This window comes from Bradyrhizobium sp. 186 (assembly GCF_023101685.1).
Taxonomy (GTDB): Bacteria; Pseudomonadota; Alphaproteobacteria; order Rhizobiales; family Xanthobacteraceae; genus Bradyrhizobium.
In genome coordinates this window covers 6928179-6982660 of sequence record NZ_CP082164.1, presented here as the reverse complement: position 1 = coordinate 6982660, position 54482 = coordinate 6928179, and the positions used below count along the sequence as shown (strand labels likewise).

Below are 54482 nucleotides of genomic sequence, written 5' to 3'. Positions count from 1 at the left end.
CCCGACCGTTTTCCGCTGAGTTTATGGTGTCCGTGGCTTAACGGAAAACGCGGATGCCGAGGCTTCAATTCGACCCGAATACGCCGTCGCCTTCGAGAGAGGGGCCGGTACACACGCCCTTTCTCAACTGTAGCACCCGGGTTGCGCGTAGCTCATCCATGGAGCCGCGCTGCGCAAGCAACAACACCATTTTACCGGGCCCCAATTTTTTCACAGTTCCAAGTATCCAATGGATCCGCACTGGGGGTCAGAGCATGGGGGACATCACCATGGCTGACAGCGAAAGATGGAAAGAGCGAAGGGATCTGGTAGCTCGCTATCGAGTGTTGGAGCAGGAGACCACCGACCCGCTCGCGGCGCGTTTGCTCCGTGATATCATTTCCGAATTGGAAGCCGATCTAAGAGAGGTCGCCGAGATAGACGGGCAAGGGATACCTACGCGCGATTGCGCGCGAGGGCCCGGCGTGATCGAATTCTACGGGCGTACAGTGTCATGCTTGGTTCGGAGCCTGTCTGAGTACGGCGCCGCATTGGATGTGATTAGCCCTCGCGGAATTCCGGATCGTTTTACGTTAGCGCTTCCGTTGGAAGGGGCAACCCATCGCTGCCGCCTCATATGGCGGAGGGAGATAGAGATCGGGGTGACATTCCAACGGAATGACCTTCGCTGATGTGAGTCCTTGGCGCGAGTGGCTTGACCTCAGCCTCGGCCCTCGCGCATGCGGACGTAACGTAAGGCGTGATCTCGCGCGTCCGACGGCACGGTGGAATTGCAGGGACATCAGCAGTCGGTCACCCGTCATCTTTCATCAAACTCTCCGCCGCGACGGCCAGCCAGGCAGGCTGCGACCCCGTGGCCGTTCGCCGAGCGGAACAGTTCGGCATCGGAGGCGTTTTTTCGCAGTGAAGAAACGCGATTCGTGGGACGCATGTGCTGATGCGAAACGACCGAACTGCGCTTACGCTTAAGTGTCCCGCGTGCGATCGGGCGACGCTGCATCGGTTTCTTTACATCAAAAACGGTTGCGACATCTTTCAATGTCATGACTGCGGACTGGGACGCACCGAGGCATCGAGCTTCGATCCCCTCGCCTATTATGACGATGGCTACTTTTCTGGCCGTCAGTCCGACGGCTATGCCGACTATCGCGGCGCCGAACCCGTGCTACGGCGCGAGTTCGCCCGCACGGTCGAGTTCATCCAGCGCCGCAAGCCACAGGGCTGCCTGCTCGAGATCGGTTGCGCCTACGGCTTCTTTCTCGATGAAGCCCGCCGCGCCGGATTTGAGGTGAGCGGCATCGAGCCGGCGGAGGCGGCTGCTGCCCATGCTGGCGATCTCGGCTTGAACGTCGTCTGCGGCTTGCTGAGCGACGCGACTCTCAAGTCGCTTGGCACCCTGGATGTCATCGTCCTCCTCGACGTCATCGAGCATCTGCCCGACCCGCAGGAAGCCCTCGCGCTGTTCGCGGACCATCTCCGGCCGGACGGAATCATCGTGCTGACGACCGGAGACTTCGGTTCTCTGGCGGCGCGGTCGACCGGGGAGCACTGGCGCCTGATGACGCCTCCGCAGCACCTGTGGTTCTTCAACCGCGACAGCATCGCCTCTTTGGCCCATTCGGTCGGCCTTCGCATCGAGAGTTCCAATCACCCTTGGAAATTCGTGCCGTTCTCACTGATCGCCTTCCAGGTCGGTCGCATGCTCGGCCGCAAGATCGCGGCCAGCCCGACCGGCAACCGGTTCGCCATTCCGGTGAACCTGTTCGACGCGATGCGCGTGGTCTTGAGCAAGGAGCCCCCATGTCCGGACAAGCGCCTCCCATGACAAAGCGCCTCAACCTCGGCCAGATTGCCTTGCTCATCACCTACGCGGCCGGCATGGCGGCGGGCCAGCTCTTGTTCAAGGCCGCCCTGCGCCTCGGCGACGGCTATCCCTTACCCACGCGTGCGCTGCTGCTGTTGCGGAACGCGCCGTTTATCGGCGCCATCGTGCTCTATGCAGCCCTGTCCGTCCTGTGGGTCTGGCTTTTGACGTTCACGCCGCTGTCGCGCGCGTATCCGTTCGTGGCGGTCGCGTTTGCGCTGACGCCCGTCCTCGGCGCGCTGGTGTTCGCTGAGCCGTTGTCGGCGCGTCTCCTGGCAGGAATCGCAGTGATCGCCTGCGGTCATGTGCTTGTTGTGGGTTAATGAGAATGACCGGCCGGATTCGCAATCCCTGGGTCGTTGTCCCGGCGTACAATGAAGCGCCGGTGGTCGGCAGCGTCGTGTCCGGCATTCGCCGCGCCGGTTACCCGGTCGTCGTGGTCGATGACGGCTCCGCCGACCGCACCAGCGAGGTCGCGTTGCTCGCAGACGCGGTCGTCCTTCGGCATCCGATCAACCTCGGCCAGGGCGCCGCGCTGCAGACCGGCATCGACTACGTCCTGGAGCAGCGTGCGGATGCGCTCGTCACGTTCGACGCCGACGGCCAGCATTCCCCCGCGGCCATCGCGGCGCTGCTGGCAGCGATCGAGCAGCCCGGCATCGATTTCGCGCTCGGCAGCCGCTTTCTCACCGGCGCGACCGCCAATCTGCCGGTGTCGCGCCGCATCCTGCTCAGTGCCGCGATCTGGTTCACGCGCGCGAGCACCGGACTGCCGGTCACCGATACCCACAATGGCCTTCGGGCGATGACCGCGCGCGGCGCCCGCGCGATCTTCTTGCGACAGAACCGAATGGCGCACGCGTCCGAGATCCTGCACCAGATCGCCCAGAGCTGCCTGCGATTTGTCGAGGTGCCGGTGAACATCGAGTACAGCGCCTATTCGCTGGGCAAGGGTCAACGCATCACCGATGCGATGACCATCCTGATCGATCTGTTTGCGCGGAGGCTCTACCGATGATCGCGCAGCTGTTGCTGACGGCCTTTCTGGCGTTGGTTTTGGTCTACGCCTGGTCGGTGCACCGGACGGTGCCGATCATCGGCCTGCTCGCGAGCGGCGCTGCGCTCGCCGGCCTCTACTTCGTCTGGGTACCGGAGCATGCCAACGCGCTTGCGGCCTTCGCGGGAATCGGCCGCGGCTCCGACCTCATCGTCTACACCTGGGTCGTGATCAGCCTGCTGATCATGCTCAACTTGCATCTCAAGCTGCGGCTCCAGCTCGACATGATCACGCGGCTTGCGCGCGCCGTGGCGATCGATCGCGCCAAGGAGAGCCGGCGTGAGGCAGACCCCTCGCGAAAACGTCGCCCGGTCACGTTGGGCCAAAAGGCCCAGGCGCCCCCGATCGAATTGCAGGCGAAGAAGTAGATGCCATTGCCAAGTCGGACCGGGAGTTGGCGTCACTCGCCGAGCCCATGACGATTGGCGTAGATTTGGGCGAACGGGCGGCCAAATCGCGTGACCTCATCAACCAGTACAGCCGTCGTGCCGTTGGCACAGGGCCAGCGCTCGGTGGCGATCAGGTAGTCGGCCTTGTGCAGCTTGGTTTCGGCAATCCAGTTGCGACGGAACATCACGCCGGCCAGTTGCTCGCGCCAGCCGAGGCAGACCAGCACGCGCGGTGGATCGCCCGCGAACCGGCCTTCGGCGTCAATTCGACCTTCGAGGCGGCGCAGTGCCTCGGGAGCCGCCATGCTCCAATAGTCGAGGTCGAATCGGCCGTAAGCGCCGGCGACGCCGCCTGCCAGACTGTTCATTGCGATATATTCGAGCGGATGCAGGATGACGAGCGTCACCACGATGGCGGCCGTGTGCGCGATCCCGAGGGCCGCGGGCACAATCGGGAGGCGTCGCAAGAAGGGCAAGAGGCTCGTGAGCCCACGCGCGCCCACGATGGCGAGCATTGGGATCACGAACAATACGTGGCGGACACCGTCATAGAGCGTCGAGCCTTGCAGGATGAGCACCCCGATAGGCCCGAACGCCGCCGCAGTGACGACCGGCACCGCGCGCGATCTTGCGAGCTCGGCCGCGACTGGTCGCAGTCCCACGACGCCGGACCGACGCAGGGCGCCGAGGGCGGCGCGCGTCCACGCCCCTGCAGCACCGATCCAGACCGCCATGCCGAGCAACAGCAACGCCAAAAAGCCCTCCGGCAAACGCGCCACGAGCTGTCCGGGGATGTACCAGGCAGGCAGTTTATCGGTGAACGTGCGCCGACCCCAGTTCTGGAATTCGAACGAGGTGTCGAGCGTAGCAAAGTGCCGATAGGCCTCGAGGAATTGCATGAGCGGATGTCCAGTCTGCAACCACGGCCAGAGCGCAATCGCCGTCAGCCAGGCGACGAGGATGACGAGCAGCGTATGCAAGGCGATCTGGCGCAATTGGCCATAGCCCGCGCGGCCATGGCGCAGCAGCTCCTCGAGCGCGCACAGGCTCATGCCACCGACGAGGTAGGCGTGCGTGATCACCCCGCCGGTGCGCGTCGCAATGGCGAGGCCAGTGGCAAGGCCGGTCGCAAGGGTCAGATGCCAGCTCAGCACCTCCTGCCGCACCATCAGGACGATCGAGAGCGTCGACCAGCTCATGGCGAACAGGAACGGCACGTCGATCGGGGCGAAGAACAGGTTGCCGTACAGGTAGCCGGTCAGCAGGCACAGGGTGAGCGCCGTCAACCCCGCCCAGCACCCGACCGTGAGCCGTGCCATCGGCACGACAGCGGCGAGCCCAGCGAGGCCGAACAGGAAGGTCATAGCGTGCCGGACCGTGATCGGGCTCGTGAGCTCGAGCGACTGCACGGCCGCGACGAGCATCTGAAACCACGGTCCATACATCCACAGATATTCTTCGACCGTCTCAAACTGAGACCGGTCCGCAAAGGCGCTCGCGTACCAGGCAAGCGCCTTGGGGCCGTAATCGTCGGTGTTGAATTCGTCGGTTGACAGCCCGTAATCCGCGGCGGTCGCGAGCCCGATGACCAAGGCTACGCTCAGCACAAGGAGCACGAGCAACGTCTCGGCATGGCGAGCGGCAAATGCGAGGCCGAGTTTCGGCCTCGCAAGCCCAGAGCCATCGCCATCCACCTCTTCAAGCGCCATGCATTGTCCTTAACTGGTTGTATGACAACGCACTGGTACCGCCTGGAATGTGGTGGGAATTCGCGCGGTGGAATCGCCACATCGCTACGACCACCAATACGATCGAGTGGCTGCACGAGGAATTTCAAGCGGCGGATCGAGTTCTGCTCTCGGCCAACGCCGCCGCACCTGCATCACATCAGGCGACACCCCCTCAAACCGTTTAATCGGGAACGGACCCCCAGCGCACCTCAAGTGTTGTCCTGGGCATGGGCTTTCATAACGCGCCTGAAGGGAACTTTGTTCCGAAGTCTCAAATCAGGTCTCTTAAGGCAAGTAAGCAATGGCGATCCTTATCACCGGTGGTGCCGGATACATTGGGAGCCACATGGTGTACGAACTCGCTGATCGCGGCGAACAGCCCGTCGTGATCGATGATTTTTCATCGGGCTTCGAATGGGCAATACCCGGAGTTTCGGTTCTCGTTGGGGACGTCGGGGATCACCGGCGAGTTGCGTCGCTGATCGCGAAGTATGGGATTTCGGAGATCATTCATTTTGCGGCTTCTGTCGTTGTTCCAGAGTCGGTTGCGGAACCGCTTCGATATTATCGCAACAACACCGCAAATTCCCGAAGCCTGTTCGAGATCGCAATCAGGAGCGGAGTGCGGCGTTTCATCCTCTCATCGACGGCTGCAGTGTACGGCAATCCGCCGGCAAATCCTGTCACGGAAGAGACACCCATTGCGCCTATTTCACCTTACGGCTCATCTAAATTCATGGCCGAAACAATGCTGCGTGATGCTGCACGCGCTCATGGCCTACGCTACGTCATCTTGAGGTATTTCAACGTAGCAGGCGCCGATCCTGCTCTGCGCACTGGACAGGCAACGCGAGGGGCAACGCATCTTGTCAAGGTTGCAGCGGAAACCGCCGTGGGTCTCCGAGAGAAGATGCAGGTTTTCGGCACCGATTATCCCACGCCTGATGGGACCTGCATTCGCGACTATATCCACGTGAGCGACCTCGTAAACGCCCACTATCACGCGCTTTCATACCTGCGCGCTGGTGGAGAGTCCCTAACACTAAATTGCGGCTACGGCCGCGGCTTTTCGGTCTTGCAGGTGATCGAGGCCATGCGCCACGAATCCGAAAACGGCTTTCCTGTCGAACTTGCCGCCCGCCGGCCTGGCGATCCGGCGGAGATCGTTGCGTCGGCGGAACGGATACGCAATCTGCTGGGCTGGCGGCCCCAATGGGATGATCTTTCCCTGATCGTCCGCCACGCGCTCGCTTGGGAACGCAAACTATTGGCCCAAGGTAGCGCAAGGCTTCCATCCAGGGTGTCTCAGCTGTCCCACTCGGCAATCGAGAAGGTGAGACGCGACAGGCGCCTGCCGATTTCATAGGTCAGCCGGGCGCAGCAGGACTCACTGACAAAGAGCTGCCCTCCCCTGAGTTACAGACCCAAATGACTTGCTCCCATCGTACGAGATGACCTCGACCATGGGTAATGCGTCTTTCAGTTCATCAAAGAATTGACTTCGAAAAAATGCTGCGCTGAACCGCAACACGGCGTGACCATCGCTCGCCCCGGCCGGCTTCAGCATTTGCCGTTGCACCTCCGCAAGAAGAACCTCACGCGTCTGCTCACGCAGCGCCCCGACGGCATCTTCGATGCGCCTTACGAGGTGGTCGAGATCAGCCCCGCGGTGCCCTGTGAGAAGCGCGGTGATGAGGAACGCATACGACAGCCTCAGTTCTCACGCGGTGGCAATCGTCTCCAGCGTGTCATTCGCGTTTGTGACTGTTTGAAGCTGCGCTAGGCCATTCGAGCCAGTGGCATTGCATTCTTGGAAGTAGGAAGACAGCTCAAGATGGGCTAGGTGCTCCCAGTATTCGGCTTCCGCGAGAAGCTTCCAATTGTTGATGCTGTTGTACGCGGCCTGTTGACGACACAGCGAACCCATCGCGCGCAAGCGTTGCACCTTTTCCACTGTCAACCTCCCTTCTAGACTAGGCGTGATGAGAATGCCGGTTGTGCTCCCGCCTATCCAGCAGAGGAGCGGCACCATGGTCCAATCTCAACTGCAGCAATCTACGACTATTGCGCAATGCTTCACCGAAGAGGCACAACGTCTGCGCAAGCAGGCTCTGGGCACTCCGCCAGGGATCGAGCGCGACAGGCTATTGCGCCGTGCTCGGCACGCCGAAATGGCTCAAGGATGGCTGTCCTCCAAGGAGCCTTGACACGATCAACCGCGGCTGTCGCACTAACGCTATCTAGTTTCTTCGAGTAATTTCGATGATTGGTGATCTGGTTGATAAGATCATAGCGGCCGCCGCAGATGTTCAGCCGATTGCTGATACATACTCCGAAAATGAATTACGACGGCGTGTTTCTACATACATCGAATTGCTATGGTCTGCCGGAAAACGTGATCCTAATGAAGTGACCAATCTCGGCCTCGGGTACCTGCGGTCGCTCCTTGACGGACCTAATCCCAAATATAGCGATTGTTGAAAGCAACGTCCTAATCGACCTCGTTCCTCGCTTTGGGATAGTACGGTCACGGGTCCGAGGTAAAAAACTCGGAAGCGTCCCGCGATTGGGCGGGTCATGGACTCGCGCGGGCGTTGCCACCAAGCAGCGGCCTGCGCGCCCAACACAACTCGGCGCGGAGCCGCTGCGCGCGTTATCTTGGATTGGCCGCGGGCGACCTGGATTGGTCGGGCAGCCGGCCCAGGGTCACGCTCAAGGGGCTCTCTTTTCCTTGCTGCAGCACAGTGAACTGCGCGGAAGAGCCTGGCGCCATCACATGGATCTTCTTGGTCAGTTCGTGGGCGCTCCTGATCGGCTCGTTACCCACCGAGGAGATCACGTCCCCGCTTCTTAAGCCGGCCTTCGCAGCCGGGCCGTTACTCTGAACACTGACCACGATCGCGCCATGAGGATTGTCCATGGCAAGGTTCTCGGCGATGTCAGGGGTGACCGATTGAACTTCCGCCCCGATCCACCCGCGCATCACCGCGCCCTTGTCCTTCTGTTGCGGTATCACCGCCTCGACCGTGTCGGCGGGGATTGCGAAGGCGACGCCCGCGGAGCCTCCCCCGGGTGAAAGGATCATGCTGTTGACGCCGACGACCTCACCTTGGGTATTGAAGCTTGGACCGCCGGAAGCGCCGTTGTTGATCGGCGCGTCGATCTGAAGGAAATCCTCCGACGAACCGGTCTCGAGATTGCGCTCGCGCGCTGAAACGATACCGGCCGTGACCGAGCCTCCGAGGCCGAACGAATTGCCGACGGCAAGCACCCAATCACCGACACGCGGCGGCTGGTCGGCGAGCTTTACGTAAGCGAAATCGCTGCGCCCCTCGACCTTGATCAGGGCAAGATCGCTTAGCGAATCCTTTCCTATGACCTTGGCGGAATAGGGCTTGTTGTCACTGGTGCGAATCTCGGCCATTTCGCTATCTTCCACGACGTGGCTGTTGGTCACGGCATAACCGTCTGGCGAGATGAAGAAGCCCGACCCCATCGAGACCAGTTCGACCCTGTCCTGTCCCTGTCCCTGTCCCTGCTCACGAGTATCCGGAGCCGGACTTTCGTTTCTGGGGCCGCGCCGTTGGTTCGGAAACGCTCCGAGCGTTGCACCAGTCTTGGCGCTGACCGCAATCACAGCCGGTGCAACTTTCTCGGCGAGATCGGTGAAATTGCCAGGTCCTCCATCATGTCCGGCATCCGCAACCCGATGCTGCAATGTCACGGGCCCGGCCCCCGGAAGAGGCTGACCACGAGAATTAACGGTCTGTGCCTGCGCCATGCTGGCGACCATAAGAATCACGACAGCGACTGTTCCGCCGATAACGGAGGGTCGACGCCAATCGAGAGTCAAATCTCCACGAACCATCTCCGCTTCCATCGCTTGTTCCCGCTTGACCGACGTGAAGCCAACAAAATTACCGTTCAGGCAGTTCCATCGGCGTGCGGTCGCATTACTCACCTTTAATGAACCACCAGCCATCTTTCATGAAACTTCTGCCCGACGAATTCCATTGTCGTAAGATCACATGCCCGTGTGGCATTGCTTCGGCGGGCACCTGTTTCTCAAGATTGTGCTGGAGAGCGGCAATGAACAAACCTCTCGAGCAGCGCCGCGAACCCGCAACGAACGCCCCATCGGGGATTCATCCTTTGGTCTACAAGGCCGCAATTGGTCTTGTGGTTTTTTCGTCGTGGCAGCCTGGGCGGCCTTTGACCGGCAGAGCGATATCGAGCTTCCCCTCGCCATGCTAGCGTTTTTCTGTTCGTCGCGGTGCTCCTTCCATACCTGCTTTGGAGAATATGGCGCGCAGGTCAGGCACGACCACCAACGCTGAAGACCAATAAGGGCTTCCGGAAATGGATGAAGGGGTCGACCGAAGTCTGGCAAAGCAAGCTCAAGAGCAGCGATGCTGCAATCGATATGTTATTGCCACTCGCAGCGGTGGCGCTCGGTCTCGTCGCGCTGGGCATTACGTTCAATTTGAGCTGAGCGCGGCGGAGAGGTTTCGGCCCAACCGGCAACCCGCTTTCAAACGCTCGATTGTTGCGGTCCGGCGGGGGACGCTCGGCTCAGACCTCAATCAAGGCATAGGGTCGACCGGTTGGCTTCTCGATTGATCGGGCCACGTTGTAGACCCGCGCGCCTCCGGGCGTGCGGCCTTCATAGCGGCCCTGATGAGCATGGCCATGCACGACCGCGCTCACTTTAAATCGATCGATCGTTTCGCCGAGACGTGACGAACCGAGGAACGGGAGTATCTCTAGTGGCTCGCCCTCGACCGTATCGAGAATCGGCGCATAGTGAAGAACGACGACAGCCTGCTTGCTCGCTACCGCGCGCATCGCATTTTCGAGGCGCGTCGCTTCGTTGACGGCTTCGGCGACCAAGCTCTTGACGACGGCCTCGCCGAACGAAGCGAGCATGCGACGGCCGAACCCACCGATGAATCCCTTCACCCCGACGAAGGCGACACCGTCGATTTCGTACGACTGCCCGTTGAGCAGGTGCATCCCGGCGCCCTTCAAAATGCGCCTTACGTCTTCAGTCTGCCCGGATTCGTAGTCGTGATTTCCGAGCACGCCGACAACGGGAATGGAGCAGGCGCGCAAATCCTCCGCCAGAAGTTCCGCTTCGGACGGCTTGCCGAGGTCAGTGAGGTCGCCGCAAAGGACGAGCACCTGGGCCTTGGTCGAGAGCTCGGCGAAGAGCTCCCGGAAGGACAACGTGCGGTCCTCCTTCACGTGGAGATCGCCAATGGCAGCGAAGGTGAGCGTGTCGGGTTTTTCGGACATCGCGCTACTCACTATCCTGGTCTGCGTCGGCAAAGCCCCATTCCTCAACGGCCGGGGCATAATCGACCTGCGAAAACAGGCGCCCCCGACATATCTTCACGCGCGGAGGAGGAAGTTCGAACTGGGTCTTCAGGCGGGCGACCAGTTCGTCCATCAGCCAGCGCGGCACGCAATCGCGCTCGCTCGGATAGGCCCAGCGGAAGTTGAGTAGATGTGCCAGAAGCACCTCCCAATGCAGCTCCATGTAGGCAAGCAGACGCCGCCAGTCGATCTGATCGTGCTGCTTGAGAATGAGATGCGCGATATCCGGGCCGTCGTAACGGTGCCGCAGCTGGACGAACGCCTTGGACCAGATCAACTCCGTCGGGGCGATGACGCGCATCTTCGTACCCAACACCTCGATGCGCGGCGCGGATTCAAACCATTGGTCGGTCACGGGAGCCATGCCATGCCAGAACGCGAAGATCACATCGAAAAAGTGCTCGTCCTGGAAGACCTTGCCGAGCCAGCGTTCGTCCTCGATTGCGACGGTGTATCCGAGGTTGCGGAAGTGGTTGAGAACGCGGGGATAGTCAGTCGGCTTGCACACGATATCGAGATCTTTGGTCGCGCGCACCACGCCGGTATAGGCGCTGAGCGCATACGTGCCGGCCAAAAGAAACGGTAGGTCCAGCTTCGCGAGCTCGCGCAAGGCCTGAGTGTAAAACACCTCGGCGCCGGCCGATGGCGCGGTCGGCTCAGCGGCCGCATCGATCATCTCTGTAGATCCAGTGATCGGTCTGATTTCCTTCACCATGGAGGTTCAATCGAAGCTCATCGGCTTCGGCCATGAGAGTGCCTGTTTCGACAATCGAATAGCCCATGCAAAGTTCCGCGCGCCCCGAGGTCACACCCGCAACAAAGGCGCCGTCGATGCGACACGGTCCTCGCTATCACCCTTCTGGAGCAGTTTGGCATGTCGCCAGCCTTTACCGCCGACGGCTCGCCGCTCGGTGATCGGCAGGCGACGGAGCACTCTTCAGGTTGCCGCGGTCGCATAGACCGTACAAGCGGGCACGGGCCGAACCCGGAAGCGTCCGAACGATTTCCTTGAATCGATCCCATTCAGTCGCTGACCAGATTTCGGGTTTGGGCATGGCCAAAAGTACGGATGAGTGAACGGCATCCGGATTCAGAGGGATGAGCATTATGAATGTCGGCATGGGACCATCGTCTTGGCAAGGGCGAAATCGCTAGCTCAATCCGCCGGAGCGCGCCTAGGTCCAACCGCACGACTTATAGAGCAAGGTTTTGGATGCGGCCCCAGGTGCTCTTGGTGCCCCAAATGCCGGACCGCAGCGCCTCGAGCTGTACGATCTGGCTGTGATCGACGAACAGATTGACCTCGTTGCCATAGTTCTTGATGTACCATTCGAATACGGTGGGATCGGCGCCCTCGAACATGACCTTGTCGAGCCCAAGCTGATTGATGATACGGGCCACCACATCAGTACGCCATGTGCCCACATTTTCGGTGATACCTTCGCTTTCGATCATGATGATGTCGGCGCCGGCATCGAGCGCACGCTGGACCTGAGCGATCAGCCAGCCGACATCCTTGGTGCCCACAGCCGCGAGCTCTTCGGTCGCGGTGCTACCGCCAGCGCCGAACTGAATGCCGAGTTCTGGCTTAGCTTTCAGCCCAGCGCTTTTCACCTTCTCGATCAGGCGCAGCAGGCTATCCGTTGGCAAGCTGATGAAGCCCGTGGAAATTTCAATGACGTCGAAGCCGAGCGTCTTGGCTTCCTCAATGTAGCGATCAACCGCTTCCGGCCCAAAACGCAGCACGTTTTCGAGCCAGCCGCCGGTGGATACGTAAACATCATGATCGTGTGCCAGCTTGTTGATGCTCGTCACGGCGCTCGCAGGCATCAGCGCGAACGACCCGCCCGCATACTTGATCCCATCGACCCAGGCGCCGACCGTCTCTAGCATTACAGTTGCCGTTTTGCTTTGAGATGCGCGCGCTGAGCGGCAGCCTGGTGAGCTCTGCGCCAGAATGACCATGCGATGACATGCGCGGGTTGGATCCGCTTTCGAGCAAGCCTGATGGCGATGCGGCGGATTTCCTGGATTGACCAACGGATCAGCGGCGGCGTGGGTGTGCTTTGGCTTTTGCCGGGGGGCGGCGTTTGGTTTTTTTGGGCGGTGGCGGATTGGCGCGATGGCGGATCGCCGCCATCATGGCGAAGGCGAGCATCACCAGGGACACGTGGCGGTGCCAGCCATGCCAGGACCTGCTCTCGTTGTGATCGAGCCCGAACTCGTTTTTCGCGGTTTCAAAGCTGTCCTCGATCGCCCATCGATGGCCTTCGACCGCGACCAGCGTTTCAATTGATGTTCCCGCTGGGCACCAGGTGGTGAAGAAGGCGAGATCGCCATCGGCGATATGGCGACGGATCAGCAGACCGCGCGTCCATAAACCATCATTTGCGCTGTTGAACTGCTCGACCTCGAGATCGGCCAGTTCGAGATAACACCAGTCATGCAGCCTCGGTCCTTTGGTTCCGGCTCCCGCCGACAAGCGCTTCCAGTCGGACGGGCGCCGCGTCCGGGCGATGTCTTCGGCCTTGCCGGCGACCGGCTGTCGCTTGCCCCAGGATCGGAAGACATGAGAGCTGCTGACCCCGAGCACATAGCCTTTGCCTGCCCGCCGTAGCTGCTGTTCGATATCGCCAACACCGTAGACCGTGTCACCGGCAACCCACTTGAATGGTACAGACGCGGCTATCGCACGTGCGATCATTCTCGTCGCAAGCTTTGGTTTGGTCGCAAAGCCGACATCGGCAGGCACGTATGCGGCTTCCAGACGATCTGGATCGTCGGTCCATTCCTTCGGAAGATACAACGCGCGATCGATGAACGCATGACCATGACGCGACACGTAGGTAGCGAAGACGCCGATCTGGCAGTTCGTGATCTTCCCTGCCGAACCAGTGTATTGCCGTGCCACTCCGCATGAGGCCTTACCCTGCTTGAGAAAGCCGGTCTCGTCGATCACCAGCACCGCATCGTCATCCGCCAAATGCTCGATGACATAGTCGCGGACGATATCGCGCAGGGCATCAGCGTCCCAATCTCCACGACCCAGAATCGCCTGCTGACGCCATGGGCCAGGATCGCCAGCCGCCTCCGCGCGCATCCAGCCGGTCTTGCGCTGCTCATCTCCGAGCAGACCTTCCAGGAACAAGCCTGCATTCGTCGCCACACGCTCTTGCGTGAACAACGGACGTATCCGTTGCTTGATCTCTCGAAGCGACGCCGCCCACAACGCAAGCGTCTCCTCAACCGACGCGGCCCGCGTCCACGACATTCGAATCATGGTTGCCCATGGATTCAGAAGCCCGCAAACAAAGCAACTGTAATGCTAGGACATCGGCGAGATGACGCGGACCATAAGCGCTGTAGTACGGTCCTCGTATTTCGGTAAGGCCGGCCTTGCGCGGCTTTGTCGAGCGCGCCGCCCGGGGAATGAAAGAAAACGTGGTCTCGGTCATTGGTCTTCGTCCTTCTACGCGCTAGGGGGAATCATGTGGCAGCGGCGTCCCAGCGAATGGCACCGAGCAGCTTGGTCAGGTCGGCGATCGGGCGTTCATCGAGCGTGGCGATCGCGTCGGCTATCGCTGCGCGTTCCGCCGCGGTGGTGAAGGCGCGGCTCACGCGATCGAACTTGGCTCTCGCCGTCGTCCAATCGAAGGGCTTGGTATGAAAGCCGCGATAATCTTCCCGCCGAGCGGAAAGGACGGTGCCGTCGTCAAGCTCCACCTCGAGTTCAGCTGGCAAACGTTCCGGGAATAGCGCCGATAGCCGTGCTTCCGGCGTGATGGCCACATTGCGCAGCATCTGCTGCACATCGGGGCGGGCTATGTGATCGGGCGCGTACTGCTCGGGCTGCACCTGGCCGTCAATAAGGGCAACCGCCAGCATATAGGGAAGGCTGTGATCGGCTTCTTCCTTTGTTCGCACAATTCGCTTGTCTCCTTCCTCGCCACCACCGATGATCTGGTGGGCGACCGCAAAGGTCTTGAGCCGCACGGCCCGCACCGCGCTGGGGACAAAGTGCGGTAACGCACGAATATCCAGGGCCGCATCGATGGCAGACTGCGCATGGATTTCGGCATTGTGCTTTTTCAAAATTGTGAGGCGCACCCACTCCAGATCTTCCTTCGACCAGTCAATCTCGAATGGCCCGGCGATCGTGTCCATGAATCCCTTGTTGCCCTCGAAAACCGCCTCCGGTCCGGTGATGCCGTGCGCCGCAAGCAATGCAGCGTACGTTGCCGCCATGGCTGTATTCGGATAAGCGAGGCCCTTCCAGTGCGACAGCGCGCCGGTGCGGGTCACGCGCAGCGCGTTGTTCGCGGTGCCGCTGATCGCGATTGCGTTGGCAATCTGGTTGCGCGAGAGAGCGAGCGCCTTGGCAACTCCGGCCGCCGCGGCGTAGGCGCCCTGGGTTGTGTGATCGAACCCCTTGTCTCGCACAGGAGCCACATCGCTCAAACGGGTATGGACCTGATATGCGACTGCGAGTGCGGTCAAAAAGTCCGCCCCGGTTGCCTGCTGCATCTCGGCTGCCGCCAGAACCGCGCCGAGATTGTCGGACGGATGACAGGTCTCGCCTTCGGCGAGATAACTGTCCATGAAATCGAGGTATCGGCTGAGCGCGCCGTTGAAGAAGGCCGCCCGGTCCGGCGCGGTCCTGCCGCCGCCGATAAGGGTCGAGAGAGGCCGGCCACCGAGTTCGGCTGTGAGCTTGCGAATTGCGCCGATGGAGCCAGCGTCAAGTGCGCCCAGCGCGACGCCAATGGTGTCCAGCACGCGGATTTTCAGCTGCTCCATAGCCGCAGCGCTGAGGTCGGCAAGACGCGCGCGCTCGACAAAGCTGGCTAACATCTGCACCTCGGTCATAGCCGGACTCCTCGGTTTAGATGTGGTATGGAAGGATCGAATGATCAAATGACACTTGCTCGACAACGATCTCATCGCGCTGAGCCGGAGAGGTTTCTAGGTCGGGTTCCGTCGCAGCATTGATCAGCCGTAGTCGGGATCGTCGGCGCCTGTGGGGCTTTGATTGGCCGAGGCCAGCCTGTTTGCTCAGAACGTCGCGTGGGCACCGCCATTAGGCGGCCGCGAGAGCTGCGACAAGCTGTCAACATTGAAATCTGCGTTTCCGGCTCATACATGCCTGATTGGCCGGCGACATCTTCTGCTTGGGCCCCTCCAATCCAAATGCGGATTTGTACAGCCATCAAAGCCGAACTGCGCAATCGCAGCACGATCGCCGACCGCTGTCACACTTACACCTCTATATCCTCAACCCAGCGTCGTACGGCTGAGCCGGCGCGACGACATGGACTGACATGAAGGCTCTATCGCAACGCGACCGCGCGGCCGCACAACCGCGTCCAAACAGGAAAAGGGCGAGCAACATGAGACCGCGAAAACCCCAGTCCCGAAAGATCGAACCTGCAGTGACGCGCCACCAGCGTGTGCGCATTCCTCAAGACCCGCGAAGGAACTACGAACGTTACCTGGCGCTGGCTCATGCCGAAGCGCTGAACGGTGACCGGATCGCCGCTGAGAATTACTTCCAGCACGCCGAACACTATTTCCGATCAATGCACCAGAACTCGTCCTAAAGGACGGTGCGGGTCGAATGACATTGCGCCCCACCTTTCGGGGCGAGCCGGAGAAGCCCTTCTCGGGTCGAGATCGCGAGATCTCCCAGGTAGGAACTTCCCGGACCGGAAGGATGTTCTCCGACAAACTCGGAGATATGGGAAAGCGATGTTTCTGCACCGCATCAAGCTCCTCACCCTCGCCGGATTTACCGTGTGGATCGACGTGTCGTGGCTCATCCTGGCAGCGCTATTGACCTGGACGCTGGCTCTCGGCGAGTTCCCCCGCATCATCCCAAATTTGCCGACCGCGACCTACTGGTGGATGGGGCTGGCCGGCGCGGTGGGACTGTTCATCTCGATCATCCTGCACGAGCTGACCCATGCGCTGATTGCGCGGCGCTACGACATGCCGATCGCCGGCATCACGCTGTTCATCTTCGGCGGCGTCGCCGAACTGCACAAGGAGCCGACCAGCGCCAAGGCGGAGTTTCTTATGACGATCGGTGGGCCCATTACCAGCATGGTCCTCGGTACCATCCTGCTCGTGATAGCTAACGCAGGCCAGGGAGCGCTGTCAGCAGCAGCACTCGGCGTTGTCGACTACCTTGGCGATCTCAACTGGATTCTCGCGCTGTTCAATCTCATCCCAGCTTTCCCGCTCGATGGCGGACGCGTGCTGCGCGCCGGGCTTTGGGGCTGGATGAATGACTTTGCCCGCGCCACCCGTATAGCGGCGGGCGCGGGCGAGTTCTTCGGCATCGCCATGATCCTGTATGGAATCCTGGAATTCGCGACCGGAAATGCGATCGCCGGCGTCTGGCTGTTCTTCATTGGCTTCTTCCTGCATGGCGCTGCTGGTGCCGCGCGGCAAGAACTGGCGGTTCGCCGCACCTTCGCGGGGCTTCCGGTCTCTGTGCTCATGCAGCGCAATCCCATCGGAGTGGCGCCTGACCTTTCGATCGCCGATCTGATCGAGCACTATTTCTACCGTTACTACTTCAAAGCCTTCCCGGTGCTGCGGGATCACGAGCTTGTCGGCTGTAGCATGGCGAAGGATGTGCGCGATCTGCCGCCGGGCGATCGAACACGAATCCGAGTGGCGGACGTCATGCACCCCTGCTCGTCGGAAATCGTCATTCCTCCCGATCTGGAGGCGTTCGAGGCGCTCATCAAAATGCAGGGTGGCCGGCACAGCCGGTTGCTCGTCGTGGAAGAGGGACGCCTGCACGGAATCTTGGCACTATCCGATATGCTGCAATACCTCTCGCTCAAGCAAGAGCTCGATGGGACCATCCAAGATTCTTCGCTTAGTGCATCCAGGACGCGGGAGACTCGTGCGGGCGGCCTCGCCCAACCCTATCAAGCCGCCCCTTAGGTATAGGAAGCGAAAGTTCGCCATGGCGGAAGCTGGCGTTCGCAACTTCACCATCAATTTTGGGCCGCAGCATCCGGCCGCGCACGGCGTGCTGCGCCTCGCGCTCGAGCTCGACGGCGAGGTAGTGGTGCGGGTTGATCCGCATATCGGGCTCTTGCACCGCGGCACCGAGAAGCTGATCGAAAATAAGACATACCTGCAGGCGATGAAACTGCGCCAGCCGGACGGACAGGGGCCAGTTGCGGTCCAGGACAACAAGATCTTCCCACCGCGCCGCGGCGAGATGAAGCGCTCGATGGAAGCGCTGATCCACCACTTCAAGCTCTTCACAGAAGGCTTTCGCGTGCCCGCCGGAGGGGTGTACGCCGCGATCGAACCCCAAAGGGCGAGTTCGGGGTCTATCTGGTCTCCGATGGCACTAACCAGCCGTATAAGTGCAAGATACGGGCGCCCTCGTTCGCGCACCTGCAGGCGATGGATTTTCTCAGCCGCGGCCACTTGCTGGCCGACGTCTCGGCAATCATTGGCTCGTTGGACATCGTATTTGGGGAGATCGATCGATAATTCCGCAAACCACGGGAGGTCGCTATGCCACAGATCCAAATCGGCAAACAGCCTGTCACTCAAATCACTTTCATAGAAGCTGAACCGGAAAAGCAGGCCGAAGCGTTGTCGATCATGACCGAGCGAGCTCGGTTCATGGCACGCCAGCCGGGATGTATTTCCATCAGCCTGCATCGCAGCCTCGATGGACGCCACATTGTGAATTACGTCCAATGGGACTCTCCGGATCTTCTGCGGGCTGCGCACCAATCGCCAGAATTTCGCAAGGCCTGGAATCAGTTCGGAAAGCTGACCGATGAGATCGATCCGCATCTGTACGAGGTCGCCGAAATCCTCGACGGTGAACGATGAGGCGGGTCGCGTTGTTTGGCGAGTGCAGGAACCGATGCCCAAGGCAAGTCCCGCGAACAAACTTCTCGATCACCGTCGTGTCACGCCTCAAGGTCGCCTCCGGCGACCGCGGCTATACATGGTTGGCGAAGCGCCAGGCGCCGTGGAAGCTGCACAAGGCAAGCCCTTCGTCGGGCCGGCCGGCAACGCATTGCGCAAGATGCTGAAGGAGAGTGGAATCGACCCTGCACAGCTCCGTTTGGCCAATGCCATTACGTTGCTTTCCTCGATATTCGTCCACAGTCGCCAGGCCATACCCTGGTGATCCCCAAAAGCCACGTCCGATGGGTGTGGGATGTTCCGGATGTCGGCGCATACTTCGAAGTGGTACGAATGATCGCGCGGGCCATGCAGAAGGCATTCTGTCCGGAAATACACGCGCGCATTCTGGGTGAAGAAGTGCCGCATGCGCACATTTATCCGATCGTCAGCCTTCCGGCTATCGCCAGCTGACCAGCCCGGCCCTTGCCGGCGAACGCGGTGACCCGCCGCCAGCTACACCACGCCACGGGACACGATCGCATTGATAGCGTCGCCGATCGTAGGGGAGGGTTGGGCCGGTCCCTTGTACCCGAGCATGCGCGCGTTCCACGCCTCGCAGGCCAGCTTGTCGGCTTGCTTACGCGCCTCTTTCGCGCGCTCAGCCCACATCTTGATTTTGGTACCGAACAGATATTCGCGAGATTTGGTGGATATGAGCCGCACAGAAAAGCGCACTGTGTTTCGCCGCGCGAATTATCAATCTGTTGGGGCACGAAAAGCCGCCTTTGGGCTACCTATTGTGACTGTGGGGAATGGTAAGCGCTGGTTCTAACCATTTCCTTTGTATCGCGCCCATTCACACCACCGTTTGATAGCCGCCCCCTCTGTGCGGTCTTGGCAGCTTTGCCGGTCGGTGACCAATCGGCTCGCCAATATTTTTTATTGTCGGTAGTTGACGCCGAGATGTTGGTATTTCTGTTGGTATCGACCAGGGCTGGTGAAAATAACTCCAGCGATTTCAGATGGTTATGTATCAATATCCATTACCTCAGGGGTAATGGATGGGGTGAAATCCGCATGCTAGGTTTTCGACCATGAACGCACATGCATCCACGGCACACACTGAGCGAAGCCAGCCGATCCATATCGGCGACCATTTGCGCGAATGGCGGCAGCGCCGCCGCATGAGCCAGCTCGATCTCGCAGGCGAGGCCGAAATCTCCTCCCGGCATTTGAGTTTCGTCGAGACCGGCCGCGCCGTGCCCTCGCGCGAGATGGTGCTGAAGCTCGCCGACCGTCTCGATGTGCCCTTGCGCGAACGCAACGTGCTGCTGGTCGCCGCCGGCTACGCACCGGCTTTCCCGCAGCGTCCGCTGGAGGATCCCGCCTTGAAGTCAGCCCGCCAGGCGATCGACCTCGTCCTCAAAGCGCACGAGCCCAATCCGGCACTCGCGGTGGACCGGCACTGGAATCTCGTTTCCGCAAACCGCATGGTGGCGCCACTGCTCGAGGGCATTCCGCAGCGGCTGCTCGGCCAGCCCTTCAACGTGCTGCGGCTCGCCTTCCATCCCGAGGCGCTGGCATCGCGCACGGTCAATCTCGCGGAGTGGTGCGGGCATCTGTTGGAGCGGCTGCATCGGCAGTGCGAGGCAACGGCCGACCCGGAGCTGATCAAGCTCTACAACGATCTGAGGAGCTATCCGATTCCGGCGCGGTCGGAACCTTTATCCAGCGACAATGTCGCGATCCCCTTCAAGCTGCGCCATGACGGGGAGATACTAAGTTTCTTCTCCACCACCATGGTGTTCGGCACGCCGGTCGATATCACCTTGTCGGAGCTGGCGCTCGAGACGTTCTTCCCGGCCGACGAGCGCACCGCCGAGCGGCTGAAGCAGATGGCCGCAAATATGGGCTAGCGCCCTTGCCTCGGGGCGCGTTGGTCTTATCTTCGGGGGAACCCACAACGCCCGAAGGAAGTGCCTGACATGAGCACGCTGAAACCGCTCCAGATCGACGTCGTCTCCGACGTGGTGTGTCCCTGGTGCTATATCGGCAAGCACCGGATCGAGAGCGCGCTTGCGCTCGTGCCCGATGTGCCGGTCAAGCTCAACTTCCGTCCCTTCTTCCTCAATCCCTGGGTGCCGCGCGAGGGCATCAGCCGCGAGGATTATCTCATTAAGAAGTTTGGCTCGGTCGAGGCCTATAAGGGGATTGCGGGCCGCGTTGTCGCAGCCGCGAGCGAGGAAGGCCTCGTCTACCGGCCCGAGCGGGTCGCGCGTCAGCCGAACACGACTGACTGCCACCGGCTGATCCTGTGGGCGGAAGCGATTGGCAAGGTGCCCGAGATGAAGCAACGCCTGATGGAGCTCTATTTCCGCGACGGCGGCGATCTCACCGATGTGAACGTGCTGGTGCAGGCGGCCGCCGATGTCGGGCTTGATTCCGAGGACGTGCGGCGGCGTCTTGCCACCGACGAGGACGTCGCGCGCGTCTCGGCCGGTGCCCAGGAAGCTGCCGACAAGGGCATCTCCGGCGTGCCCACTTATGTCTTCGCACAGAAATACGCGGTCTCCGGCGCGCAGGATCCCAACATGCTCGCGCGCGCCATCCGCGAGGTCTCGGCGGAGATCAACGCGCAGGCGGCGGAGTAGTCGGCAGAGGTTGAATATGTCGGCGGCTTGGGCGACTATCCGGGTTGTGAGGCCGTCATGAAGATCAAGATTGTTGTGCACGAGGCTGAAGAGGGAGGCTTTTGGGCCGAGGTCCCAGCTATCCCCGGCTGCGCCACCGAAGGCGATACCATGGATGAGCTCATGGCCAACCTTCGAGACGCAATCGAGGGGTGTCTATCCGTCGAAGTTGCGCCACCTGAACCGGGCGGCATTGAGCGGATTTTGGAACTGCCCGCGTGAAGTCTGTCTCTGGTCGGGAGTTCGCACGTATTGTCGAGCTCCACGGCTGGAGTTTACTTCGAGTCAGCGGCAGTCACCATATCTACGGTAAGTCGGGCAGCATCGTACGGCTCTCTGTCCCCATCCATGGCAACAAACTTTTAAAGACTGGACTACTGCGTCATCTCATCAAGATGGCGGAGCTGTCAGACGAGGATTTGTAGTCCGTCACTTCCTGATCAAGTGAACCGCGGATCGCACCATTTCGCGTGTGACGCCGCGCGCGATCAGCGCGGCGTGAATCAGCGCCACAACCGGATCGTTCCGCCTCAGCGGAATCAGCACGTCACCGATCGCAAAACGGCCGCGCCAGATCGGATTGATCATGGGGTGATCCGCGCTTGCCGTGGAATCCGCACTGGCGATGGCGGGATCGGCGCAGAGGTGCCGCGTTAGCTCGAGCGTGAGCTGCACGCCCGGCGAATATTTGGCGAAGCGCTCGTCAATGCCGAGCTTGAAGAAGAAGGCGCGGTCCTGATGGCGCAGCACGATGCCGGTGGCGACCGGTGCCGCGCCGGCGCGGAGCGTGACGATCTCGCATTGCGCGGTCTCGGCGAGGGCCGGAACGGCGCGGCGGATAAAGGTCGCATCGCCGGCGTCCTGGACCAGTGCGGTGCCGCGCTTGCCTTTCCAGCCGCTGGCTTCGAGTTGCAGGAATGTTTCGAGTGCGGGCTTGATCTCATTCGGCTTGCGCGCAACCTCGAAGGCGACGGGTCCGTGCTCTTCCAGGCGATGGCGCTGGCGGCGCAGCTCCTTGAGCTTCCTGGTGCCGAGCGCCTCGCGCAGCAGCTGTTCGCCGTCCCGCGTCGCGTCGAGACTGGCGCGGATATAGGAGCTGAGCACACGCGGCTTCAGGCCGGTCCGGCCGAGAGCCCGATTGAGCGATATCATCGCCGCGCCGTCGAGCGCGACGTCGCGCAGGATCAGCGCATGCGCGCCGGCCTCGCGCGCCCGCTGCAACAGGCGCGTTGCGGCTTCGCTCGAGATCTCGCGGTCGATCAGCGGGCTGCACAGCGTGCCATAGGGATGCGCGCTCACCAGTGCGGGCAGGGGAATCTTCCAGGCCCGCCAGAGTGGGATCACCGGCATCAGCCCGATCAGCCGCGTCGAAGAGCCATCGAATGCGCGCAGGGCCAGCGCATCGGCGCGGCCCCGCGCGGCCGCGCTGACGGCGAGCTCCCAGCCGGGCAGGTAATAGCCGTTCGGCTCGATCGCCCGCTGCGCGAGCGCGCGCCATTGACCGGGTTCGATCGCGGTGAGCGGGACGAGCGCACGCGACATCGCGGCATCCTTTGCCGATGCCGGATTGATCGCAGCCTGGTGCGCGATGTCGACCACGTCCCGTCGTCCCCGTTCACGCGGCCGAAGCCGGCGTTACGCGGTCATGCTTAGCGCAAAGATTGGAAAATACCGTTGGGGCGCCGCTTCAATTCGAGTGGTAGTGTTAACGTCTCGTTGAGCATTTCGGCGGCAAGCCGCCGGATGCTTCGATAGATGCGCAAAGGGTGCTCTCGAGCCCGGAGGTCAACATGGTCGCCACGCCTTTTACGCCGATTGCCTCGCTCCTGGGTGGGGCGTTGATCGGACTGTCCGCCGTGCTCTTGATGTGGGCAACGGGACGGATCGCCGGCGTCAGCGGCATCGCGGCGCGGCTGTTTCCGCCTTACGAGGATCGTCAATTCGCAGGCCGGCTCGCCTTCGTCGCGGGCCTTGTCTCTGCACCGGTGTTGGCGCGGCTCGTCACCGGAAACCTGCCGTCGCAGATGATCGAGGCGGGAACGCCGGTCCTGATCGTCGGCGGATTGCTGACGGGCTTCGGCTCGGTGTGGGGCAGCGGCTGCACGTCCGGCCATGGCGTCTGCGGGCTGTCTCGGCTCTCGATACGTTCGTTGGTCGCGACCATGACCTTCATGGCGGCGGGCATGGCCACCGTCTTCGTAATGCGGCACTGGAGCTGACGGCGATGACGATCCTCGTTCAATTCGGAATCGGCCTGATCTTCGGCCTCGGCCTCATCGTCTCCGGCATGTCGAATCCGGCAAAGGTGCTGAACTTTTTGGACGTCGGCGGCATTCCCGCAGGGACCTGGGACGCCAGCCTCGCTTTCGTGATGGCCGGCGCGGTGGCCGTCGCCTTCGTTGGCTACAACCGTGTCTTGAAGCTCGCGCGCCCCTTCCTCGCCGAACGCTTTTATGTTCCGACCCGAAATGACATCGATCCGAAAATTGTTGTGGGACCCGCCATCTTTGGCATCGGCTGGGGGTTGGCAGGCTTCTGTCCGGGGCCGGCCCTGACCGCACTGGGGTTCGGCTCGGCCTCCGCGTTCATCTTCGTCGCCGCGATGTGTGCCGGCATGATGCTGGCGCGCTTCATCGCGCGGCTTCCATCGTCGGCGCGTGTCGTCGCGCCGGCCGATCCGCTCGAAACCTGACGGACGGGACCGGGCGCTGTCTCGCCCGGTCCCGTCCGTCAGATCTTATCGATTACCAGCGGTCGCCGCCGACACCGACGCCCACGCTGACGCCGGGAGTGCGAATGCCGACGCCGCCGCGCGGGCCATCGTCCCAGTCGCGATAGGTGCGACGCTCGTAATAGCGGTCGCGCGGCATGGTGGCATAGGAGTCGCGTACGATCACGCGGGAGCCGCCACGGGTGCGATAGCAATTGCCGGCGTCATCGCAGACGAGCCGGACTTCCTGAATGAGATCCGGGCTGGTGTATTCACTGGTCGTATAGAAGTCGGCGGCTTTCGCGCCGCCCGCCGCAGCGAGGGCGCCGATGCCGGCCAGCAGTGCAATCGTGAATGTCCTCATCCTCTCCTCCGTCCGATGCTGCCCTCGGCGGTAACAAGAAGGGGAGGCGGCGATCGTTCCGGCGGAACTACAGGTTTTTCCCGGAACGGATCTTCGTCGTGGCCAATTTGTTCTTACATCGGCTCATAAACCTCCGACCCGCAGATGTCGTCGGCTTCGGCGCGCCGGCGGTCGACCACCTTTCCGGCGTTGATCGTCACGATGTAGGTCTGGAGTCCGAGCGCCGAGCCGGTCGCGGAGGTAAGCTGCGCGCGGACGCAGGCCGTCCAACCCGGTCCGCGGACCTCGTGATGGGGAGGGGCGACATGCACCTCGCGCGGATAGGACGTGGTGAGGAAGACCACGTCGATCTGCTCGCGCACCAAGCGCTTGACGTCGGGCGGCTGATCGGGCGGCGGCTGCTCGGCTTCCTTGATGCGCATGAATTCGGGCACCGGCGCGCGGCTGTCGGCAAAGCCACAGGCGCCAAGCGCAAGCGCGCCGGCGAGCAGCGCCACACAAGCAACAATCCGCAACATCCGTGAAGGTCCCCCCGCGGGCCAACAGATAGGCACGAATGCGATCGGGCGGAGTCCCGGCCGATCAACATGCGCGCTGCGTGCCCCGCGAACATCGGTTGCTGAAACCGCGGAACCCCTGGCATTTGCTATTACGGGATTGCAGGCTAGTTTGTACCCCAGACGAGGGGGATTGCACCAATGAGGATTTTGGTCATAGCGGCCGCGGTGCTGGCGCTGTCGGCCGGCTCGGCGCAGGCGCAGATGGGCGGCGGCGGCAAGCGCCAGGGCAATGACGCAGGCAAGGCCGACAACAAGCCCAAGGTCGACGAAAAGGCCTACAAGGCTGCGCTTGAGCGCATCCCCGAACCCAAGGAGAAGTATGATCCGTGGAGTGGGGCCCGCCCGAGCGAACCCGCGAAGAAGCCGAAATAAAGCGGTGCGGGCGTTGCCGACCCGCCTGCGATACCTGGCCGGCCTCGTTGCACTGCTGTTGCTTGTGGCGCGGCCGTCCGCCGCCTGGGAGAGCTGGGGCGGCGATCCCGGCGGCTCACGCTTCTCGCCATTGCAGCAAATCACGCCCGACAATGTCGGCAATCTGGTTCGGGCCTTCGAATTTCGCTGTGCCGGCTTCGGCCGTGGCGGCGAGGTCAAGTTCGATATCGGCATGGCGCTATGGCGCTGGAATGGCCCGGCGAATTCCAGATCACCTCGCCGCCGGCGGTCGGCCGTGGCGTGATCGTGGTTGGCTCCGCGATCGGCGACAACCGTCGCGTCGATGCGCCGAGCGGCGTGGTGCGCGCGTTCGATGCGCGCAGCGGTCAGCCGCGCTGGACCTTCGAGCCGCTCAAGCGCGTCGGCATAGAAGCGAGCCACGCCAATGTCTGGGCGCCGATGTCGGTGGACGAGGCGCGCGGGCTGGTGTTCCTGCCGACGTCCTCGCCGTCGCCGGATTTTTGGGGCGGCAGGCGGCCGGGGCAACAACGAGCACGCCAATTCGGTCGTGGCGCTGCGCATCGAGACCGGCGACCTCGCATGGGCATTCCAGACCGTGCATCACGACGTCTGGGACTACGACCTGCCGGCGCAGCCGACGCTCGCGCGCATCGACACCGGCAAGGACCAGCGCGACGTCGTGATCCAGCCGACCAAGCAGGGCTTCGTCTTCGTGCTCGACCGCGATACCGGCAAGCCGGTATGGCCGGTCGAGGAGCGCGCGGTGCCGCAGGGCGGCGCCGAGGGCGAAACACTGTCGCCGACGCAACCGTTCCCGACCCATGTGCCGGCGCTGACGTCGCAAACGATCTCGACCGATGATGCGCTCACGCTATTGCCCGGCCTGCGCCGCTCCGCCTGCGAAAGACAATTCGCTGAGGCGCGCAACGAAGGGCTGTTCACGCCGCCTTCGGTGCAAGGCACGCTGGAATTTCCGTTCACCGGCGGCGGAGTCAACTGGGGCAGCGCGGCCTTCGATCCGGTCAACCAGATCCTCTACGCGAACACCGGCCGCGCCGTGCATCTCATCAGGCTGATCCCGCGCGCGGAAGCTGCCGGATTCAATCCGCCGCCCGGCCACGATTTCGGCCAGCAACAGGGCGCGCCTTTCGCGATGTCGCGTGCAGTGATGACGTCGCCGCTCGGGCTGCTTTGCAACAAGCCGCCTTGGGGCGAGATGGTCGCGGTCGATCTGAAGGCCGGCAAAATCCTCTGGCGTTCGACCGTCGGGACTACCGAAGATCTGGCGCCGCTCGGCGTGCCGCTGCCCTGGGGTGCGCCGCTCGTCAACGGGCTCGCCGTCACCGAAGGCGGCGTCGTCTTCACCGGCGCGATGGATGCTTATTTGCGCGCCTTCGATGCGCGAAGTGGCAGAGAGCTGTGGCAGGGCCGGTTGCCGGTGCCCGGCGTCGCCAATCCCATGACCTATCTCTGGAAGGGCGAGCAGTATGTGGCGATCGGCGCCGGCGGTCACTCCGAAGCCGGCACCTCGATCGGCGACAGCGTCGTTGCGTTCCGTCTGCCGCGAGCGGGCGAGGCGCCGTCACTGTGGTCGCGCACGATCGATCGTCCCGGTAGTCGATTTTTGGCGTCGTCGTTGGCGATCGTGCTCGCGATCATCGCGCTCGTGATAGCAGGCCTGCGCTGGCGTCGCCAGCGTCGTACCAGGTAAGCATGACGCTGTGTTGTGTATGCGGTGCGAACCGTCGTTCATATTGCGCGCAATTGCACGAAGGCGAGGCCGATGCGCCTGTCGCTGCGCCACACCGGGCGGCAATTCCGTACGAAATTGTCGCGTGAAATCGACAGCGTGAACGATTGCGGCAATGTGACGGGGTTTTCGAGATCGATTGTGGCGCCGCCCGCCGACATGTTTCGCACCGTGCACGCGATGCCGCTGCCTTCAAAGGTGATCGTGCCGCCCTTGAAAACACGGTGCCGTTGCGCCGCGCGTTTCTCGATCATTCGCGTTATTCCATAATGATGATTGTGAAGTAGCGCATAGAAATTACGTTGAACTAAACTCAATACTGGCGCTACTTGCACAGCGCTTTACACTTCGTTTACGAAACTGAAGCGGAGGGTCTCTCCGCCGACTTTCCTTCACGAGCCTTCCTTTATGGCGCCGCGCGCCGATGGAGATATTGATGAAGACCACGCTTTCGATTTTGTTCGCCGCAGCTCTCTCGCTGTCGTCCGTTCCCGCCCACGCCACCAAGCTCGATCTCTCGACCATGAGCTGCAAGCAGTTTCTCGAGAGCGGCGACGACACCATCAAGCTGGTGCTGACCTGGATGGACGGCTGGTACAAGGGCGACGAGGACAACGCGATCATCGACACCGACGTGTTCGTCGACAACGCCAAGCAGTTCGGGACCTATTGCGGAAAAAATCCGACGGTGAGCATCGTCACCGCGGCCGACGAAGTGCTCGGCAAGTAACCGCTGAAGCGCGGTCGGCACCGCGCTTCGGTTTCCCCTTGAGCCTGATCTCCATCGAGAGCCGCGAGACGCTTGGCGTTCACGCGGCTCTCAGCTTTTCGGATCATGCTTATCCCGGCAGCATCGCGAACGCGCTCGATACCATCGCGACCGGCTTGTTGTCGGTGGCCGATAGCAGGGTGACGCGACCAAAGCTCATGGTGCGCCCGAGCCGCACCACGCGCGCGTCCGCCAGCACGTCGGACGATGAGACAGCGCGCATGAAATGCGTGGTCTGGTCGACGGTGGTCATCGGACGGTAGCCGCGATTGGCGGCCAGAATCGCGATCACCATCGCGGTATCCGCGAGCGCCATCAGCGCCTGGCCGCACACCACGCCGCCGTGACGGCACAGCCGATCCGAAAACGCCATGCGCAGCAACGCGTCCGGTTGCCAGTCCGGCGCATCCGGTGGCGGGGCGTGCTCGATGCGGTCGACCGAAAGGTTGAGATCCTGGACCCAGGGCGCGAAGACCTCGCCGAGTATGCGTCTGGCGTCGGCGATGCCGAATTCCGCTTCTGGCTGCGATGACATTGCTGTCGTTTCCCCCATTGTTGCCGGACGTTTCGGTCATTCTGCGCGCATTGGCGCGGCAAAGTCACCCGGTCTCCATAGGTGCGTTGGCTTGAAAATGCCTGACTTAGCCCCCTATGATGCCGCGCTTGGGAATGGGGTGGACGATGTTGCGTCGATGTGTCCTGGTCTTTTGTCTGGCCGCGCTGGGGCTCGCGCTGAACGGGTGCACCAAATGCGGCCCGATCTGGGACGACTGGCTGAACGCGCCGAAATCGTGCAGATCTGACCGGCTCTAGCGTGCCATGCGGCCCCGAGCGACCCCAAGGTCGTGACCGGGATGTGACAAGGATGACAAGGGGCGGGGTGACCCGCCCTTCTATCGAAGACCAAGGAGTGGATGATGAAGCTTTTCCGTATGGCGGCGGTGGTGCTGGCCGTGCTGGCAGGACCGGCCTATGCGCAAATGCCCAATCTGAATTTGCTGCAGGAGGGCCCGGGCAAGACCCCTGAGGAGAAGGCCGCGGAGGCCGAGCGCGATAAGGCCTACAAGGAAACGCTGAAGAAGATTCCCGACTCCAAGGCATCCAACGATCCCTGGGGCGGCATGCGCTCCGATCCGCCGAAGCAGCCCGCACCCAAGGCATCGGCCGCGACCAGCGCGCCCAAGAAGACCAAGACCGGCACAGCCGCCAACTGAGCATATGCCCGGCCGGAGGTGGCTTACGTCTCCGATCGGGACTCCTCTTCAGCCAGCCTGCTTACTACATTCCCGAACAGTGTCGCGTAGAGGAGGCAAGAGATGGCCGATCGGCCGCGGGATCTCGCCGAGCGGATGGCGCGCCGGCGCAAGGCGGGCGGCAAGTCGGCCGAACAGACCGGCGACGGCTATCTGCGCGAGAGCTTCACCTTGCCGCGCGCGGCGGCGCGGGCAAGAGCGCAGGCCTTCTTCGCCCGCTACCCCAAGGCCGGTTACATGAGCGAAGTCGAGCACTGGCGCGAACTGCCTGGCGGCGAGATCGAATTCACCATGCGGCGGCTGCCCAGCGCCGACTAGATCGGGTTCAAGGACCTACTCAAAGGACTCCGCGACGATACGGATCCGGAACACAGGCTCTTTGGTTTCGTCGAGCAGCTCCATGTGCCACTCTGAGTTTTCCTGGAGCTTGCGGGAGATGCCCGCGGCCATGTCGGCGCAGAAATTGGTCATCTCCTTCCAGGCCGAATCGCGATCGGCAAACTCCGTCGCATGGTCCGCGCAGCCGGAATAACGGCCGTTCCGGATTCGAAAGAAATAGAGCGGCATGGCTGGCACCGATCGCGTGATGGCCGCGTCCCCAGGGCCATAAGGCGCTCAATCCAATCCCAAACCGCTGGCAGATCAATTCCGGGCGTCTACGGAATAGGCCCGATGGACGCCGAGGCTCCCTGCGAGCCATAGCGTCCTGCGGCGCACCAGAGCGCCTTCAAACCTCGGTCTCAGTCCCGCCGATTCAGACCGTCTTCCGTGCGATGGCCTTCAGCTCCCGATCGATGCGCAATTGCACCCGCCGGATCGCCAACAGATCGATCTTGGTCTCGGTCTTGCCGGACTTGATCTGGTCGCCGACGCGGAATTGCCACTGCCAGCCTCCCGGAATCGCCGTCCTGGTAACGGTGAACTCGACGCCCCTGTGATTCATGGTCACCTCCACGATCGGCCTACCATGACCAGAAACATGTTGGGCATCATAATATTCCGCCGATCAGTGAAATTTTCCGGTAAGCCTTGGAGAGTTCATGGAAATCTTGAAAGCGCGCGCGGTCCGAAACAAACGAAATCGGATTCCGAAAGGGCTGCCGATGCAGGTCCGCGGTCAGGAACTCTGTTCATGGTCGGAGAACCACGGCTTAGATCGAATTTGCCGAAGTTCCTTTGGTGACGGCATGAATGGCCTCGCACGAAATCTCGGAACATCCTGCGGTTCCGTGAATTGATCGATGTGGTTCCCCATCGCGGTTTCGCAGCGAGTAAGCCGCGGCGCGGGTTCTGGCGCGCATTCGTGGAACCGTAACCGCGCGAGGTTATTGTCGCGGCTCGATTGAGATGAGTTCGCGCTTCGAGTCTTTTCCACTTTTGCGTGCGGAGCATTTATGCTCTGCTGTTGAAGGGCGGCGCGAGCGTGATGTCAGGAAAGAGCGAGGCGTGTGGCTGAAACATCTCGTGTTGCGCTTGGGTGCGCGGAATTTCTCGCTGGTTTGTCCGCGTTGCCAGCAGCCCGCGTCTTCCCTTACGTTCAGGCGCGGACGCTACATGCTCGGCGACGAAAAGCTCGCCTGCGAGCATTGCGGCGAAACCAGCCTCGTGACCTTCTGGCGGTTCGAAGGTTTGTCGGGCCAGCCCGGTTGCTCGGAGGCGGGGCGGCACGAATCGCTGGCCAACTCGCAGCACTGATTCAACGACGCGATGCAAATCGAGCAGGAGGCGCCGAAGCGTGGCTGGGTGCGATCCACGGCACGTGCCTTGCTTGGCCTGATGACGGCAAGCAACATGGCGCATCATGCTCGGCATTCCCCGTCGCTACAGTCACTTCGTCTTCGGCCTCATCCAGTCCGGCCTGACCTCGCTGATCGCGGCGGGGATCGCCAGCTTGCCCGCGTCGAGCGCGATGCTCTTCGTTCAGCACTGGATGATCTCATGGCTGATCGCATGGGCCGGGATGCTTCCCATCGTGCTCTTGGCGGCACCCGCGATCCGATGGTTCGCGTTGCGGCTGACGCGCGAGGAGGGGAGCCCGTGAGCCGGCGAGCGCGCATGAAAAAACCCCGCTTGGGGAGAGCCAAGCGGGGCGAGAGGTTGTTGGAGGCTGAGGTGCTGGGCTGCAACACCATAGCCAGAGAATCGTAACCGGCTCAGCTTACGACAGACTGACAAGCCGGCAAATCGGATCCGGACCGCTGGGATGAATGCCGTCCGCAAACAGAAAACCCCGCTCGGGGCCGAGCGGGGTCGTCGACTGGGTATGGAGGCCCGGTGTTGGTCCACCGAGCGAGGCAACGCTAGACGAACAGGCTTACAGGCCGCCTTACGCAAGCTGGCGTAACCTTGCGTCCAGCCAGTGCATCCGGCATAGCGCGGACGTTGCGGGTCCGGCCGAACGCGTCGTCACGAATGACGAAGGGAAGGCGCTTTTTGAAGTGCTATAACGTCCCAATTCGAACACCCGATTGCACAACTTACGACACACCCGTCGGCGAGATTTTGGCTGTTCGGCGAAGCCATGGGGGAACGTGGCGCGCCGACAACGGGGTGGCATCATGGATAACGTAGAGCGGTCATTCGCCGCCGCGACGGCGGCTGGCTTCGTCGTGCTGGTGATCGGCATCGTGCTGTTGGCGCTGATGTAGGGGCGGGCAGGTGTGCAGGCCGGGAGACGGCAGCGGGAGGGCCGGGCGAACAGGCGCTCCGATCCCGGGTGGCACCCAGGACGCCGCCGCGTCTTTCAAAAAATGGAAAACAACCCCATGCACAGTAGGGCGCTGGGCGATTTTGTTGCGCGATCAATGGCTTAGTTGAGGTATTTAGATGCCTTGATCGCGCATGACCCCGCTCCGGGGCGCATCCCGACGCGCAATGCCCGGATCCTCGAAATCAACGGGCGGCCGCTCCTGACGGCCACTTCTGCGACGCTTATTCCCGACGGGTACCGGCGCTGTCTGCCCATCGCCGGCGCCGCCTCGATCAGATTCGAAACCGTCTGCAGGCCTAATGGACCTTGATCTCGCCTAGGGGAAGGTGGAGTTCGGCGGCGCGCTCTTCGCGGTCCTTCTTGCGGAACTCGTTTTCCTTCCGTTCGAACTTCACCATCTCCTCCTGTGCCGCCTCCAGCAAATGATTGCGCCGAGCGACACCATGCTGCGTGTTTTCCGTCATGACCCAAGTCCCACTGTGGCGGTCTCACCCCCAAGAATGCCAGTGACCGCGGAAAGGTTCGGTGCCGCAGGATTGCGGAATGATGACGGCGCCCGGCGGCTGCGTCTTTGATGCGCGTCATCATCAGTCGAAGGGCGACACGTGGCGACCTTGCCTTTCTCTGAAGCGGGAAGCGGGACAGCGTCTACTTCCGCGGTGGCAGGACGTACCAATGCACTGTCAGCAGAGCCGCAAAAGCTCCCGACAGCGCGAAGATGATCGCAAGGGTGATTGAATACTTGCGAAACCGTTTTGCCCGACCCGTCTGGATAAGAAGCATTGCTAAAAAATACACGTTTAAGTAAGTTTGAACAGTGAGAGGCACACATGACCGAGCAGAAGGAAGTCGAATACCACTGCCCTGAGTGTGACGGGACGGGCCGAGACACCGGCATGAAGCCGGTTCACCTTGGTGAAAAGATTGAGTTTCGTCCCTGCACGAAATGCGGCGGATCGGGAAAAATCAAAAAGGCCGCCAACTGAGGCGGCCTCTTTCCCGCACTAGGGTTGTGACCTCTTCCACATGACGGCGCCGACGCAACAGATGGCAATGAATCCAATCGCCACTTCCACGAAGTGTGGAAATCCGTAAGAGCCCCAAGCGACAAATCCCAACACCACGGCAAGGGCGGCCTCAGCGAAGCCGTTGATCTTGTGGAAGGGCAGCTTTGGCTCTAGCGACATCTGAAGGGGGATATTCCGCCAATGGAACACCCTAGACGACCGATTCTATGAAATTGGCACTGATGGAACGGATGGTTTGTTGCGGGATTCCTCGTTTGTGTTTGGCTGAACGAGGAGTGGCGTCATGGCGAAGTGGCGGCAAGCGGTCGAGTTGGCGCTGACCGATGAGGAGGCTGAAGTGTTGACGGCTCTTTCGCGGTCGAGGACGGAACCGGCGAGCCGGGTGTCGCGGGCAGCGATGCTGCTCGCCTACCTCGAACAGCCATCGTTCTTTGCCGTGGGACAACGGCTTCGCGTGCACCATCAGACGGTCCAACGCTGCGTCGAGCGAGCCGTGGCGTACGGCGCACTGGCGGCACTCGACGACCGACCGCGACCGGGCAGGGAGCCGGTGATCACGCCTGAGGCCAAGGCCTGGTTGGTGTCTTTGGCGTGCGACAAGGCCAAGGAGCACGGCTATCCACACGAGCTGTGGACGACGCGGCTTTTGGCCCGTCATGCGCGCGAGCACGGACCGGCGGCGGGGCACGAATGTCTCGCCCGTCTGGTTCAAGGCACGGTGTGCAAGCTTCTCGGCCAAGAGGCAATCAAGCCGCACAAGGTGCGCTACTATCTTGAAAATCGCGACGCCGCGTTCGAACAGAAGATGGCGGAGGTTCTGTGCGTCTATCGTGAAGTCGATGTCCTGAAAAAAGCCCCTGCCAGATCCAAGAAGCGGGGAAAACCGGTGGCGATCGTCTCTTGCGACGAGAAGCCGGGAATTCAGGCCATCGCGACCACGGCGCCGGATTTGCCGCCTGAGCCCGGCATCCACGCCACCTTTGCGCGGGATCATGAGTACAAACGCCATGGCACGCTCAGCCTGTTGGCCGGGATAGATCTGCTCACCGGAAAGGTCCACGCGCTCGTCAGAGATCGCCACCGCAGCCGCGAGTTCATCGAATTCCTCAAGCTTCTCGATGCCGCCTATCCGGCCAGCACCGCGATCAAGCTGATCCTCGACAATCATTCGGCACACATCTCGAGGGAAACCAGAGCCTGGCTCGACACCCGACCGGCAGGCCGCTTCGGCTTCACGTTCACGCCAAAGCACGGCTCCTGGCTCAACCTCATCGAGGGCTTCTTCTCCAAGTTTGCCCGCTCTGTCCTGCGTCACATCCGAGTGACATCAAAGCACGAACTCAAGGGACGCATCATGGCCGGCATCGACGACGTCAATCGCCATCCCGTCATCACACCTGGTCCTATAAGCTTGCCGATGCAGCCTGATATGATTCGAACCATGGAAACGCTGACCTAGTACCCACTTTTCTTGGATCGTGAGTCGTGATTCAAGATATGGATGATCCCCGAAGCAAGAGAAGTCCACCTTTCGCGGAAAGATCGCAAGGTGCTTGAGGCGTGTTGTAGCTCGCCGGTGACGTTGCAGCGCGATTTGAAGCGAGCGCGGATCGTTCTGTTGGCGGCGGATGGGCGCAGCACCCGCTCGATCGCCAAAGAAGTCGGAGTCCAGCCGCGGATTGTCAGCCTTTGGCGGCACCGCTATGCCGATCATGGCCTTGAAGGGCTGCAAGACAAGCCGCGGCCCGGCAAGCAGCCGATCTATACGAAGGTCACCGACAAGCGGATTCTGAAGCTGCTGGATAAGCCGGCCCCGCAAGGGTTTGCGCGCTGGACCGGCCCTCTGCTGGCCGAGGCGCTCGGCGATGTTGACGTCCAATATGTTTGGCGGTTCCTGCGCAGCCACAAGATTGACCTCGCGGCTCGCAAGTCTTGGTGCGAGAGCAACGACCCGAACTTTACGGCCAAAGCCGCCGATGTTGTCGGCCTCTACGTCGCCCCGCCCGCGAAGGCCATTGTGCTATGCGTGGACGAGAAGCCCTCGATCCAGGCCTTGGAGCGAGCGCAGGGTTACCTGAAGTTGCCCAATGGCCGCGCCTTGACCGGCCAAAGCCACGATTACAAGCGGCATGGCACGACAACGCTGTTTGCGGCGCTTGAAGTCGCCACCGGAAAGATCATCGCGACGCATTCAAAACGCCGTCGCCGCGTCGAGTTTCTCGACTTCATGAACAGTGTCGCCGCGGCCTTTCCGGGCCGAAAGCTTCACGTCATCCTCGACAACCTCAACACCCACAAGAAGAACGAGCCCTGGCTCAAGGCCCACCCCAACGTGCAATTTCACTTCACGCCGACAAGCGCGTCCTGGCTCAATCAGGTCGAGGTCTGGTTCTCGATCTTGCAGGGGCAGTCACTTAGCGGCACCTCCTTCACAAGCCTCAACCAGCTTCAGGAACACATCGATGCCTACGTCAACGCCTACAATGACAAAGCCGAGCCCTTCATCTGGACCAAGAAAAAGGTCCGTCAACGCCGTTTCAAAGGCCGCCGTATCACTCAGCTCTGATTCCGAGTACTAGTTCGCTTCTGTCCTCAAAATCAAACTAGGACACTCCCAAAATCAACTTAGGACACTGGGGATCAAATACGGACTGTAAAAGAACATATTGCGAACTTGGAACAAATGGGGTACATTGGTTTTATCGCCGGCCCGCCTCGTCAATCGTTTGTCCCCCTAGCGAATCCTCGTCATAAGGAGCACGACCCGATGTCCACCACTGCGCTGCGTATCGTCGAAGGATCCTCCATGGACAAGAGTAAAGCTCTGGCCGCCGCGCTCTCCCAGATCGAGCGGCAGTTCGGCAAGGGCTCGGTGATGAAGCTCGGCAAGAACGATCGCTCGATGGATGTCGAGGCGGTGTCGTCGGGCTCGCTGGGGCTGGATATCGCGCTCGGCATCGGCGGCCTGCCGAAGGGGCGGGTCGTCGAGATCTACGGGCCGGAATCCTCGGGCAAGACCACGCTGGCGCTGCATACGGTGGCCGAAGCGCAGAAGAAGGGCGGCATCTGCGCCTTCATCGACGCCGAGCATGCGCTCGACCCGGTCTATGCGCGCAAGCTCGGGGTCAACATCGACGAGCTCCTGATCTCCCAGCCGGACACCGGCGAGCAGGCGCTGGAAATCTGCGACACCCTGGTGCGTTCCGGCGCGGTCGACGTGCTGGTGATCGATTCGGTCGCCGCACTGGTGCCAAAGGCCGAGCTCGAGGGTGAGATGGGCGATGCGCTGCCGGGTCTCCAGGCCCGGCTGATGAGCCAGGCGCTGCGCAAGCTCACGGCCTCCATCAACAAGTCCAACACCATGGTGATCTTCATCAATCAGATCCGCATGAAGATCGGCGTGATGTACGGCTCGCCGGAAACCACCACCGGCGGCAACGCGCTGAAGTTCTACGCCTCTGTCCGCCTCGACATCCGCCGCATCGGCGCGATCAAGGAGCGTGACGAGGTGGTCGGCAACACCACGCGCGTCAAAGTGGTGAAGAACAAGTTGGCGCCGCCCTTCAAGCAGGTCGAGTTCGACATCATGTACGGCGAGGGTGTCTCCAAGATGGGCGAGATCCTCGATCTCGGCGTCAAGGCCGGCATCGTCGAGAAGTCCGGCGCCTGGTTCTCCTATGACAGCCAGCGTCTCGGCCAGGGCCGCGAGAATTCGAAAGCGTTCCTGAAGGCCAACCCCGACATTAGCGCCAAGATCGAGACATCGATCCGCCAGAACTCCGGCCTGATCGCCGAGCAGATTCTCGCCGGCAGCCCCGAGCGCGACGCCGACGGCGAGGAGCCGGCGGACGAGTAGGCCTCAAGCCGGATAGAGTTTTTCGCGAGGAGCGGGCGCTGAGGACGTTGAGTTGCCGACGTCTTCGGCGCCTGTTTCGTTTTGCGTTGGGGTGGGGCCATGAAAAATGTGATCCTGACGAGTTCGTCCGGCTTCGATCTCATGCGCTCGGGTCTTGCCGAGGTCGTTGTCCCATTCACGTTCCGTCTTGTCGATGGGCCTCCGCCTCTCGACGAAGTTGCAGTCTATGTCGGCGCGCACTTCGAGGCGCTCGGGCCGGGGAAGCACTGGTCGGACTTCGTTGGCCGATGGTCTCCGGCAGCGGAAGATCGCAGGCATCTCTCGCTAGTCGAGTTCTGCCAACCTTACGACGTCATCGAATTGTGGTTTGATTCGACCCCGAATGATCAGCTTCAGCTGATCTGGCTGCTCGATCATCTCCGTTCTCACCCGGAAAATGTGGCCAAGACAAAATTACGTTTGATCGCCTTCAGGCTGATGGCGCAGGACGCGAAGGCGATTGGCAAGTCGCTGTCCTACATCCCCGATGTCGACGTCACCGCAAATGAACTTGAAACAGCAAGCATGACTTGGCAGGCCTACTGCGCGCCGACACCGGAGGCCTGCATCGATCTCGTTCACAGGGATCTGAGTGCCTTGCCGATGCTAAGACCGGCCTTCATCGACCTTTTGGCAGAGCTTCCGTCAAATTCGACGGGGCTTGGCGCGACGGAGATGCGATTCCTCGAACTCATTGCGCGGGGCTACGAGCGGACGAACGCGCTGTTCCATCTCGGAGACCTTCGCCGCACGCGTGTCTTTAACGAGTTTGAGCTGGGCTGGCTGCTGCAAGGACTGGCGTTAGGTCCGAGACCTGCGGTGGCGGGACTTGACGATGAGCTGCGAAATATCGACCGTGAGAACCTGAGGGACCGTCATGAGGCTTATCTGCGGAGCAGGCTGTCGCTAACGGCGTTCGGGAGAACGGTGCTGGCGGGCAGGGAAGATTTCAGCCGTCACAACCCGATCGACCGCTGGTGGGGCGGTACGCGGCTGACCAACGACCGGCTGTGGCGTTACGGTTCTGTCTTGACGAAGCCTTGAGGCCGCGAGCGTGACACGGCTTATTCTGACAACAGGCTCCTCAGCAGCCGGCGCCCTCGAACAGGTAGGCCTGGGCGATCTCGGGCTCGCGATCAATCGTCGGCTTGTCTCGGGGCCGCTGCCATCCGACGCAGAGCTTGAAGCGTACTTCGCGCCGCGTACGACGCAGCCCTACGACCTTCATTGGCTGGACGATACGCCACCCTGGCGCCGCGAAAAATCGGGAGTGAAGGATCGCGGATTAATCGAGCTTTTCGCCGAATGTGAGTCGGTCGAGTTGTGGATGGGGCCAGAGCCAAATGCGCAATTGATCCTGCTCTGGCTGCTCGACCATTGTCGCAGCGAAGGCATAGCGGCCTCCGAGCTCGTGATGCGTCACCTCGACATCAGCATCGGTAACATCGATTCACAGCGACTTGCGAAGCTCGATCCGCCAGCCGTCAGACTGACGCAAGATCACCTCGAACTGGCCGGTCGTGCGTGGCAAGCCTATCGCGCGCCGGCGCCGCAAAGCTGGTTCGAACTCCTCGAAGCAGATTTAAGCCTGCTGCCGCAACCCGGTCAGTGCGTGGTGGGTCTCCTCGAAGAGCTTCCGAGCGTCACCTCCGGACTTGGCGCTACGGAAGCACGGATACTCGAGTTAGTTGCACCAGGCGAGGTGCAGCCCTTCGACGTCTTCCCAGGTCACCAGAAGCGCAATGAGCGGCGCGTTTTCCATTACTGGGAAGTCGGAGCGCTGCTCGATGGACTCGCGCGATGTCCGGTGCCTCCCGTGTCAGGACTGGATGAGGGGCCATTCTCGCTCGACATGCACAACGATCCGCGCCGTCACGCACGATACAAGCATTCCCGCTTGTCGCTGACCGATCTTGGAAAGGCAGTGCTGGCGGGATCAGAGGATTTTCGCCGGCATAACCCGATCGATCGCTGGTGGGGCGGAACCCACCTGACCAGCGAACGGCTCTGGCGGTGGGATCGTGACAGCCATGCATTGGTTGCGCCTGCCTGATGCGTGCGTATGGCTCAAAGCGTTCGTGTAATTGCTTATCAATTGCGAGGCGACCGTGTCTCATTTGATCCTGACGACGAATGATCTTTCGGCCTATCGATTGCAGCCGACGCGTTTGGCGAACCAGGTGGTTGGCTTCGACCTTCGCCTCGTCCCGGGGATGCTGCCGCCCGAGGCGGAGCTGACGACCTTGGTGGCGCCGCGTTCGGCCAAGCATGATGCTGACGGCAAACATTGGCTTGACCACTCTTGCCGCGCGGGGGTCTGTCGATCCACCAAGCGCAATGACGGCCTTATCGAGTTCTGTGACCGGTTCGATTCCATCGAGCTTTGGGTCGATCCGCAAGCCAACGATCAACTCATCCTCGTCTGGCTGCTCGACGTCCTTCGTCCCTACAAGGAGGTGACTTCGAAGCTGAGCCTGGTTCAGTCCGACGACAGGATCGCGAACTACCGCCCGGATTCGCTTGCCGCGTGGAAGCTGCCTGCGTTCAAGATGACGGATCGCCACCTCGCGCTGTCCAGCAGGGCCTGGCAGGCCTACCGCGCTCCGACGCCGGAAGGTTGCTTCGAGCTGCTGCTGCAGGATACGACAATCCTGCCGCGGCTTCGGCCCGCGATGATTGCGTTGCTCGAAGAGCTGCCAGATAGCTTGAACGGACTCGGCGTCACCGAGGAGAGGATGCTGGAATATCTCGCCAACGGATGCACCGACCCGCGCGAAGTCCTTTATGCGGCTAATATCCGCGAGATCTTCAACGAGCGCGAGGCGATGGACCTGTTCGACGAGTTGGCGCAGTGCCCGGAGCCGCTCGTTCTTGGTCTCGGCGACATTCCATTCGAGAAGGGCGAAGAGGCCCGTTGGGTTCGCTACAAGAACGGCAAGGTTGCGCTCACCGAGCTCGGGCAGGCTGTTGTGGAGGCGGAAGACGACTTCTGCCGGCACAACCCGATCCGTCGCTGGTGGGGCGGCGCTCATCTGACCAACGAACGGCTCTGGCGATGGGATCGTGAGCGCCGTTCGCTGGTTGCTCCGTAACGCTACTCCGCCGCTTCCGCGTAATCGCTCACCGGCGGGCACGAGCACACCAGGTTGCGGTCGCCATAGACGTTGTCGACGCGACCGACCGGGCTCCAGTATTTGTCGGTGCGCGAGGTGCCGGCGGGGAAGCAGCCCTCGGCGCGGGTGTAGGCGCGAGTCCAGTTGTCGTCGGCGATGTCGTGCACGGTGTGCGGGGCGTAGCGCAGCGGCGAGGCCTCGATCTTGAACCGGCCGCCTTCCACCTCGGCGATCTCTTTGCGGATCGCGCTCATCGCGTCGCAGAAGCGATCAAGCTCCGCTTTGGATTCCGATTCGGTCGGCTCGATCATCAGCGTGCCCGGCACCGGAAAGCTCATCGTTGGCGCATGGAAGCCATAGTCGATCAGGCGCTTGGCGATGTCGTCGACGGTGACGCCGCTGGTCGTCTTCAGCGCGCGGGGGTCGACGATGCACTCATGCGCGACGCGGCCCTTCTCGTTCTTGTAGAGCACCGGGAAATGCGCATCGAGCCGTGCGGCAACGTAGTTGGCGTTGAGGATCGCGATCTCGGTCGCGCGCTTCAGGCCTTCGCCGCCCATCATCAAAATGTAGATGTAGGAGATGGTGAGAATCGACGCCGAACCAAACGGCGCGGCCGAGACCGGCCCGATCGGAGCATCCGCATTGGTCGCCGAATGGCGATTTTCCGGATGACTTCCCGGATGACTTGGCAGGAACGGGGCGAGATGCGCTCTCACGCCGATCGGGCCCATGCCCGGGCCGCCGCCGCCATGCGGGATGCAGAAGGTCTTGTGCAAATTGAGATGGCTGACATCGGCGCCGTAATCGCCGGGCCGCGACAGGCCGACCTGCGCGTTGAGGTTGGCGCCGTCGAGATAGACCTGGCCGCCATGGCCGTGGACGATGTCGCAGATCTCGCGGATATGCTCCTCGAATACGCCATGGGTCGAGGGATAGGTGATCATCACCGCAGCGAGATCGCTGGAATGCTTTTCGGCCTTGGCGCGGAGATCGTTGACGTCGACGTCGCCGTTCTTCTCGCAGGCGACCACCACCACGTCCATGGCGACCATCGCGGCAGAAGCCGGGTTGGTGCCGTGGGCGGAGGAGGGGATCAGGCAGATCTTGCGATGCGCCTCTCCGCGCGCGGCATGATAACCACGGATGGCCAAAAGCCCGGCATATTCGCCTTGCGCGCCCGAATTCGGCTGGAGCGAGATCGCGTCATAGCCGGTGATGTCGCACAGCCATTTTTCCAGCCGCGTGAACAATGCTTGATAGCCCTTGGCCTGCTCGCGCGGCGCGAACGGGTGCAGGGAGCCGAACTCGGGCCAGGTCAGCGGCATCATCTCGGTGGTTGCGTTCAGCTTCATGGTGCAGGAGCCCAGCGGAATCATCGCGCGGTCGAGCGCGAGGTCGCGATCGCTGAGCTTGCGCATGTAGCGCAGCATCTCAGTCTCCGAGCGATGCGCGTGGAACACCGGATGGGTGAGGAAGTCCGTCGTGCGCTTCAACGTATCCGGCAGCGCCTCGCGCGTGGTCGCATCGACCTCGGCGTAAGTGAGCTTGCCGCCAAACGCGCGCCAGATTGCTTCGACGGTCGCGGGCGTCGTGGTTTCATCGAGCGCGATGCGCAAGGTGGTCCCGCCGAGGCCGAAATTGATCTTCTCGGCCGCAGCAAGCGCAACGATCTCGTCGCGCTTGCCGCCAGCGTCGACCGTTACCGTGTCGAAGAAGCTTTCGGACTGTGGCGCGAAGCCGAGCTTGCGCAGGCCGGCCGCCAACACAGCCGTGCGGCGATGCACATTGCGCGCGATCTGCGTCAAGCCTTCGGGGCCATGATAGACCGCATACATCGAGGCGATCACGGCGAGCAGCACCTGCGCGGTGCAGATGTTGGAGGTCGCCTTCTCGCGGCGGATGTGCTGCTCGCGGGTCTGCAGCGCGAGGCGATAGGCGGGAGCACCACGGGAATCAACGGACAGGCCGACGATGCGACCGGGCAGCGAGCGCTTCAGCGCATCGCGCACCGCCATATAGGCTGCGTGCGGACCGCCATAGCCCATCGGCACGCCAAAACGCTGCGCCGAGCCGATCGCGATGTCGGCGCCGAGCTCGCCGGGCGAAGCGAGCAGTGTCAGTGCCAAGAGATCGGCGGCAATGATCGCGAGTGCGCCCTTGGCGCGCAGCGTCGCGATCACGGGCCTGAGGTCGCGCACGGCGCCCGAACTGCCGGGATATTGCAGCAGCGCACCCAGCACGTCGGTCTTGTCGAGATCGGCGAGGGGATCGCCGACGATCAGGTTCCAGCCGAGAGGCTCGGCGCGGGTGCGCATCACGGCGAGCGTCTGCGGATGCACGTCCTTGTCGACGAAGAAGGCTTTCGCTTTGACCTGCGAGTGCCGCTCCGCGAGCGCCATGGCTTCGGCCGCCGCGGTCGCCTCGTCGAGCAGCGAGGCGTTGGCGACGTCGAGCCCGGTGAGATCGCAGATCATGGTCTGGAAGTTGAGCAGTGCTTCCAGGCGGCCTTGGCTGATCTCGGGCTGGTAGGGCGTATAGGCCGTGTACCAGGCCGGATTCTCAAGGATGTTGCGCTGGATCACCGCGGGCAGGATCGTGCCGGAATAGCCTTGGCCGATCAGCGAGGTGAAGACCTGGTTTTGGGCGGCGAGCTCGGCCATATGCGCGATCGCCTCGGTCTCGCTCAAGGGCTTGCCGAGATCGAGCGGGGCGGCCTGCCGGATCGAGGCCGGCAGCGTCTCCGCCATCAGCGCGTCGACGCTTTTGGCGCCGACCGCCTCCAGCATTGCCGTGACATCCCGCGTCGACGGGCCGATGTGGCGGCGAACGAAACCGGCGGCGGTGTCGCCGTTGGATTTGCGGTGCGCGGTCATCGCTTGCTCCATCGCTCTTTAAGCCGTGTGCGCCTTGTAGGCGGCTTCATCCATGAGGCCGCCGAGCTCGCTCTTGTCGGCAATCCTGATCTTGAAGAACCAGGCCTTGCCGCCTGCATCCGAATTGACCAGCGCCGGCTCTGCCACGACGGCCTCGTTCACCTCGAGCACCTCGCCCGAGATCGGCGCGTAGACGTCGGAGGCGGCCTTCACCGATTCCACGACGGCGGCGGCCTCGGTCTTCTTCAGCGTGCGGCCGACCTTGGGCAGTTCGATGAACACGACGTCGCCGAGCTGCGACTGCGCGTAATCGGTGATCCCAACGGTGGCGACATCGCCGTCGATCGCCAGCCATTCATGGTCGGAGGTGTACAGCGTCGTGGTCATTCTCAGGTCCTCAGCGTTTGTAGGTGTTTTTCACGAAAGGCATGGCGGCGACCGCGAGCGGCAGCCGCTGGCCGCGCACCTCGGCGAAGAGTTTTGTGCCGAGCGCGCTTTGCGCAGTAGGCACATAGCCCATCGCTACCGGCGCATTCAGGCTCGGGCCGAAGCCGCCCGATGTGACCTTTCCAATCGGCTCACCTGTGGTCGCATCTGCAAACAGCAGCGCGCCCTCGCGCACCGGCGCGCGGCCCTCGGTGCGCAGGCCGACGCGGCGGCGTGCCGCGCCCTGGTCGAAATGCGCAAGAATCTTTTCCGCGCCGGGAAAGCCGCCGGCACGGGCGCCGCCGCTGCGTCGGCTCTTCTGCACCGACCATTCCAGCGCGGCCTCGACCGGCGTGGTCGCGGTGTCGATGTCGTGACCATAGAGGCAGAGCCCGGCCTCGAGTCGCAGGCTGTCGCGGGCGCCGAGGCCGATCGGCATCACGTCGGGATTGTCCAGCAACGTCCTGGCGAGGTGCTCGGCGTCGCCTGCGGGAACGGAGATCTCGAACCCGTCCTCGCCGGTATAGCCGGAGCGCGACACGAAGCAGGCGAGGCCGGCGACCTTGTGCGGACCGGCATCCATGAACTTCATCGCCGGTGCCTCTGCACAAAGTTTCGCCAGCGCGGCTTCAGCCTTCGGACCCTGCAGCGCGATCAGCGCGCGGTCGTTGAGCGAATCGATGATGCAGTCGTCCGAAAGGTGCGCGCGCAGATGCGCCCCGTCCTCGGCCTTGCAGGCGGCGTTGACGACCAGGAACAGGTGATCGCCGAAATTGGCGACCATCAGATCGTCCAAAATGCCGCCATCCGCATTGGTGAACTGGGCGTAGCGCTGTCGGCCGGGCGCAACCGCGACGATGTCCTGCGGCACCAGCCGCTCCAGCGCGCGTGCGGCGTCCTCGATCCTCCCGGACTTCGGCCGGAGCGCGATCTGGCCCATATGGGAGACGTCGAACAGGCCGGCTGCGGTGCGGGTATGGAGGTGTTCCTTCAGCACGCCCGCGGGATATTGCACGGGCATGTCATAGCCGGCGAACGGCACCATCTTGCCGCCGAGGGACACATGCAGCCCGTGAAGGGGCGTACTCTTAAGGGAATCTTGGTCGTCGCGCGCAAGCATCACAGGGGCCCTCGGTGGTTCCCCGGGGAGGATTCCCCGATGGACACCAGTCGAAGCCCCATCTGTCGCTGTGCCTGAGAGTATTATCCCGTCGGCGGACGCCATCCTGGCCGTTAAGCCGGTCGGCGCCTCTTTCCAGATGCTGTCAAAGCCACGCGGTCCGTTTGCCTGAGAGTTTCCGGGGCGGTTGCTCCTTCGGCGCCGGCAATGAAGCCGGTCTCTCCCGACGTGGCCGTACGATACAGATAGGTACAGACCACAGGCCGGCCAAGCCTGTCAACGCGGGGCTAACGCCTTTCAACGGGATTGCGCGCCTGCGGCAACCCTCTGATCTCTCTGCACAGTTTCTGGACAGCGAAGCTGGCCTTGTCTAAAAGCGCTTCTGTCCGCAGATATCGGCCTAAACTTTCGGTTTGGATGGCGAGTAGCGGGCCCAAGCACACCCGATTGGATGAACATGAGCGGCGTCAACGAGATCAGGTCGACCTTTCTGAACTTCTTTGCCGAGAACGGCCACGAGATCGTGTCGTCCTCGCCATTGGTGCCGCGCAACGACCCGACCCTGATGTTCACCAATGCCGGCATGGTGCAGTTCAAGAACGTCTTCACCGGCGTCGAGAAGCGGCCCTATCAGCGCGCCACCACCTCGCAAAAATGCGTGCGCGCCGGCGGCAAGCACAACGACCTCGACAATGTCGGCTACACCGCGCGCCATCTCACCTTCTTCGAGATGCTCGGCAATTTCTCCTTCGGCGACTACTTCAAGGAGCGCGCGATCGAGCTTGCCTGGACGCTGATCACCAAGGAGTTCGGGCTGAACAAGGACAAGCTGCTCGTCACCGTCTATCACACCGACGACGAGGCCGCTGACCTCTGGAAGAAGATCGCCGGCTTCTCCGACGACCGCATCATCCGCATCCCGACCTCGGACAATTTCTGGGCGATGGGCGACACCGGCCCGTGCGGCCCGTGCTCGGAGATCTTCATCGATCGCGGCGAGCATATCTGGGGCGGTCCTCCGGGCAGCCCCGAGGAGGACGGCGATCGCTTCCTCGAGTTCTGGAACCTGGTGTTCATGCAATATGAGCAGGTGACGAAGGAGGAGCGCGTGCCGCTGCCGCGGCCCTCGATCGACACCGGCATGGGGCTCGAGCGCATGGCCTGCATCATGCAGGGCGTCGACAGCGTGTTCGAGACCGATCTGTTCCGTCATTTGATCGATGCGACCGCGTCCGCTTTGGGAACCGGACCGGACGAGAAGACCGTCGCCTCGTTCCGCGTCATCGCCGATCATCTGCGCTCCTCGGCCTTCCTCGTCTCTGATGGCGTGCTGCCCTCGAACGAAGGTCGCGGCTACGTGCTGCGCCGGATCATGCGCCGCGCGATGCGGCATGCGCAGCTTTTGGGTGCGAAAGACCCGCTGATGCATCGCCTGGTCTGGGCGCTGGTCCGTGAGATGGGCCAGGCCTATCCCGAGCTGATGCGCGCGGAAAAGCTGATCGAGGAAACGCTGCGGCTGGAAGAGACCCGCTTCCGCAAGACGCTGACGCGCGGCCTTGCCATCCTCGACGAGAAGAGCGCTTCCTTGAAGAAGGGCGACATGTTCGACGGCGACGTCGCCTTCACGCTGTACGACACCTATGGCTTCCCGCTGGATCTGACGCAGGACGCGCTGAAGTCGCGCGGCATCAGCGTCGACCAGGCCTCCTTCACCGACGCGATGGAGCGTCAGCGCCAGAAGGCGCGCGCGTCGTGGGCCGGCTCGGGCGAGGCGGCCTCCGAAGCGATCTGGTTCCCGCTGCGCGAGAAGTTGGGCGCCACCGAATTCCTGGGCTACGAGACCGAGAGCGCCGAAGGCGTCGTCTCCGCACTGGTGAAGGACGGCAAGGAGATCGACAGCCTCAAGGCCGGCGAGCCAGGTGCGCTTCTGCTGAACCAGACGCCATTCTATGCGGAATCCGGCGGCCAGGTCGGCGACACCGGCGTGCTGGTCGGCGAGGGCGGGATCAAGTTCCGCGTCACCGACACACAGAAGAAGCTCGGCGATCTCTTCGTTCACATCGGCACGGTAGAGAGCGGCGAGCTGAAGCTCGGCACCGCGCTCCAGCTCGAGGTCGATCATGGGCGGCGATCGTCGATCCGCGCCCATCACTCCGCGACCCATCTCATCCATGAGGCGCTGCGTCAGGTGCTCGGCGACCACATCGCCCAGCGCGGCTCACTGGTCGCGCCCGACCGCCTGCGCTTCGACTTCGTGCATCCGAAGCCGATCACGGCGGAGGAGCTTGCCCGCGTCGAGGACATCGCCAACGACGTGGTGCTGGAGAATGACGAGGTCACCACCCGCGTCATGGGCGTCGACGAGGCCCGCGAGGCCGGCGCGCGCGCGCTATTCGGCGAGAAATATGGCGATGAGGTCCGCGTGGTCTCGATGGGCAAGACCGCGCGCGAGCACGGCGCCAATGCGCTCGGCTGGTCGGTCGAGCTCTGCGGCGGCACCCATGTCAGGCGCACCGGCGACATCGGCCTGATCACGCTGACGGGCGAGAGCGCGGTTGCCTCCGGCGTCCGCCGCATCGAGGCGCTGACCGGAAACTATGCGCGCAAGCACGCCAACGACACCATGGCGCTGGCGAAGGCCGCAGCAAACGAGCTGCGCACCTCGATCGACGACGTTCCGGCGCGCATCACCGCGCTGATGGACGAGCGCAAGAAGCTCGAGCGCGAATTGTCCGATGCCCGCAAGAAGCTCGCGATGGGCGGCGGTACTTCCGTTGGCAATGGCGCTGCCGCGGGCGTGCGCGAGGTCGGCGACGTCAAGCTGATGGCGCGCGCGGTCGAAGGCATCGAGATGAAGGATCTCAAGAGCCTTGCCGACGACGGCAAGAAGCAGATCGGCTCCGGCGTGGTCGCCATCGTCGGCGTCACCGAGGACGGCAAGGCCGGAATCGTGGTCGGCGTCACCGCGGATCTGACCTCGCGCTTCAACGCCGTCAATTTGGTTCGCGTCGCCTCCGAAGCGCTCGGCGGCAAGGGCGGCGGCGGCCGGCCCGACATGGCGCAAGCCGGCGGTCCCGATGGTGCGAACGCGGCCGCGGCGCTCACGGCGATCGAAAAAGCCATGATCGGCGCCTGAGGCCGTGGGCCTCGTTCCGCGAGGACGTGGCCTGCGCGATCCCAACTTAAGGGATCGCCTCTACGAACTGCTGGAGCACGATGCCTTGGCCTATTCGGCCGGATCGCGCTTCATCCAAATGATCATCAGCGTCATCGTGCTCGACGTGGTCGCGATGATTCTTGCCTCGGTGCCGGAGTTGGACGCGCAATTCGGGGCGCTGTTCTCCGCCATCGCCATCCTCTCCATTATCGTGTTCGCGCTGGAATATGTCGCGCGGCTCTGGACGGTGGCGGGCCACACGCCGCGCAAGGGCTCGGCGCTCGCCGACCGGTTCTCCTACGCCTTCTCTGCGCTCGGCATCATCGATCTGCTGGCGTTTCTGCCGGCGGCGATCGTGCTAGCTTCGGGCCGGCATGCGACGCTAGCCGCGCTCGGCGTGCTGCCGTTCTTCAAACTCATCCGCTATTCGCCGGCGATGCGCTCGCTGCTTGCGGCGGTGCACGCCGAGCGTCGGGCACTGATCGGCTGCGTCGTCATTCTGACCGGCGTGGTGCTGACCTTCGCCTCGCTGCTCTACGCCATCGAGCGCGACGTGCAGCCGGACAAGCTCGGCACCATTCCGCAGGCGATGTGGTGGGCGATCGTGACGCTCGGCACCGTCGGCTATGGCGACGTCGTGCCGGTGACGGCGCTCGGCAAGTTCGTCTCGGTGTTCGCCATCGTCAGCGGCTTCGCCATGATCGCGCTGCCGGTCGCGATCATCTCGACCGCCTTTGCGGACGAGGTGAAGCGGCGCGATTTCGTCGTCACCTGGGGCATGCTGGCGCGGGTGCCGCTGTTCTCGCACCTGTCGGCATCCGAGATCGCCGACATCATGCGGCTGCTCCGGGCCCGCACCATCGAGCAGGGCGAGATATTGGTGCGGCGGGGCGATGCCGCCTCATCAATGTATTTCATCACTGCGGGCGAGGTCGAGATCGCGCTGCCGAGCCAGCAAGTGCGGCTCACTGATGGCACCTTCTTCGGCGAGATCGCGCTGCCGCACAAGACGAAACGCAGCGGCACGGTGACCGCGACGCGCAAGACCCGGCTGCTCGTGCTCGACGCCCAGGCCTTTCACGCCCTGATCGCGCGCATGCCGACGCTCGCCGCCCACGTCCACAAAACCGCGAAAGCGCGGCTCGAGGAGACCGGCGATCTTGCGGCGGCTGAGCTGGCGCAGGCGCAGCGCGAGGGCACCGACCGCTGAGCGGTCAGCCCTTGCGCAGGAAGACATACTCCGCGGAGTAGGGCGCGCTTTTGAACTCGCCGGCCTTCTCGCAGGTCCCGTCGAGCTTGCCGCCATGGGTGTTGATGCGCTGGACCGTGGTAACGGGCGTCAGCACGCCGCTGCCGCGACGGGAGGTGACGTCCAGCTTGAGCCAGGGGATATCGGCAGCCGTCGTACCGGGCGCATTGCCGATGGCCTTGCCCACCACGGCACTGCCGTCGGCGTGCTCCCAATTCGGCCCGGCATAGTGCCGGCCGACCGTCTTGCCCTCGGCGAGCAGGGTGGCGATCGGCTCGCGGAAGGCCCAGGCGAGCTTGCCGTCGGCGCCAGCCTTGCATTCATAGACCTGCGCGCCCTCGGCATGGACGCTGAGCACGACAGTCTCGCCCGGGGGCGGCGATGGCATCAGGGAGTGGGTCGGCGGCGAAGGCGGGGGCGCTGGTCAGCGCGAGGAGCGCGATCGCAAGGCTCTTGAACGTCGACATGATTTTTCCCCGGGCAAAGGTCTCGTCATTGCGAGGAGCCCTGCGACGAAGATTCCATGGGGAGTGGATAGCGACCAGGTCTGAGGCCAGACTGAGGTTGCTGACCCCCTCAACCTGGAGACGACGATGTTGCTCGATCATCCTTCCGACGGACCGACCGCTATCCGCACGCAGTTTGGCGCAATTTTTGTGTCTTTGGAACTGAGCCGTTCGACGTGGGTGATTACGTCACTTTCGCCTGGTACGGGCGAGAAGATGTCCAGGCACAGCGTCACGGCCGGCGATACGGCTGAGCTGATGAAGCTGTTTGCGGAACTCAGGCGCAAGGCGGAGGCCAGGACCCGCGAGAGCTATCCGATCATCACGATCCAGGAAGCTGGGCTGGACGGGTTCTGGCTGCACCGTGTTCTGCAACAGAACGGCATTGAGAGCCACGTGGTCGATCCCGCCTCGATTGCGACGTCGCGACGGCGGCGGCGGGCCAAGACTGACAGGCTCGATGGCGAGGCGCTGTTGCGGGCGCTTCTGGCCTACAAGCGCGGCGAGCCGCGGGTCTGTGCGATGGTGGTTGCGCCCTCGCCTGAAGAGGAGGACCGGCGCAGGCTGTGTCGCGAACGAGCGACGCTGATCGCCGAGCGCATCACGCATGTGAACCGGATCAAGGGTCTTCTGTTCGCGCAGGGGATATCCGACTACGTGCCGCTGCGGCGCAATCGGCGGGCGCGGCTTGAGGCCTTGCGCACGGGCGACGGGCGGGAGCTGCCTTCGCATTTGAAGGCGCAGATCGGCCGCGAGCTCGATCGGGTCGAACTGCTTCTGGAACAGATCAAGGCGGTCGAGGCCGCGCGAGATGCTCTGCTGGCCGCAGCCCGGAAGCCTGCAGACAAGAACGCTGCAGACAAGGTCGCGCCGGATCCGGTGGCGATGCTGCTGGCCTTGAAAGGGCTCGGCGCCAACTTTGCGGCCGTGCTCTGGTCGGAGGCGTTCTACCGGCAGTTCTCCAACCGCCGCCAGGTCGCCGCCTATGCGGGGCTTGCGGCGACGCCGTGGCAAAGCGGAGGCATCCGGCACGAGCAGGGCGTGTCGAAGGCCGGCAATCCCAGGCTGCGGACCACAATGATCCAGCTCGCCTGGCTGTGGATACGTCACCAGCCGCAGTCGGCCCTGACGCGCTGGTTCAAGGAGCGAAGCCCGCAAGGCCGCAAGCGCGCGATCGTGGCGCTGGCGCGCAAGCTTCTCGTGACCTTGTGGAAGTATGTCACCGCGGGCGAGACCATCGAGGGGGCCGTGATGAAGCCCGCCGCCTGATCCGGACCGCACCAAGCGGCGTGCTTCGCCGCCCGCGCGCAACGAAAGAACCATAACCCATCTGCCGAGGCCCGATCAGTCTCGGAAGATCCGGGTGGACGAACCGATGGATTGCATGGCTTCAAACGCCGCAACGAAGAATGGCCTCGTCCTCTCGAGCCTGCCCGCCGCAAGCGGAATCGTGGTGCAGTCGCCTTGTGCGACGACCGAATGTGAGTTTGATCTGGCAAGCAACCCAGATCGTCGAACCGGCTCGACCCTTGGATCGCAAATGCGAGGATGGCAGATGCCCTGACAGAACCGCCAACGCGAGGAGCTCCTATCGGCCCAACGCACCAAGCATGATGGCGTGCTCGCTCAACTCAAGGCCAAGCCGCTTCGCGGCGGCCCTAACAGGCCGGCCTTGACTTGATCTGCGCGCGCCATCCTGCAGAACCCGCGGTCGGGACGAAGAGGTGGCTGCAGTCGAACAAAAAGGTGACTGCTCATCCTTGACATACACATTCCCCATGTGAGCAATCCAGGATCTGTCCGCAGATGCAGTCTGGATTGCTTCGCTTCGCAATGACGGGGCTACAGGCAGCTTACGCCGCCAGCGCCTTCTCGAGGTTCTCGGCGACCTTGTCGAGGAAGCCGGTGGTCGACAGCCAGCGCTGGTCGGCGCCGACCAGCAGCGCGAGGTCCTTGGTCATGTAGCCTTCTTCGACGGTGTCGACGCAGACCTTCTCCAGCGTGTTCGCGAACTTCGCCAGCTCCGCATTGTTGTCGAGCTTGGCACGGTGCGACAGGCCACGGGTCCAAGCAAAGATCGACGCGATCGAGTTGGTCGAGGTCTCCTTGCCCTTCTGGTGCTCGCGGTAGTGGCGGGTCACGGTGCCGTGGGCGGCCTCGGCTTCGACCGTCTTGCCGTCCGGGGTGAGCAGCACCGAGGTCATCAGGCCGAGCGAGCCGTAGCCCTGCGCGACCGTGTCGGACTGCACGTCGCCGTCGTAGTTCTTGCAGGCCCAGACATAGCCGCCGGACCATTTCAGAGCCGAGGCCACCATGTCGTCGATCAGGCGGTGCTCGTAGGTCAGCCCCTTGGCCTCGAATTCCTTCTTGAACTCGCGGTCGTAGATGTCCTGGAAGATGTCCTTGAAGCGGCCGTCATAGACCTTGAGGATGGTGTTCTTGGTCGAGAGATAGACCGGGTAGTTGCGCAGCAGGCCGTAATTGAGGGAGGCGCGGGCGAAGTCGATGATGGAGTCGTCGAGATTGTACATCTCCATGGCGACGCCGGCGCCCGGGGCCTTGAACACTTCCTTCTCGATCACGGTGCCGTCCTCGCCGACGAACTTCATCGACAGCGTGCCCTTGCCCGGGAACTTGATGTCGGTGGCGCGGTACTGGTCGCCATAGGCATGGCGGCCGATGATGATCGGCTTGCTCCAGCCGGGAACGAGGCGCGGCACGTTCTTGCAGATGATCGGCTCGCGGAAGATGCAGCCGCCGAGGATGTTGCGGATGGTGCCGTTCGGCGACTTCCACATCTGCTTGAGGTTGAACTCCTTCACCCGGGCCTCGTCCGGGGTGATGGTGGCGCACTTCACGCCCACGCCGACCTTCTTGATGGCTTCGGCGGAGTCGATGGTGACCTGATCGTTGGTCTCGTCGCGGTGCTCCATCCCCAGGTCGAAATAGAGCAGCTGGACATCGAGGAACGGGGTGATCAGCTTGTCCTTGATGTACTGCCAGATGATCCGGGTCATCTCGTCGCCATCGAGTTCGACGACGGGGTTGGTCACCTTGATTTTTGCCATGATCGGGGAAGCCTCTTGGGAACGGCGCTTTCGGCGCGCCACGGGAATATCCGCCGCCTCTTAGCACCCGGACGCGGCGGGCGAAAGCCAAGGGATTATGCAGTTTTAGCTCATCCAGCTTGCGCAGATGGGGAGCGGCAGCCCGCCGTTCGGCCGAGGTGGGGTGAAGTTTCAGGCGAGATTCAAAAGTCGAATCCAACCCGTTATTTCCCTTGAGAATTTTGCCAGGACAGGCAAACGACAGGCGAGCGGGACAAAGCCGGCCGGGCGGCCGGCTTGAATCAATTCCTGAGGCGGCCTCTCCAAGGCCTTGAGAACCAGCGTGAAAGAGAAGCGAGATGTCGGGGACTGACAAGAGCAAGGCGGGCCTCGCCCTCGATGGTCCCATCGTGATCCTGGTCGAGCCGCAGCTCGGCGAGAACATCGGCATGGCGGCGCGCGCCATGGGCAACTTTGCCCTGAGCCACTTGCGCATCGTCAATCCCCGCGACGGCTGGCCCAACATCGCGGCCCAGCGCGCGGCCGCCGGCGCCGACCACATTCTGGAACGGGTCGAATTGTTCGACACGGTCGAGCAGGCGGTTGCCGATCTCGACCTGCTGTTCGCCACCTCGGCGCGCGCCCACGACCAGGCCAAGCCGGTGGTGGGTCCGGAAGCCGCCGCGGCCGAGATCTCCGCGCACGTCGCCACCGGCGGTAAGGCCGGCATCCTGTTCGGCCGGGAGCGCTGGGGGCTGACCAACGAGGAGGTTGGCCTGTCCAACCGCATCATCACCTTCCCGGTCAATCCGGGCTTTGCCTCGCTGAACCTCGCCCAGGCCGTGCTGCTGATCGGCTATGAATGGTTCAAGCGGGCGACGTCGGGGGAGTTGCCGCACGCCATGCCCGAGCGTTCGGAGCGCGCCTCGCAGCACCAGATGCAGGCCTTCTTCGACAACCTCGTGCGCGAGCTCGACCGGGTCGAGTTTTTGCGTCCGGCCGAGAAGCGCGACACCATGCTGGTCAATTTGCGCAACATCTTCACTCGGATGGAGCCGACCAAGCAGGACATCCACACTTTGCACGGCGTGGTCATGGCGATCGCGGAGGGACGGAAAGGGCCTGCCAAGGGCGGCGTGCTCGACGGCGAACAGGCGACGCGGCTCCGCGCGCTTCTGGCCGAGCACGGGCAGGGCGGGGCGCCCGACAGCGGCAGCACCGTGCGCGGGCTCGCGCGCCTGCTCCGCCGCAATCCGACCGACGCCGAGCGCCTGCTCTGGCAGGCACTGACCCGCGACCGGCGCTTCGCCGGCCAGTTCAAGCGCCAGACCCCGGTCGGCCGCCACATTCCGGATTTTGTCTCGTTCCCGCACCGGATCGCGATCGAGCTGGTGAACCCGGGCGAGACCGAGATGATCGTCGCTGACCGGGCGGCGCGTCGGGCGTGGCTGGAAGCGCGCGACTATCGGGTGATCGAGATGCGGGCGGCGGACGTGGAGCGGGATCTGGCGGCCGAGCTGGCGCGGCTTGAGGGGATGATGGCGGAAGGATCGAGCGCGTCGTAGGCGGTAGCTTAGGGCGCGTGCTGATAATCCACTTAGCCTGCATCCACTCAGCCGGCGAATATGTCACGTCCGCTTATCCTCGCGAGGGACAGTGGCGGCTCGCCCTGCCGGGTCTGCGAAGCTCCATTTTCAGACGGGCCAATTCTGACGAAGCGGGCTTCGTTTGCACGCGCCAAAGAGCCAATGACAGCGCTTCGTGTGATCCGCCAATCATGATAGGTTGGCTGTCGGCAGAGGAAGTGTTCAGCCGGTCGTGGACAACAAAGGGGGACTCTATCAGTGAAATCCCATTTTGAGTCGCTGGCAGTCGACGAGTTCGCCACAAGGAGAGCTGGCGTACTGATCTTGATTGGCCGCATTCTACTTGCGTGGTTATTCGTCGGAAGCGCGTACGGAGCGCTATCCAACTTCAGCGGCTCGGTAGGCTATTTTAGGTCCCTGAACCTTCCAGCACCTGAGCTGTTCACTATCACGAGCATCGCAGTGGAAGTATTGATATCCGTTGGTTTGATATTGGGCGTCGGTACGCGCTACTGCGCAGTTCTGATGTTTGTGTTCGTACTAGCCGCGACGATTGTTGGACATCGCTACTGGGAATATCCCGCCGGTGCGCAGCAGATTGGTCAATACAACAATTTTTTGAAGAACATTTCGATCATGGGAGGCGCGATGTTGATCTTCGTCACCGGAGCAGGCCGTTTCAGTTTCGATCGGGCATCGTAGCCGGCGTCACTTCACCTTGAGCTTGAATGCGTCCTCGATCACTCGGCGGATGCTCTTTGAGAGCGGCTTCAAAGCATTGCCCACGAAGGCGAAGAGAAGCATCAGCCACGTCGCGAGCGCGGCACACCACAGCACGACTTCCAGTATCTCAGGCATGATGCCCTCTCAAAAAATAACTTCTCTGAAATGGGGCAAGTGTTGCTTAATGGAGCCGACACCGCAAGTCGTCCTGAGAGTGGTGGCGCGCCGAAACACTCGAAATCAGCTCTAAG

The 54482-nt window shown here is 62.5% G+C and carries 59 protein-coding genes, 3 pseudogenes and 1 riboswitch; of the genes and pseudogenes, 38 read left to right on the top strand and 24 right to left on the bottom strand.

Translation table 11 applies throughout. The features are described from left to right. Window positions 1-937: 937 nt before the first annotated feature. From IVB18_RS33845 to IVB18_RS33830, 4 genes are read left to right on the top strand one after another with little or no spacing between them, the layout of a single operon-like run. Window positions 938-1825, top strand: a complete 888-nt coding sequence (locus tag IVB18_RS33845) for a class I SAM-dependent methyltransferase (RefSeq protein ID WP_247984647.1) — start codon at window positions 938-940, stop codon at window positions 1823-1825. Next, window positions 1822-2187 (top strand): hypothetical protein, encoded by a 366-nt coding sequence (locus IVB18_RS33840; RefSeq protein ID WP_247984646.1) that lies wholly within the window; start codon window positions 1822-1824, stop codon window positions 2185-2187. Before IVB18_RS33845 ends, IVB18_RS33840 begins: the two co-directional genes overlap by 4 nt. 5 nt (window positions 2188-2192) lie before the next feature. Next, window positions 2193-2882: a glycosyltransferase family 2 protein gene (locus IVB18_RS33835; RefSeq protein WP_247984645.1), complete on the top strand. Its 690-nt coding sequence runs from the start codon at window positions 2193-2195 to the stop codon at window positions 2880-2882. Continuing rightward, entirely contained in the window at window positions 2879-3289 is a 411-nt protein-coding gene (locus tag IVB18_RS33830; protein ID WP_247984644.1) for a DUF2304 domain-containing protein, read from the top strand. The genes IVB18_RS33835 and IVB18_RS33830 overlap by 4 nt, the downstream gene beginning before the upstream one ends. Before the next feature lie 32 nt (window positions 3290-3321). On the opposite strand, the gene IVB18_RS33825 is transcribed toward IVB18_RS33830, so the two are convergent. Then, entirely contained in the window at window positions 3322-5019 is a 1698-nt protein-coding gene (locus IVB18_RS33825) for a hypothetical protein (RefSeq protein ID WP_247984643.1), read from the bottom strand. Window positions 5020-5341: 322 nt separating this feature from the next. Between IVB18_RS33825 and galE the strand changes: the two genes are divergently transcribed. Next, on the top strand, window positions 5342-6406 hold the full coding sequence (gene galE, locus IVB18_RS33820; protein ID WP_247984642.1) for a UDP-glucose 4-epimerase GalE: 1065 nt from the start codon (window positions 5342-5344) through the stop codon (window positions 6404-6406). 354 nt (window positions 6407-6760) lie between these two features. Here galE and IVB18_RS33815 read toward each other — a convergent pair whose 3' ends face one another. After that, window positions 6761-6994: a hypothetical protein gene (locus IVB18_RS33815; protein ID WP_247984641.1), complete on the bottom strand. Its 234-nt coding sequence runs from the start codon at window positions 6992-6994 to the stop codon at window positions 6761-6763. 308 nt (window positions 6995-7302) lie between these two features. Between IVB18_RS33815 and IVB18_RS33810 the strand changes: the two genes are divergently transcribed. Beyond that, window positions 7303-7521 (top strand): hypothetical protein, encoded by a 219-nt coding sequence (locus IVB18_RS33810; RefSeq protein WP_247984640.1) that lies wholly within the window; start codon window positions 7303-7305, stop codon window positions 7519-7521. 172 nt (window positions 7522-7693) lie between these two features. Here the strand turns inward: IVB18_RS33810 and IVB18_RS33805 are convergent, their stop codons facing one another. After that, window positions 7694-9022 carry a trypsin-like peptidase domain-containing protein gene (locus IVB18_RS33805; RefSeq protein WP_247984639.1) on the bottom strand — a complete coding sequence of 443 codons (1329 nt, stop codon included), beginning with the start codon at window positions 9020-9022 and terminating at the stop codon, window positions 7694-7696. Window positions 9023-9403: 381 nt separating this feature from the next. On the opposite strand from IVB18_RS33805, the gene IVB18_RS51720 reads away from it, so the two are divergent. Continuing rightward, a complete protein-coding gene (locus tag IVB18_RS51720; RefSeq protein ID WP_256476501.1) occupies window positions 9404-9532 on the top strand; it encodes a hypothetical protein in 129 nt (42 codons plus the stop codon). 80 nt (window positions 9533-9612) lie between these two features. On the opposite strand, the gene IVB18_RS33800 is transcribed toward IVB18_RS51720, so the two are convergent. From IVB18_RS33800 to IVB18_RS33775, 6 genes are all read right to left on the bottom strand, one after another. Then, window positions 9613-10335: a metallophosphoesterase gene (locus IVB18_RS33800; protein ID WP_247984638.1), complete on the bottom strand. Its 723-nt coding sequence runs from the start codon at window positions 10333-10335 to the stop codon at window positions 9613-9615. Window positions 10336-10339: 4 nt separating this feature from the next. Beyond that, complete coding sequence (locus IVB18_RS33795; protein WP_247984637.1) at window positions 10340-11092, bottom strand: nucleotidyltransferase family protein; 753 nt, start codon at window positions 11090-11092, stop codon at window positions 10340-10342. Window positions 11093-11610: 518 nt separating this feature from the next. Continuing rightward, the gene (locus IVB18_RS33790; RefSeq protein ID WP_247984636.1) at window positions 11611-12381 is read right to left on the bottom strand and encodes a phosphosulfolactate synthase; all 771 of its coding nucleotides are present in this window, start codon (window positions 12379-12381) and stop codon (window positions 11611-11613) included. A 79-nt stretch (window positions 12382-12460) separates the two neighbouring features. Beyond that, entirely contained in the window at window positions 12461-13696 is a 1236-nt protein-coding gene (locus IVB18_RS33785) for an IS701 family transposase (RefSeq protein WP_247983558.1), read from the bottom strand. Then, window positions 13659-13871: a hypothetical protein gene (locus IVB18_RS33780; protein WP_247984635.1), complete on the bottom strand. Its 213-nt coding sequence runs from the start codon at window positions 13869-13871 to the stop codon at window positions 13659-13661. Before IVB18_RS33780 ends, IVB18_RS33785 begins: the two co-directional genes overlap by 38 nt. Window positions 13872-13902: 31 nt before the next feature. Continuing rightward, the gene (locus tag IVB18_RS33775; protein ID WP_247984634.1) at window positions 13903-15282 is read right to left on the bottom strand and encodes an MmgE/PrpD family protein; all 1380 of its coding nucleotides are present in this window, start codon (window positions 15280-15282) and stop codon (window positions 13903-13905) included. Window positions 15283-15734: 452 nt separating this feature from the next. Between IVB18_RS33775 and IVB18_RS33770 the strand changes: the two genes are divergently transcribed. From IVB18_RS33770 to IVB18_RS51715, 6 genes and pseudogenes are all read left to right on the top strand, one after another. Beyond that, window positions 15735-16013, top strand: coding sequence for a DUF4167 domain-containing protein (locus IVB18_RS33770; protein ID WP_346732571.1), 279 nt, complete (start codon window positions 15735-15737; stop codon window positions 16011-16013). 148 nt (window positions 16014-16161) lie between these two features. Next, complete coding sequence (locus IVB18_RS33765) at window positions 16162-17370, top strand: site-2 protease family protein (protein ID WP_247984633.1); 1209 nt, start codon at window positions 16162-16164, stop codon at window positions 17368-17370. 22 nt (window positions 17371-17392) lie between these two features. Beyond that, a pseudogene (locus tag IVB18_RS33760) lies at window positions 17393-17934 on the top strand (hypothetical protein). A 24-nt stretch (window positions 17935-17958) separates the two neighbouring features. Next, window positions 17959-18285, top strand: a complete 327-nt coding sequence (locus IVB18_RS33755; RefSeq protein WP_247984632.1) for an antibiotic biosynthesis monooxygenase family protein — start codon at window positions 17959-17961, stop codon at window positions 18283-18285. Continuing rightward, a complete protein-coding gene (locus tag IVB18_RS52015; protein WP_346732570.1) occupies window positions 18230-18589 on the top strand; it encodes a uracil-DNA glycosylase family protein in 360 nt (119 codons plus the stop codon). Before IVB18_RS33755 ends, IVB18_RS52015 begins: the two co-directional genes overlap by 56 nt. Beyond that, the gene (locus IVB18_RS51715; RefSeq protein ID WP_256477121.1) at window positions 18475-18777 is read left to right on the top strand and encodes an HIT domain-containing protein; all 303 of its coding nucleotides are present in this window, start codon (window positions 18475-18477) and stop codon (window positions 18775-18777) included. The genes IVB18_RS52015 and IVB18_RS51715 overlap by 115 nt, the downstream gene beginning before the upstream one ends. Window positions 18778-18819: 42 nt before the next feature. Here the strand turns inward: IVB18_RS51715 and IVB18_RS33740 are convergent, their stop codons facing one another. After that, window positions 18820-19041: a hypothetical protein gene (locus tag IVB18_RS33740; RefSeq protein ID WP_247991961.1), complete on the bottom strand. Its 222-nt coding sequence runs from the start codon at window positions 19039-19041 to the stop codon at window positions 18820-18822. Between the two features lie 359 nt (window positions 19042-19400). Here IVB18_RS33740 and IVB18_RS33735 point away from each other — a divergent pair, with 359 nt between their 5' ends. The 4 genes from IVB18_RS33735 (at window position 19401) to IVB18_RS33720 (ending at window position 21421) form a co-directional block, all read left to right on the top strand. Then, a complete protein-coding gene (locus tag IVB18_RS33735) occupies window positions 19401-20222 on the top strand; it encodes a helix-turn-helix transcriptional regulator (RefSeq protein ID WP_247984629.1) in 822 nt (273 codons plus the stop codon). Window positions 20223-20291: 69 nt separating this feature from the next. Continuing rightward, window positions 20292-20957 carry a DsbA family oxidoreductase gene (locus IVB18_RS33730; RefSeq protein ID WP_247984628.1) on the top strand — a complete coding sequence of 222 codons (666 nt, stop codon included), beginning with the start codon at window positions 20292-20294 and terminating at the stop codon, window positions 20955-20957. A gap of 57 nt (window positions 20958-21014) precedes the next feature. Then, window positions 21015-21218 carry a type II toxin-antitoxin system HicB family antitoxin gene (locus IVB18_RS33725; RefSeq protein ID WP_247984627.1) on the top strand — a complete coding sequence of 68 codons (204 nt, stop codon included), beginning with the start codon at window positions 21015-21017 and terminating at the stop codon, window positions 21216-21218. Continuing rightward, window positions 21215-21421, top strand: a complete 207-nt coding sequence (locus IVB18_RS33720; protein ID WP_247984626.1) for a type II toxin-antitoxin system HicA family toxin — start codon at window positions 21215-21217, stop codon at window positions 21419-21421. Before IVB18_RS33725 ends, IVB18_RS33720 begins: the two co-directional genes overlap by 4 nt. A gap of 4 nt (window positions 21422-21425) precedes the next feature. On the opposite strand, the gene IVB18_RS33715 is transcribed toward IVB18_RS33720, so the two are convergent. Further along, window positions 21426-22595, bottom strand: a complete 1170-nt coding sequence (locus tag IVB18_RS33715; RefSeq protein ID WP_247984625.1) for a GNAT family N-acetyltransferase — start codon at window positions 22593-22595, stop codon at window positions 21426-21428. Window positions 22596-22786: 191 nt separating this feature from the next. Here IVB18_RS33715 and IVB18_RS33710 point away from each other — a divergent pair, with 191 nt between their 5' ends. Together IVB18_RS33710 and IVB18_RS33705 are read left to right on the top strand one after the other, a co-directional pair. Then, entirely contained in the window at window positions 22787-23215 is a 429-nt protein-coding gene (locus IVB18_RS33710; RefSeq protein ID WP_247984624.1) for a YeeE/YedE family protein, read from the top strand. 5 nt (window positions 23216-23220) lie between these two features. Next, a complete protein-coding gene (locus IVB18_RS33705; RefSeq protein WP_247984623.1) occupies window positions 23221-23688 on the top strand; it encodes a DUF6691 family protein in 468 nt (155 codons plus the stop codon). A 52-nt stretch (window positions 23689-23740) separates the two neighbouring features. Here the strand turns inward: IVB18_RS33705 and IVB18_RS33700 are convergent, their stop codons facing one another. Together IVB18_RS33700 and IVB18_RS33695 are read right to left on the bottom strand one after the other, a co-directional pair. Further along, window positions 23741-24070, bottom strand: a complete 330-nt coding sequence (locus IVB18_RS33700) for a hypothetical protein (RefSeq protein ID WP_247984622.1) — start codon at window positions 24068-24070, stop codon at window positions 23741-23743. A gap of 113 nt (window positions 24071-24183) precedes the next feature. Beyond that, window positions 24184-24588: a hypothetical protein gene (locus tag IVB18_RS33695; RefSeq protein ID WP_247984621.1), complete on the bottom strand. Its 405-nt coding sequence runs from the start codon at window positions 24586-24588 to the stop codon at window positions 24184-24186. A 180-nt stretch (window positions 24589-24768) separates the two neighbouring features. Here IVB18_RS33695 and IVB18_RS33690 point away from each other — a divergent pair, with 180 nt between their 5' ends. Next, a complete protein-coding gene (locus IVB18_RS33690; RefSeq protein ID WP_247984620.1) occupies window positions 24769-25002 on the top strand; it encodes a hypothetical protein in 234 nt (77 codons plus the stop codon). Beyond that, window positions 24950-26734 (top strand): annotated as a pseudogene (locus IVB18_RS33685) (PQQ-binding-like beta-propeller repeat protein). The gene IVB18_RS33690 and the pseudogene IVB18_RS33685 overlap by 53 nt, the downstream one beginning before the upstream one ends. A 38-nt stretch (window positions 26735-26772) precedes the next feature. Here IVB18_RS33685 and IVB18_RS33680 read toward each other — a convergent pair. Next, window positions 26773-27027: a PilZ domain-containing protein gene (locus IVB18_RS33680; RefSeq protein WP_247984619.1), complete on the bottom strand. Its 255-nt coding sequence runs from the start codon at window positions 27025-27027 to the stop codon at window positions 26773-26775. 182 nt (window positions 27028-27209) lie between these two features. On the opposite strand from IVB18_RS33680, the gene IVB18_RS33675 reads away from it, so the two are divergent. Continuing rightward, window positions 27210-27503 (top strand): HdeA family protein, encoded by a 294-nt coding sequence (locus IVB18_RS33675; protein ID WP_247984618.1) that lies wholly within the window; start codon window positions 27210-27212, stop codon window positions 27501-27503. Between the two features lie 109 nt (window positions 27504-27612). Here the strand turns inward: IVB18_RS33675 and IVB18_RS33670 are convergent, their stop codons facing one another. After that, complete coding sequence (locus IVB18_RS33670) at window positions 27613-28077, bottom strand: PaaI family thioesterase (protein ID WP_247984617.1); 465 nt, start codon at window positions 28075-28077, stop codon at window positions 27613-27615. 382 nt (window positions 28078-28459) lie between these two features. Between IVB18_RS33670 and IVB18_RS33665 the strand changes: the two genes are divergently transcribed. Beyond that, a complete protein-coding gene (locus tag IVB18_RS33665; protein WP_247984616.1) occupies window positions 28460-28756 on the top strand; it encodes a hypothetical protein in 297 nt (98 codons plus the stop codon). 102 nt (window positions 28757-28858) lie between these two features. Beyond that, entirely contained in the window at window positions 28859-29113 is a 255-nt protein-coding gene (locus IVB18_RS33660; RefSeq protein ID WP_247984615.1) for a hypothetical protein, read from the top strand. A 15-nt stretch (window positions 29114-29128) separates the two neighbouring features. On the opposite strand, the gene IVB18_RS33655 is transcribed toward IVB18_RS33660, so the two are convergent. Together IVB18_RS33655 and IVB18_RS33650 are read right to left on the bottom strand one after the other, a co-directional pair. Next, a complete protein-coding gene (locus IVB18_RS33655; RefSeq protein ID WP_247984614.1) occupies window positions 29129-29362 on the bottom strand; it encodes a hypothetical protein in 234 nt (77 codons plus the stop codon). Window positions 29363-29549: 187 nt separating this feature from the next. After that, a complete protein-coding gene (locus IVB18_RS33650; RefSeq protein WP_247984613.1) occupies window positions 29550-29738 on the bottom strand; it encodes a hypothetical protein in 189 nt (62 codons plus the stop codon). 404 nt (window positions 29739-30142) lie between these two features. Here IVB18_RS33650 and IVB18_RS33645 point away from each other — a divergent pair, with 404 nt between their 5' ends. Further along, a complete protein-coding gene (locus tag IVB18_RS33645; RefSeq protein ID WP_247984612.1) occupies window positions 30143-30490 on the top strand; it encodes a hypothetical protein in 348 nt (115 codons plus the stop codon). Window positions 30491-30596: 106 nt separating this feature from the next. Continuing rightward, on the top strand, window positions 30597-30836 hold the full coding sequence (locus IVB18_RS33640; protein WP_247984611.1) for a DUF2798 domain-containing protein: 240 nt from the start codon (window positions 30597-30599) through the stop codon (window positions 30834-30836). 965 nt (window positions 30837-31801) lie between these two features. Here the strand turns inward: IVB18_RS33640 and IVB18_RS33635 are convergent. Next, on the bottom strand, window positions 31802-31969 hold the full coding sequence (locus IVB18_RS33635; RefSeq protein WP_247984610.1) for a hypothetical protein: 168 nt from the start codon (window positions 31967-31969) through the stop codon (window positions 31802-31804). Window positions 31970-32335: 366 nt separating this feature from the next. Between IVB18_RS33635 and IVB18_RS33630 the strand changes: the two genes are divergently transcribed. The 7 genes from IVB18_RS33630 (at window position 32336) to IVB18_RS33600 (ending at window position 39520) form a co-directional block, all read left to right on the top strand. After that, complete coding sequence (locus IVB18_RS33630) at window positions 32336-32491, top strand: hypothetical protein (RefSeq protein ID WP_247984609.1); 156 nt, start codon at window positions 32336-32338, stop codon at window positions 32489-32491. A gap of 325 nt (window positions 32492-32816) precedes the next feature. Next, the gene (locus IVB18_RS33625) at window positions 32817-33992 is read left to right on the top strand and encodes an IS630 family transposase (protein ID WP_247984608.1); all 1176 of its coding nucleotides are present in this window, start codon (window positions 32817-32819) and stop codon (window positions 33990-33992) included. 42 nt (window positions 33993-34034) lie between these two features. Beyond that, window positions 34035-35099, top strand: a complete 1065-nt coding sequence (locus tag IVB18_RS33620) for an IS630 family transposase (protein ID WP_247984607.1) — start codon at window positions 34035-34037, stop codon at window positions 35097-35099. 201 nt (window positions 35100-35300) lie between these two features. Beyond that, window positions 35301-36389, top strand: a complete 1089-nt coding sequence (recA, locus tag IVB18_RS33615) for a recombinase RecA (protein ID WP_247984606.1) — start codon at window positions 35301-35303, stop codon at window positions 36387-36389. A gap of 360 nt (window positions 36390-36749) precedes the next feature. After that, a complete protein-coding gene (locus IVB18_RS33610; protein WP_346732569.1) occupies window positions 36750-37472 on the top strand; it encodes a hypothetical protein in 723 nt (240 codons plus the stop codon). A gap of 10 nt (window positions 37473-37482) precedes the next feature. Continuing rightward, window positions 37483-38481 (top strand): hypothetical protein, encoded by a 999-nt coding sequence (locus IVB18_RS33605; protein ID WP_247984604.1) that lies wholly within the window; start codon window positions 37483-37485, stop codon window positions 38479-38481. Between the two features lie 55 nt (window positions 38482-38536). Continuing rightward, window positions 38537-39520 carry a hypothetical protein gene (locus tag IVB18_RS33600; RefSeq protein WP_247984603.1) on the top strand — a complete coding sequence of 328 codons (984 nt, stop codon included), beginning with the start codon at window positions 38537-38539 and terminating at the stop codon, window positions 39518-39520. Between the two features lie 2 nt (window positions 39521-39522). Here the strand turns inward: IVB18_RS33600 and gcvP are convergent, their stop codons facing one another. The 3 genes from gcvP to gcvT are packed head-to-tail and all read right to left on the bottom strand — an operon-like array spanning window position 39523 to window position 43963. Further along, window positions 39523-42417 carry an aminomethyl-transferring glycine dehydrogenase gene (gcvP, locus tag IVB18_RS33595; RefSeq protein ID WP_247984602.1) on the bottom strand — a complete coding sequence of 965 codons (2895 nt, stop codon included), beginning with the start codon at window positions 42415-42417 and terminating at the stop codon, window positions 39523-39525. A gap of 18 nt (window positions 42418-42435) precedes the next feature. Continuing rightward, window positions 42436-42804 carry a glycine cleavage system protein GcvH gene (gene gcvH / locus IVB18_RS33590; protein ID WP_247984601.1) on the bottom strand — a complete coding sequence of 123 codons (369 nt, stop codon included), beginning with the start codon at window positions 42802-42804 and terminating at the stop codon, window positions 42436-42438. A 10-nt stretch (window positions 42805-42814) separates the two neighbouring features. Beyond that, window positions 42815-43963, bottom strand: a complete 1149-nt coding sequence (gene gcvT, locus IVB18_RS33585) for a glycine cleavage system aminomethyltransferase GcvT (protein WP_247984600.1) — start codon at window positions 43961-43963, stop codon at window positions 42815-42817. A 147-nt stretch (window positions 43964-44110) separates the two neighbouring features. Then, window positions 44111-44199: riboswitch (glycine riboswitch) on the bottom strand. A 221-nt stretch (window positions 44200-44420) separates the two neighbouring features. Here gcvT and alaS point away from each other — a divergent pair. After that, window positions 44421-47099 carry an alanine--tRNA ligase gene (gene alaS / locus IVB18_RS33580; RefSeq protein ID WP_247984599.1) on the top strand — a complete coding sequence of 893 codons (2679 nt, stop codon included), beginning with the start codon at window positions 44421-44423 and terminating at the stop codon, window positions 47097-47099. Window positions 47100-47103: 4 nt separating this feature from the next. Further along, window positions 47104-48330 (top strand): cyclic nucleotide-gated ion channel, encoded by a 1227-nt coding sequence (locus tag IVB18_RS33575; RefSeq protein WP_247984598.1) that lies wholly within the window; start codon window positions 47104-47106, stop codon window positions 48328-48330. 4 nt (window positions 48331-48334) lie between these two features. On the opposite strand, the pseudogene IVB18_RS33570 reads toward IVB18_RS33575, so the two are convergent. Continuing rightward, a pseudogene (locus tag IVB18_RS33570) lies at window positions 48335-48836 on the bottom strand (DUF3455 domain-containing protein). Between the two features lie 126 nt (window positions 48837-48962). Here IVB18_RS33570 and IVB18_RS33565 point away from each other — a divergent pair. Then, window positions 48963-50144, top strand: coding sequence for an IS110 family transposase (locus tag IVB18_RS33565; RefSeq protein ID WP_247983422.1), 1182 nt, complete (start codon window positions 48963-48965; stop codon window positions 50142-50144). 584 nt (window positions 50145-50728) lie between these two features. On the opposite strand, the gene IVB18_RS33560 is transcribed toward IVB18_RS33565, so the two are convergent. After that, window positions 50729-51943, bottom strand: coding sequence for an NADP-dependent isocitrate dehydrogenase (locus tag IVB18_RS33560; RefSeq protein WP_247984597.1), 1215 nt, complete (start codon window positions 51941-51943; stop codon window positions 50729-50731). A gap of 338 nt (window positions 51944-52281) precedes the next feature. Between IVB18_RS33560 and IVB18_RS33555 the strand changes: the two genes are divergently transcribed. Together IVB18_RS33555 and IVB18_RS33550 are read left to right on the top strand one after the other, a co-directional pair. Continuing rightward, a complete protein-coding gene (locus IVB18_RS33555) occupies window positions 52282-53487 on the top strand; it encodes a TrmJ/YjtD family RNA methyltransferase (RefSeq protein ID WP_247984596.1) in 1206 nt (401 codons plus the stop codon). Between the two features lie 279 nt (window positions 53488-53766). After that, window positions 53767-54210: a DoxX family protein gene (locus IVB18_RS33550; protein ID WP_247984595.1), complete on the top strand. Its 444-nt coding sequence runs from the start codon at window positions 53767-53769 to the stop codon at window positions 54208-54210. A 6-nt stretch (window positions 54211-54216) separates the two neighbouring features. On the opposite strand, the gene IVB18_RS33545 is transcribed toward IVB18_RS33550, so the two are convergent. After that, window positions 54217-54366: a hypothetical protein gene (locus IVB18_RS33545; RefSeq protein ID WP_247984594.1), complete on the bottom strand. Its 150-nt coding sequence runs from the start codon at window positions 54364-54366 to the stop codon at window positions 54217-54219. Window positions 54367-54482 lie beyond the last annotated feature (116 nt).

Excerpts from the sequence above, each read along its gene's own strand:
- IVB18_RS33845 (WP_247984647.1), top strand. The coding sequence starts at position 938 with ATGCGAAACGACCGAACTGCGCTTACGCTTAAGTGTCCCGCGTGCGAT.
- IVB18_RS33840 (WP_247984646.1), top strand. The coding sequence starts at position 1,822 with ATGACAAAGCGCCTCAACCTCGGCCAGATTGCCTTGCTCATCACCTAC.
- IVB18_RS33835 (WP_247984645.1), top strand. The coding sequence starts at position 2,193 with ATGACCGGCCGGATTCGCAATCCCTGGGTCGTTGTCCCGGCGTACAAT.
- IVB18_RS33830 (WP_247984644.1), top strand. The coding sequence starts at position 2,879 with ATGATCGCGCAGCTGTTGCTGACGGCCTTTCTGGCGTTGGTTTTGGTC.
- IVB18_RS33825 (WP_247984643.1), bottom strand. The coding sequence starts at position 5,019 with ATGGCGCTTGAAGAGGTGGATGGCGATGGCTCTGGGCTTGCGAGGCCG.
- galE (WP_247984642.1), top strand. The coding sequence starts at position 5,342 with ATGGCGATCCTTATCACCGGTGGTGCCGGATACATTGGGAGCCACATG.
- IVB18_RS33810 (WP_247984640.1), top strand. The coding sequence starts at position 7,303 with ATGATTGGTGATCTGGTTGATAAGATCATAGCGGCCGCCGCAGATGTT.
- IVB18_RS33805 (WP_247984639.1), bottom strand. The coding sequence starts at position 9,022 with ATGGCTGGTGGTTCATTAAAGGTGAGTAATGCGACCGCACGCCGATGG.
- IVB18_RS51720 (WP_256476501.1), top strand. The coding sequence starts at position 9,404 with ATGAAGGGGTCGACCGAAGTCTGGCAAAGCAAGCTCAAGAGCAGCGAT.
- IVB18_RS33800 (WP_247984638.1), bottom strand. The coding sequence starts at position 10,335 with ATGTCCGAAAAACCCGACACGCTCACCTTCGCTGCCATTGGCGATCTC.
- IVB18_RS33795 (WP_247984637.1), bottom strand. The coding sequence starts at position 11,092 with ATGATCGATGCGGCCGCTGAGCCGACCGCGCCATCGGCCGGCGCCGAG.
- IVB18_RS33790 (WP_247984636.1), bottom strand. The coding sequence starts at position 12,381 with ATGGTCATTCTGGCGCAGAGCTCACCAGGCTGCCGCTCAGCGCGCGCA.
- IVB18_RS33785 (WP_247983558.1), bottom strand. The coding sequence starts at position 13,696 with ATGATTCGAATGTCGTGGACGCGGGCCGCGTCGGTTGAGGAGACGCTT.
- IVB18_RS33780 (WP_247984635.1), bottom strand. The coding sequence starts at position 13,871 with ATGACCGAGACCACGTTTTCTTTCATTCCCCGGGCGGCGCGCTCGACA.
- IVB18_RS33775 (WP_247984634.1), bottom strand. The coding sequence starts at position 15,282 with ATGACCGAGGTGCAGATGTTAGCCAGCTTTGTCGAGCGCGCGCGTCTT.
- IVB18_RS33770 (WP_346732571.1), top strand. The coding sequence starts at position 15,735 with ATGAAGGCTCTATCGCAACGCGACCGCGCGGCCGCACAACCGCGTCCA.
- IVB18_RS33765 (WP_247984633.1), top strand. The coding sequence starts at position 16,162 with ATGTTTCTGCACCGCATCAAGCTCCTCACCCTCGCCGGATTTACCGTG.
- IVB18_RS33755 (WP_247984632.1), top strand. The coding sequence starts at position 17,959 with ATGCCACAGATCCAAATCGGCAAACAGCCTGTCACTCAAATCACTTTC.
- IVB18_RS52015 (WP_346732570.1), top strand. The coding sequence starts at position 18,230 with ATGAGATCGATCCGCATCTGTACGAGGTCGCCGAAATCCTCGACGGTG.
- IVB18_RS33735 (WP_247984629.1), top strand. The coding sequence starts at position 19,401 with ATGAACGCACATGCATCCACGGCACACACTGAGCGAAGCCAGCCGATC.
- IVB18_RS33730 (WP_247984628.1), top strand. The coding sequence starts at position 20,292 with ATGAGCACGCTGAAACCGCTCCAGATCGACGTCGTCTCCGACGTGGTG.
- IVB18_RS33725 (WP_247984627.1), top strand. The coding sequence starts at position 21,015 with ATGAAGATCAAGATTGTTGTGCACGAGGCTGAAGAGGGAGGCTTTTGG.
- IVB18_RS33710 (WP_247984624.1), top strand. The coding sequence starts at position 22,787 with ATGGTCGCCACGCCTTTTACGCCGATTGCCTCGCTCCTGGGTGGGGCG.
- IVB18_RS33705 (WP_247984623.1), top strand. The coding sequence starts at position 23,221 with ATGACGATCCTCGTTCAATTCGGAATCGGCCTGATCTTCGGCCTCGGC.
- IVB18_RS33700 (WP_247984622.1), bottom strand. The coding sequence starts at position 24,070 with ATGAGGACATTCACGATTGCACTGCTGGCCGGCATCGGCGCCCTCGCT.
- IVB18_RS33695 (WP_247984621.1), bottom strand. The coding sequence starts at position 24,588 with ATGTTGCGGATTGTTGCTTGTGTGGCGCTGCTCGCCGGCGCGCTTGCG.
- IVB18_RS33690 (WP_247984620.1), top strand. The coding sequence starts at position 24,769 with ATGAGGATTTTGGTCATAGCGGCCGCGGTGCTGGCGCTGTCGGCCGGC.
- IVB18_RS33680 (WP_247984619.1), bottom strand. The coding sequence starts at position 27,027 with ATGATCGAGAAACGCGCGGCGCAACGGCACCGTGTTTTCAAGGGCGGC.
- IVB18_RS33675 (WP_247984618.1), top strand. The coding sequence starts at position 27,210 with ATGAAGACCACGCTTTCGATTTTGTTCGCCGCAGCTCTCTCGCTGTCG.
- IVB18_RS33670 (WP_247984617.1), bottom strand. The coding sequence starts at position 28,077 with ATGTCATCGCAGCCAGAAGCGGAATTCGGCATCGCCGACGCCAGACGC.
- IVB18_RS33665 (WP_247984616.1), top strand. The coding sequence starts at position 28,460 with ATGAAGCTTTTCCGTATGGCGGCGGTGGTGCTGGCCGTGCTGGCAGGA.
- IVB18_RS33660 (WP_247984615.1), top strand. The coding sequence starts at position 28,859 with ATGGCCGATCGGCCGCGGGATCTCGCCGAGCGGATGGCGCGCCGGCGC.
- IVB18_RS33655 (WP_247984614.1), bottom strand. The coding sequence starts at position 29,362 with ATGCCGCTCTATTTCTTTCGAATCCGGAACGGCCGTTATTCCGGCTGC.
- IVB18_RS33650 (WP_247984613.1), bottom strand. The coding sequence starts at position 29,738 with ATGAATCACAGGGGCGTCGAGTTCACCGTTACCAGGACGGCGATTCCG.
- IVB18_RS33645 (WP_247984612.1), top strand. The coding sequence starts at position 30,143 with ATGAGTTCGCGCTTCGAGTCTTTTCCACTTTTGCGTGCGGAGCATTTA.
- IVB18_RS33640 (WP_247984611.1), top strand. The coding sequence starts at position 30,597 with ATGCTCGGCATTCCCCGTCGCTACAGTCACTTCGTCTTCGGCCTCATC.
- IVB18_RS33635 (WP_247984610.1), bottom strand. The coding sequence starts at position 31,969 with ATGACGGAAAACACGCAGCATGGTGTCGCTCGGCGCAATCATTTGCTG.
- IVB18_RS33630 (WP_247984609.1), top strand. The coding sequence starts at position 32,336 with ATGACCGAGCAGAAGGAAGTCGAATACCACTGCCCTGAGTGTGACGGG.
- IVB18_RS33625 (WP_247984608.1), top strand. The coding sequence starts at position 32,817 with ATGGCGAAGTGGCGGCAAGCGGTCGAGTTGGCGCTGACCGATGAGGAG.
- IVB18_RS33620 (WP_247984607.1), top strand. The coding sequence starts at position 34,035 with ATGATCCCCGAAGCAAGAGAAGTCCACCTTTCGCGGAAAGATCGCAAG.
- recA (WP_247984606.1), top strand. The coding sequence starts at position 35,301 with ATGTCCACCACTGCGCTGCGTATCGTCGAAGGATCCTCCATGGACAAG.
- gcvP (WP_247984602.1), bottom strand. The coding sequence starts at position 42,417 with ATGACCGCGCACCGCAAATCCAACGGCGACACCGCCGCCGGTTTCGTT.
- gcvH (WP_247984601.1), bottom strand. The coding sequence starts at position 42,804 with ATGACCACGACGCTGTACACCTCCGACCATGAATGGCTGGCGATCGAC.
- gcvT (WP_247984600.1), bottom strand. The coding sequence starts at position 43,963 with ATGCTTGCGCGCGACGACCAAGATTCCCTTAAGAGTACGCCCCTTCAC.
- alaS (WP_247984599.1), top strand. The coding sequence starts at position 44,421 with ATGAGCGGCGTCAACGAGATCAGGTCGACCTTTCTGAACTTCTTTGCC.
- IVB18_RS33565 (WP_247983422.1), top strand. The coding sequence starts at position 48,963 with ATGTTGCTCGATCATCCTTCCGACGGACCGACCGCTATCCGCACGCAG.
- IVB18_RS33560 (WP_247984597.1), bottom strand. The coding sequence starts at position 51,943 with ATGGCAAAAATCAAGGTGACCAACCCCGTCGTCGAACTCGATGGCGAC.
- IVB18_RS33555 (WP_247984596.1), top strand. The coding sequence starts at position 52,282 with ATGTCGGGGACTGACAAGAGCAAGGCGGGCCTCGCCCTCGATGGTCCC.
- IVB18_RS33545 (WP_247984594.1), bottom strand. The coding sequence starts at position 54,366 with ATGCCTGAGATACTGGAAGTCGTGCTGTGGTGTGCCGCGCTCGCGACG.